We start from the raw sequence: 57,332 nt of genomic DNA, 5'->3' as shown, positions 1-57,332 counted from the left end.
TAATTAAACTAACATTGGACTGTAATAAGTCGACATGGGATCTCCTTCAGTTGATTCGCATCTATGCGGAAAAACCATGGGAAAATTTGATCGCTGCACTCAACCGCAAGCCGACCCGAACATCTAAGGGACGACCAAAGCGAAATGGGAGACGTCCGAAAAAGGCAACGAAGTCGATGAAACCGAAACTGATTGTGAGGTAATGACAAACGAAAAATAATTTTACATATAATGGATAACGCGCAGGGTCTATTTCCAGCTCGACTTTTTTAGACTTAGCGCGGACATTGCAGATGTAAATATATATCATATATTGATGTTAATTGAAATTAGATTATGAACTAACCGCTCGATGCAACGCTAGTGCATTCACGCAGGATTTCTTTTCACCAGCTCCGTCTGACAGCCTCATTTTACAACAGCCTCGTCTCAACCCGTCCATATTCCGCCGCTTTTCCCTCCGCCGTTTTCCTGCCTCTCTCTATATTATGTGTACATCCCGGCTTGCCCCGCATCCTTGTGCACTGCCTATGGGACAGCCTTTTGTCGGATCGAGTATCGTGTTAGGAGAGCGGCTCAATGCAAGCGGGATCATCCGTCTTCGCATTGCCTACCCGCTTGTGGACCGGGTAGGCGCGAAGCTCATCGGCCGGACAGGGCCGCAGAAGCGGCTCCAGCCGCAGCGTGTCGGTCGTGCTGCGATCGAGCCACATCGTCATCTGCTCGGGCGGCACGATCACGGGCATCCGGTCATGTATCGGAGCCATCAGCTCGTTCGGTTCGGTCGTGATGATCGTGCAGGTGCTTACCTTGCGTCCCTCGGCATCGATCCAAGTGTCGTACAGGCCGGCGAACTGGAAGAGGCCGCCATCCTGCCTTACGATCCGGATCGGCTGCTTCGTGCCGTCCGGCTCCGTTCTCCATTCGTAGAAGCCGTCCGCCGGAATGAGGCAGCGCTTGCGCTCGAACGGAAGGCGGAACGCCGGCTTGCTGCGCAGCGTCTCGGCGCGGGCGTTCACGGTCCGCCAGCCGATCTTCCCGTCCTTGGCCCAGGAGGGGATCAGGCCCCAGCGGAGCGGGCCGATTCTCAGCTTCGCCCCGTCATGGATGACAGCCGGGATGGGCTGGCCCGGAGCGATATTGAAGCGGGGCCCGTAAGAGAGCAGGGCCGCAGCCGCATCCTCCTCCAGCGCATAATAGGCGAGCAGTTCCTCCAAGCTCACCGTCAATGAATATCTCCCGCACATGCTTCTCCCCTCCCTTTTTTATGGAACGACTTCATTATACCCGATGGATGCCGGCGTCTCCAATGCCCGCGCCCGGAACGGCCGGATCTGAACCGGGCTGGTTCCCGCCGATCACGCCCGGATGGAGGACTTGCGGAGAGCCGCCACCAGATGCTCGGTATATTTCCCCAGCCTCTTGCTCATGTCGGCCCGCATATATTCCCGCGTAATGAGGAAGCTGCCCTCATGGCCGCGGCAGGTATAAGGGTACGTGATCGCCTGGCCGTCGTGCTCCCCCGGGAACAGCTGGATGTTCTTGTCCAGCATGGCGCGTCCGGCCCTGGATAAATCCCGGTCAATATGCTGCGCAAGAACCTGGGCGGCCTGGGCATACAGCGATTTCAGCGTTTCGGAGGAGTGCTCGATCTCCCGGATTTTTCGGGTCACCATCGTCTGCAAATGGGAGAGCATGACATAGCTTTTCATCAGCTCCAGCTCTTCCCGCTTCGGAGGGGAGGGCGGAGCCGTGCGAGCGGTCTGGGAAGGTTGATCGAGGCCGAGGCGGTGGTTCAACAGCGCTTCCTTATGCTGGGGAAGCATCATTCTGCTCGATTCCCACAGACCGTTTTTTTGGAGTTTTTTGCTCATTTATAATGCCCCCCGATTTTGGCTGCGCGGTCTGCCGCCTGACCGGCGGCGGTCAGGGAGGAGGCGCGGACGATCGCCGCATTGCCGTACCGTTCTTTGATGCCGTCCGTCGCTCTCTCCAATGCTCTCGCTTTTTCCTGATCCTCGAACAGGGTAAGCTGATACAGTTGATCGTCCACCAGCTTGCTTAGCATGATGCCGGCGCGGCGGACCGGCCTGCGGTTCCAAAACGTATAGAAAAGCTGCTTGGCCGCGGCAAATACTTTGTTCGTATTATTCGTCGGATCCGGCATCGTCATCTGGCGGGAGAACCCGGTCGGCGCTTCGTACGGGCTGCACATGCAGCTGACCGTGACGACCGAGCCCATATATCCTTTGCGCCGGCAATCCCGGCACACTTCCTCCGTAAGCTCGAGAAGAATCGTATCCACTTCCGATTCCGTGGCGTAGTCCCGGGGCAAGGTCATCATGTGGCCGACCGATTGCGGCGGCGTGCGGAACGTATCCGGGGAGACGGGGCTGTCATCGAGGCCGTTGGCGGTGCGCCACATCACTTCGGCATGAATGTCCGACTGCTTGCCGAAGCGGGCGCGGAATTTATCCTTGAGCTCCGGCAGCGGGGTTCTGGCGATATCTCCGATAGTCGTCATGCCCAGGCGGGCAAAATGGGCCGTCATGCGGGAGCCGACGCCGAACATTTTGTTGACCGGCTGGGGCCACAGCAGCGTCTCGATGTCGGACGGAGCCAGGGCGAAGATGCCCTCTTTGTTTTTCTTGGCCCATATATCCGTGGCCATCTTGGCCAAAATTTTATTCGAGCTGATCCCGATCCGGACCCATACTCCGGTCTGCTCGAGCACGCTGCGCTGAATCTCTTTGGCCATGGTGACAGGGTCTCCGAACAGCGTCCGGCTCCCGGTCACGTCGAGAAATTGCTCATCGACGCTGAACGTCTCGACGAGATCGGTGAATTGTTCATAGATTTGGGTAATGAGCAGCGAGACGTCGATATAATGCTGCATGCGGGGACGCATCACGATCAGGCGGGGGCACTTGTTCAGAGCTTCCCCAAGCCGTTCCGCCGTTGTTACGCCATAGCTTTTGGCGATCGGGCAAGCGGCCAGAATGATTCCCGATCGGCGCGCGGGATCCCCGGATACAACGAGCGGCATATGTTTATATTCCGGGTGCTCCGCTTTTTCCACGCTGGCATAGAAGCTTTGGCAGTCCGCCAAAAAGATAATCCGTTCCTTGCTTCCGCTCAATGTAACCACCTCAACCGATCGAATCTAAAATAAGAACATGCATTCGTGTTTATTATATACCGAACATACATTCTCTATGCAAATGAAGTTTATGGAATCGGAGGGCGGTCCGCGCCGATAAAAACAATACCGCCGGCTTGGCGGAGCTTCGTTCCGATAAGCGGCGGCATGGCCGTGACGGCTTGCCGGAGCGGATGCCGTTCCGCCCTGCGATGCGGCTTAGCTGTCGGCTGTCCCCTCCGGCTCGCCCGGGTGGCCGGAGATATGCAGATAGCGCTGCAGCAGGCTCTTCACCTCGGCCCGGATCAGGCCGCGCAGCATGTAGAAGGAGCGGTGGTACCCCCGGCACACGTACTGCACGCGCACGCCGTGCTCCAGCCGTTCCTCGGACACGATCTTAATCCCGCGGCGCCGGAACTGCTTGCGGATGCGGAACAGATCGGAGGCGGCGTCGTCCTGCGCCTGACGCAGCCCCTGGATATAAATTTCTCCCATCTTCAGCCCCGACACGGCAATGCGGCCGATATCGCGCTCGAGCACGTCGAGGACGAGGGTCTGAAGGGTATACTGCTTCACCAGCAGGGCGTCTTCCCCGTCATGAGGCGGAGGCCCGCTTGTCGCGGACAATACAGTCATACCGGGTTCCTCCTTGCGTAACGTCCATCCATGCGGCGCCCCCGATTGAAATCGCGGAGGCCCGCGGAAAGGTTGATAACCTTATTGTACGAACTTGTGTTCTGTTTTATAACTAATATAGCGAACAAACATTCTGGTTTCAATGGGTAAATGATGGTGGAAGGGGGCAAAATGGTTTACAATAAGAACAGAGGAAAAGGAAAGAGCCGGGATGGAAGAAGGAGTGAGCAGGAATGAAGATTACGCTGCATCGCGGGGAGATATTATTCCGCCAAGGCGATCCGGGCACGTATCTGTACCGGATTGTGAGCGGCTTGTTCAAAGTGACCCGGCTGCATGAGAACGGGAACATCGTGCTGTTCAATATATTGTATCCGGGCGAGATGGTGCCGCATCATTCCCTTATCTCCCCGAAGGATTGCCATGGGACGGCGACGGCCATGGTAACCGGCACGGTCGAGCGGATGGAAGCGGAGGCGTGGTATGAGGAGCTGCGGAACGATTCCGGGAAAGCGCTCGAAGTGGCCAAGCTGCTGCAGGAGAAGCTTCGCTTCATGCAGCAGCGGCTCGATCATCTGACGATCGGATCGCCCGCCGAGCGGCTGGCGCTGCTGACCAGGTGGCTGGACAGCATGACGAACAAGACCCCGCTTACCGATATGCTGACGCAAGAAGAGATCGGGCAGCTCATCGGAGTGCGGCGCGAGACGGTCAACCGTCTGCTCCGGCAGGGCGACAATTCAATGACGAAGCGATGAACGGGCAAGCCGTTCAGCAGACCCATTGCTGCTGAGCGGTTTATTTCATGTCATGGGACATTCCAGATAGCTCATATGAGTAGGAAGTGAAGTGTTATTTATCCGTTTGACAAAGGAGGTTACCGAGCATCATGGAGAACGAGCAAGCGCGTGGCTGGGCCGAGCCGGCAGCGATGCCGTCCGCATGCGGGCCGGGAGCGCATTCGCAGGAAAGGTTCTATATACCGTTCCGGGGGCCATGGGATCCTTGCCCGCCGCTGCCCTACAAGACCTATGTCGTGCCGCCGAACTTGTTCATTACGTTTCAGCCCCCGAATTTGCCGCAATTCCCGCCGCCGCAGGCGCTGCGGTGCGGAACGCTGTGGCCGGCATTATTCAGCCCTTATCGGCCGAAGGGCAGACGGGAGGAGGGAACGGCTTGAGCACACATGGCACGCACCCGTTCTGCACTCGGGAGTATTATGACAGCCTGCTGCAGCTGCAGGAAATCGATTTTGTGCTGATCGAGCTGAATCTGTATCTGGATACGCATCCCGAAGACAATCAGGCGATCCAGCAGTTCAATCACTATGTTCATGAACGGATGAAGGTGGCGAGGCATTTTCAGGAGAGGTTCGGCCCCCTGCAGGCCGGCGGCTTCTATTCGAAATGCCCTTGGTCCTGGACAGACACGCCGTGGCCGTGGCAGGTGTAACGGAAGTCTCGAGGAGGACGGGGAAGCAACGTTAGGAGGGAAGCGGCATTGTGGGTATATGAGAAGAAGTTGCAATATCCGGTTCGCGTCAGCAAATGCGATCCGCGCATGGCTAAGCTCCTGCTGGAGCAGTACGGCGGAGCCGATGGGGAGCTGGCGGCGGCGCTTCGCTATTTGAATCAGCGCTACTCGATTCCGGATAAGGTCATCGGCTTGCTTACCGATATCGGGACGGAGGAATTCGCTCATTTGGAAATGATTGCCACCATGGTATACAAGCTGACCAAGGACGCGACGCCGCAGGAATTGGAAGCGGCCGGACTCGGGGCGCATTATGTCTCCCATGACAGCGCGCTATTCTATGAAAATGCGGGCGGGGTGCCCTGGACGGCGGCCTATATTCAGGCGAAGGGCGATCCGATCGCCGACTTGTACGAGGATATCGCTGCCGAGGAGAAGGCACGGGCGACGTATCAATGGCTGATCGATCTGACGGATGATGTCGATTTGCAGGATAGTCTGAAATTTTTGCGGGAACGGGAAGTCATCCACTCGCTCCGGTTCAGGGAAGCGGTGGAGATTTTGAAGGAACGGCGGGATGCGAAGAAGATATTTTAACACGATAAGGTGAAGCCGGTGCCGCCAAGGACGCCGGCTTTTTGTTTCTCGCAAATGGACACAATAACGACAAGAGATGATGTGAAAAAAATGTTAAAATATTCAGTCCATATTGACAAGAATAAACATCTATGGGAATATTGTTTCTGCGTATGACAAAAAGTAGAAAACAGACGATATTGAAGAAAATTATATTATATTTCATATTTTTACATAATATTCAATTTAATCAGAGAGGTGGCTTGCCGGTTTGGGTGTCAAGGAACTGGAACTCGTCATTCCGCCCATTGTTGGGTATCAGTATGTGGCCTACCCCCTATGCACGGCGCTCGCCCGCGAAGAGGCGCTGCCGTGGTTCTACAGCAATTTCATTCACCTTTATTGCCATCAGGATCTGGAAGGAGAACGCGCTTCCCAATCCGTGCCGCTCACATTTTACGGCGAGGATTTCATGCGGTGTCCGTGGCTGATTACACAAAAACTGGAACGGGAATTCGTGCTTGATTCACAGCCGGGAATTGTCGAATTTTTGGTAAATAGTATCAATTCGGGTTATACGATTTCTCTCTATGTCGACGAGTTCTATATCCCCCGCCGACGCGTGTACCGCCAGATCCACTACGCCCACGATATTCTGGTCTACGGGTACGATGACGGCAAGAGGGTGTTCTTCGTGCTCGGCTATGACGAGGAGATGCAGTTCCGCAAGACGCTCGTGCCGTTTCATGAAATGGAGCAAGGTTTCCAGCATCTCGAATGGACGGACCGCTACGAAGAGCAAATCTATTTGTACAAACTCAATAGAGCGGGAAGCTACAGCCTCGATCCCGCATTCATCCAAGAATCGCTGGAACAATATCTTTCCGGCTGCGATGTCTCCCGGCCCCGCCGGGGAACGGCCGATCCGTTGGATCTGGCCTTCGGCGTCAACGTATATCCCGCATTAATCCGCAATATGCCGGCCCTGGTGCGCAAACGCGATATCAGGCCCATCCACATTTTGTGGGAGCATAAAAAAACGATGGGAATGCGAATCGATTATTTATGCGGACGCCAGCTTCTTGCACCGGCATTTACGGGGTGTTTCCGGCCGATAGAAGAGCGAGCCTTGGCTCTGCGGCATGTGCTGATGAAGTACGCCTTGACCGGGGATGATGCCATTCTGAACCAAGGAATCGACGAGATGACTTCTCTTATGGACAGCGAAAAGCAGATCCTGGAGTCCGTCGCGGAAGCGCTGGAACACCGCATTGCTCCTCAACCATCCGTACCTTAACCGATTGGAGGTTATTTCTCTGGAAGCGTCCAAGCTGTATCCGTTGACACATCCGCAAAAGCGAATCTGGTATGTGGAAAACATTTACCCGGGCACGAGCATTCACAACATCGGAGGACTTATCAAAATTTACGGCCCTGTTGATTTTCAGTTGCTTGAGGAATCCATCAATCTGTTCGTCAAGCACAACGACGCCATCCGCCTCCGGCTCGTCGAACGGGACGAGGCGGTGTGGCAGACCGTGACCGCGTATCGAAGACGAACGTTTCCGTTCATCGACTTTACGGCCCGTTCCTCGGATGCCGGTGTCGATGCCTGGGTCAGCGCGGAGTTTGCCAAGCCGCTGCCGCTGGACGGGGAATTTCTGCACGAGTTTGCGCTCGTAAAAATTAGCGAGACGGAAAGCGCATATCTGACGAAAGTCCATCATATGATTTCCGACGGATGGTCTTTTCAATTGATGACCACGCATATCAACCAAATTTATACCCAGTTAATGCAGGGACAGACGGTTGAGCTGAAAGACCGGCCCAGTTACTTAGACTACATTGAACAAGAGCAGGCCTACTTATCGTCTTCCCGCTTCGCGAAAAATAAACACTACTGGCTGAAAAAATTCGAGAACGTCCATGACGTTGCCTTGCAAGCGACGGCAAGCGGCACGGCAGGCAAACGTCAACAATTCCGAATCGGCCCGCAAACTTCAGAAGCCATTCGCTCCTTCGTACAGACGCATCGAATATCGCTGAACACCTTTTTTATCGCAACGATGCTCATTTACCTCCACAAAGCAACGCTTCAAGACCGCATCATGATAGGCACGCCTGTATTGAATCGCACCGGAGTCAAGGAAAAAAACACATTCGGCATGTTTACCAGCACGATGCCGTTCCTGGCTGACATCGAGGACGATACGTCATTCTCCACGTTCATACATAACATCAATCACGAACTCATCCAATGTTATTTCCATCAGAAATATCCTTACAACTTGCTCGTGCAGGACCTTCAGCTTCACAAACGGGGACTGGATCAATTATTTCAGGTATGCGTGAACTACTACAATACCGCATTCGATCAGAGCTTCGGCCCCGGATGGAAAATGCAGCAAATCGAAGCGCATAACGGCAATCAATTGTATCCCTTGCAGCTCATCGTCACCGAATGGTCGCCGAATGAAGGGCTGGAGCTGTATTTCGATTATAAAACAGGCGATTATACGGATTCGCACATCGAGGAGATGTACCGCCGCCTGCATTATATAGCGGATCAAGCCGTAAGCCGTCCGGAGGCCGCCATCCGCGATATGCAGCTGCTGCTGCCGGGGGAGCGCGCGGAGCTGCTGTACGCTTGCAACCGGACGGACCGTGAATATCCCGCGACCGCAACGATATTGCAGCTCTTCGAAGAACAAGTCGAACGGACGCCGGACCGCGTCGCCGTCGCCTGCGGCGGACAGTCTCTGACGTATGGCGAACTGAACGAACGGGCGAACCGGCTGGCCCGAACGCTGCTGAAGAGCGGAATCGGCCCGCATACGCCTGTGGCCGTCATGGGGCGGCACTCGCTCGCGCTCGTGGTCGGGATATGGGCGGTCATCAAGGCGGGAGCCGCGTATCTTCCGATAGACCCCGATTACCCGCAGGAACGGATCGAATATATATTGCGGGACAGCGGGGCTTCTCATCTACTGACGCACGGCAGCGAATGGGATCGCTTGTCGTATGAAGGAGCCGTTATCGACCTCGATGACGAACGGATATACGAAGCCGACGGGAGCAATCTGCCGGCCCACGGATCGGCAGACGATTTGGTCTATATCATATATACCTCGGGTTCCACGGGGAACCCGAAAGGAACGATGATCGAGCACCGCGGCTTGGTGAACTATATTTGGTGGGCAAGCAAGACGTATCTTCGCGCCTCCGACGAAGTTTTTGCCCTGTATTCTTCGATTGCATTCGATTTGACGGTGACTTCCATCTTTACGCCGTTAATCAGCGGCCATCGGATCGAGATCTATGAGGATGACGGGAACGAGTTCATTATTCATCGCATATTGCGCGACAACAAGGCGACGGTCATCAAGCTGACCCCGGCGCATCTGGCGCTGATCAAAGACGTCGATTTGAGCGCATCCGCCGTCCGGACATTCATCGTCGGCGGCGAGGATTTGAAGTGCGCGCTCGCCCGCCACATTCACGAACAGGCCTGCGGCGGAATCGACATCTACAACGAATACGGACCGACCGAGACGGTGGTCGGATGCATGATTTACAAGTTCGATCCGGAACGGGACAAGGGATCATCGGTGCCGATCGGGCAGCCGATCGACAATGTGCAAATTTATTTGCTCGATCAGAGGCTGGAGCCGGTCCCGAATGGGACGGTTGGCGAACTCTATATTTCCGGGGACGGCGTCGCCCGCGGCTACTTGCATAGACCGGAACTGACGCGGGAGCGTTTCGTGGACAACCCGTTCCTGCCCGGCAAGAAAATGTACCGGAGCGGCGACTTGGCCATGCGCCATCATCATGGCGATATCGGGTATCTGGGACGAATCGATCACCAGGTGAAAATAAAAGGGTACCGGATTGAAATGGGGGAAATCGAGCATCGACTGCTTGCTCTGGCCCCGATTGAAGATGCGGTCGTCGTGGATTGGACCGGGGAGGACGGGCAGCAGCAGCTCGTCGCTTATTTCGTTGCGGAGGGGCGAATCTCCGTTCTGGAACTGCGGATGAAGCTGGCGGAGGTGCTGCCGTCCTACATGATTCCGGCCTATTTTGTCCGGCTCGATCAACTGCCGCTTACGCCGAACGGCAAAGTCGATCGCCGGCTTTTGCCCGCTCCGGAACAGGCCCCTGAACAGAACGACGCGGAAGCATCCGGTCATATTGCGGCCTTATTGACGGATATTTTCAAGGACGTGCTGCAGGCGGAGAACATCGGAGCCCGCGACAATTTTTATCACATGGGCGGCGATTCGATCAAAGCGATCCAGATTGCGTCGCGGGTGACCGCCGCCGGGTACAGGCTAAAGGTTCAACAGATTTTGAGCTACCCGGTTATCCACGAGCTGGCGGCGCTGATCGAAATGAATCATTTTGAACCGATTGCGCAAGGCCCGTGCACAGGGGCGGTCAAGCCGCTGCCGATCACGACCTGGTTTTTCCGCCAACCATGGAGCAATCCGCACTACTATGCCCAATCTGTTCTCGTTCGCTTGAAGCAGGCGGTCACGGCGGCGCAGCTCCAAGAAGCGTTATACAGGCTAATCCAGCATCATGACGCCTTGAGGCTGCAGGTTGACGAAGCGGCCGGAAGCCTGGAATACCGGCCTGTGGAGAGGGATGACGTGGAGATTGCCTGCTGCGATCTCACCTGCCATTCGGAGGAGGAACGGTCCGCGGAGTTGAAGAAGCGCGCCGAGTCGTTCAAAGCGAGTATGCGGCTTGGACAAGGTTTGCTGTTTAAATCGCTTTTATTTGAGGAAGGCGTTCAGGGACAGCGTCTTTTGCTGACGGCGCATCATTTGGTCATCGATGGGGTATCTTGGCGTATTTTGCTGGAAGACCTCGACCGGGTGCTGCAATCGATGCTGGGCGGCCCAAGCTTGCCATTGCCGGGCAAAACGCATTCCGTCCAGGCTTGGGCGGATGCGATCGAAGCGTACAGCCGCGAGCGGGCGCTCGAACATTTGGCCTACTGGCAGTCGGTCACAGCCGAGGCGGAAGACAGCTTGCAACCCGACTTCCCCGCAGCCGACGATCGGCATGCCGCATGCGGCACGCTGGTCAGGGAACTGTCCAAGGAAGAGACGCGCAGGCTCCTGCGGGAGGCGAATGCCCCGTTCCGCACGCAGACAAGCGATCTGCTGGTCGCTTCCCTGGCCATGGCGCTTGGCGGCTTCACCGGCAAGGAGAACATCACGATCGAGCTGGAAGGGCATGGGCGCGAGGAGTTGTTCGACAACATGGACGTGTCCAGAACGGTGGGCTGGTTCACTTCGATGTATCCGGTCAACCTCCGCCTGCCTGGCACAGAGCCTGCCGGCATCATCAAGAGCGTCAAGGAACAGCTTCGCTCCATTCCGAACAAGGGGATGGACTATGGCATCTTGTCATACTTCTCCGGCCGCATCCCGGAGACGGGCCGGAGCTTGCTTCGCTTCAATTATATGGGGGAGATCGACAATCATCTGCTGAGCCCCGTGCTGGAAATGGCCGATGAGGATACGGGAAGCGACATCTGCGCGAGCAACCGGCTGTCCTGCTTGGTCGATGTCGTGGCCATCGTGATGGACAGGAAGCTCCAGGTCCGGATGTCCTACAGCACGGCCAAGTTCAAGCGGGAGTCGATGGAGGCGTTCATGGATGCTTTGATGCAGCGGCTGAGCGAAGTGATTCACCTGTGCGCGGAGACGGGGCAGTCCGACTTTACGCCATCCGACTTCGAGACGGTGAAGCTTACCCAAGACGAGCTGGACATTCTCTTCAAATCATGAGGGGGAAAAGAAACGTGATGAAGAGGCTTGCCGTTTATCTGCTTATCGCTGCGCTGCTTGTCCGTCCGGCAGCGCTCGCTGCCGAAGAGGGAGCCCCTCCCCCGCAAGGCCGGCCGGATGTAGACGCCGCCGCCATCGAGCGGTTCGTGCAGGCCGAGCTGGAGAAGGCGCAAAGTCCCGGCGCCGCGGTTGTCGTCGTGAGCGGAGATCGGGTGGTCTATGCGAACGGCTTCGGGCTCGCCGACCGGGAGGCCGGGATTCCGGCAACCAGCTCTACCTTGTTTCAATTGGGCTCGACCTCCAAAGCGTTTACCGGCTTGGCCTTGCTGGAACTGGAGCAGCAGGGAGCGCTTCGTCTCGACGACCCGGTCGCCCGCTACCTGCCGTGGCTCCAACTGAATTATGAAGGGCAGGCGGTCAAGGTGACGCTCGGCCAACTGCTGCATCATACAAGCGGGGTGCCGTTCGCCTCGATCGCGTCGATTCCGGAGGATTCGGGAGAGCAGGCATTGGAACGCACGGTGCGGGCTTTGTCGGGAACCGATCTCGATACCGTTCCGGGAAGCAAGTATCAATACGCCACCATTAATTATGACGTTCTGGGCCTGGTTATCCAGGAAGTATCGGGCATGTCCTACGAGGCTTATATGTCCGGAATGCTGCAGCGGCTGGGACTGCATGACACCATGCCGATGGCGCAGTTGAACGATCGGCAGAGGCTGGCCGCGGGCTACAAGATCGGGTTCGGTTCGCCGCGGCTGTATCAGGCTCCCGATTACAGGGGGAACACGCCTGCCGGCTACCTGGTCGCCAATGCGGACGATATCGGGCGGTGGCTGCTGCTTCAGTTGGGAGCGGCCGACATATCCGCAAGCGACCGGGCGATAATCGAACGTTCGCACCGGCCCGATACGAACGCGGGGCCCGACGAGAATGGCGCTTCCTATGCCGCGGGGTGGTTTGTGTCAGCCGACGGGAAGGAAATATCGCACCAAGGCTCCAACCCCAACTTCTCGTCCTTTATCATCTTCCGGCCGCAGGAGCGGCTTGGCGTAGGCGTGCTCGCCAATATCAATTCCGCGTACACGTTTCACATCGGCTCCGGCCTGATGAGTCTGCTGCGGGACCGGGAGCCGCCGCCTGCCCAGGCCGACTTCTACCCGCAGCTCGACCGGATCGCGATGGCGGGGCTGGCGATCATTGCCGTCAGCCTGATCGTGCCGGCGGCGGCCGCGATTCGCATCCCGCTCCAACTGCGCCGCAAGCGGTGAACCTTCGTCCCGCCGCGGGGAAGGCGGCTCTTCGTCCTCGGCGCCGCAATTCTGACGGCGGGCGCATGCTTCTGGGGAATCGGGAAGCTGCTTGACAAGATCTTTGCGGGCCTGCCGCTCGATGTGGCCGCGGTATGGTGTCCCGTCAGCGTCATCTGGTTCATCTATGCGTTCTGCTTTGCCGCAGGAATCGCGTTCCTGTTCTTTGTCGCGGTTTGGCTGTTGCCTAAGGTAAGGCGTCTGCCCCTGCCCATCCCCGCTGAGGAGGTGAAGTAAATGAAATGCAAGCTGTTTTGCCTGCCCCATGCCGGCGGCTCCGCTACCGTCTACATGCGGTGGAAACGTTACCTCCGCGACGGCATTGAGTTGCATCCCCTGGAGCCGGCCGGCCGGGGCAAAAGGCTTGTTGAGCCCCATTACGAGAGTCTGGATGAAATGATCGACGATTTATGCGGATGCCTGGAGCGGCAGTTGGACGGTTCCGACTTCGCTTTGTTCGGCCACAGCATGGGAGCGCTTGTCGCCTACGAGCTGACGCATGCCATCAAGCGGAGAATGGGGCGGGAACCCGTTCATCTTTTCGTATCGGGAACCTATCCTCCCCATGCCAAAAAGATCAACATCCTTCATTCGCTGTCCGACGACAGGCTGCGCGAGGAAATCAAGCGGTTGGGAGGAACCGAGGGAGAGCTTCTCGAGCGCGAAGATCTGCTGCGGCTGTTTTTGCCGGTGCTGCGCAGAGATTTGCAGTTGGTCGAGACGCACCGCTTTGAGGATAAGCCGGACCGGATTCACTGCGATTTGTCCGTGCTGAGCGGAAAAGAAGATAGGGCCACCGCCGGCTACGACCTGTCGGAGTGGTCGAGATACGGCAGCCGGGCTTGCCGTTTTCATGAATTCGAGGGAGGCCACTTTTTTATTAATGAACATGTCGTTCAGGTGGTGTCGCTCATCAATGATGCATTATGCAGTCCCCTATTTCAGATGTCCGCAAAAAAGGAGCCGTGAACTATGATACAAACCGTTGGAGTCGTCGGAGCAGGTGTAATGGGAAGCGATGTCGCCTTGGATCTCGCTTGCTACGGATACGAGGTGGTACTGAAAGATATCAGCGAGGACGCCGTGCGGCGGGCGAAGGAGAAGATTCGAACCGATTTTCGGCTGTTGAAAATGGTCAAGCCGCAGGCGAAGCAGCTTGCCTTGGAAGACGTGCTCGACCGGATTACGTTCACGACGAGCTATGACGGCTTCGGGCGCGTCCAGTTCGTCATCGAGAATATTACGGAAGATTGGGAACGGAAGAAGGCGGTGTACACGGAGCTGTCGGAGGCATGCGGCATTGATGCGTATTTCGCCGTCAATACGAGCTGCATTTCCATTACGAAGGTAGGCGCGCTGATGCCCAGACCGGACAAGGTCATCGGTATGCATTTCATGAACCCGGTCCCGATGAAGGAGCTCGTGGAAGTCATTCGGGGAGAGCATACCTCGGATGAGACCGTGGCTTGCGGGGAACAGTTTTTGCGATCGTTCGATAAAGTCCCCGTCGTCGTCAACGATTTTCCCGGCTTCGTGACCAACCGCGTCCTGATGCTGACGATTAACGAATGCGTATGGGCCGTCCAGGACGGGGTAGCCGAGCCGCAGGACGTCGATAAAATTTTCCGCCTCGGCTTCGGCCACAAAATGGGACCGCTTGCCACCTGCGATCTGATTGGCTTGGATACGATTCTGAACTCGCTGCTCGTGCTGTATGACAGCTACAAGGATCCGAAGTTCCGGCCTTGCCCGCTGCTCGTGAAGATGGTGGATGCCGGATATTTGGGCAAAAAATCGGGAAAAGGATTTTTCGATTACGACAAGTAGGGAGGAAAAGGCGATGGACAAGGCCACTGAAAAGGTCAAGGAAGTGAAATGCGTCGTATGGGATCTCGACCATACGATGTGGGACGGCATTTTGCTGGAGTCGGGCGAGGTCGCGCTGAAGCCGGGCATCCGGGAGATTCTGGCGGAACTGGACTCGCGGGGCATTCTGCATTCGATTGCGAGCAGGAACGATGCGGAGCACGCGATGAGCAAGCTGCGGGAATTCGGCGTTGAATCGTATTTCCTCTATCCCGAAATCAACTGGAATGCCAAGTCGGCATCGATAGAGAAAATATGCGGCAACTTGAACATCGGCAAGGACACGATTCTGTTCATTGACGATCAGCCCTTCGAACGCGACGAGGTGCAAAGCGTCCATCCGGAGGTGGCCTGCATGGATGCGGCCGACTACGGCAGGCTGCTTGAGCATCCGCGTCTCAACCCCCGCTTCATCACGGAAGACTCGAAGCGCCGCCGCGCCATGTATATCGAGGATATGCAGCGCAAACGGGAGGAAGAGGCGTTTTCCGGGCCCCAGGAAGCGTTCCTGAAATCGCTCGGCATGCGCTTCGTCATCAGCGAGGCCAGGGAGGAGGACTTGAAGCGGGCGGAGGAGCTGACCGTCCGCACCAATCAGTTGAATGCGACGGGCTATACCTACAGCTACGAGGAGCTGGACCGGATCAGACAGTCTCCGGATTATATGCTCCTGGTGTGCGAGCTCACGGATAAATACGGCTCCTACGGCAAGATCGGCCTCGCTCTCATCGAGTTGAAGGAGAACTGCTGGCATTTGAAGCTGCTGCTTATGTCCTGCCGGGTGATGTCGCGCGGCGTGGGCACCGTGATGCTGACCTATATTATGCAGCAGGCCAAAATGGAAGGGAAAACGCTGCTGGCTGACTTCAAACAAACGGATCGCAACAAGATGATGTATGTCACGTACCGGTTCGCGAATTTTGTCGAAGTTTCAAACGATGGCCAGGGGAATATTCTGTTCAAAAACGACTTGAATCAAATTCAACCGTTCCCGCCTTATATTGAGGTGAAGGTGACGGTTGCAGGGAGAAAGGGGTAAACGCGATGGAAATCAAGCAAAAAATTCGCGATTTCATTGAGAGCAATCTGGTTGTATTCGAGGATGAAGCCGTGTTCTCCGACGACGATCATATTTTTCAAATGGGCTTTGTCAATTCTTTATTCGCAATGAAGCTGCTTGGCTATATCGAGCAGGAGTTCGGGATTACGGTCGGGAACGAGGATTTGGATATCGCCAATTTCAGCACGCTCAACAATATCGTCCGGCTCATCGAAAAGCATATGCAGGAGGTATAAAGGATGAATGCTCACACATGCTCTTCTGCCGCTCAAATCGTGGAGGAGGCCAGACAGTTCGCTGCCCGGGAGATTCGGCCGCTGGCCGGAAAGATCGACGCCAACGGGGAGCTCCCCCGCAGCCTGATCGCCAAAATGGGCGAGCGCGGGTATTTGGCGGCCAGTTGGCCGGAGGAGTACGGCGGCCTGGGGCTGGATCCGGTGGCATATGGACTGCTTACGGAGCAGATCGGCAAAGCGTGCAGCAACACGAGGGCGCTGCTGACCGTGCAAACCTCGCTGCTGGGAGAGACGATGCTGAGGTTCGGGACCGAGGCGCAAAAACGGCTCTGGCTGCCGCAGATGGCGCGGGCGGAGAAGCTGGGGGCGTTTGCCCTGTCCGAGCCGCACGTGGGCTCGGATGCCAAAAGCGTGCAGACGACTTACCGGAAAGAAGGCGCGCGGTACATATTGAACGGCAGCAAGAAATGGATATCGTTTGCGGCAATCGCCGATTTTTTTGTCGTCATCGCCGCAGATTCGGCCGGACAAATCACGTCATTCCTCGTCGAGCGCGATCGCGAGGGGGTGCGCACCATCCCGATGGGCGGCATGCTTGGCAACCGCGGGGTCCATATCGCCGAGATTCACTTCGATGAAGTGGAGGTTCCGGCTGAAAACGTGCTCGGCAACGCAGGGGGAGGCTTTACCTATGTCGTCTCCACGGCTCTTGATCATGGCCGTTACAGCATCGCATGGGCGGGGGCGGCCATCGCGGCGGAAGCGCTGGAGGCGATGGTGACGTATGCGCGGTCGCGGTCGCAATTCGGCGAGAAGCTGCACCATTTCCAGTTGGTCAAAGGGATGATAGGGGATGCGGTCACCAAGGTTCATGCCGCGCGATCGCTCTGTCTCAGCGCAGGGGAAATGCGCCGCGACGGGGCGGAGGACGCCATCCACCAAACGACGATCGCCAAGTATTTTACATCGAAAGCCGCGGTGGAAGTGACGAACGACACCGTGCAAATTCATGGCGGCAACGGCTGCCGCAGCGGCTACCCGGCGGAGCGGTTGTTCCGGGAAGCCAAGGTGCTTGAGATTATCGAGGGCACGAGCCAGATTCAACAACAGGTCATTGCCCAATACGGCCTGCGGAAGTACGCGGTCAAGAAGCAGGGGGCAGTTCAAGCGGGAAGGGAGGGGTGACGGCGTGCAGGAGCCGCAAAAACTGGACAAAAGCAATGTTGAAGATATTATGGCGTTAACCCCGATGCAGTCAGGCATGCTGCTCCAATATTTGAAGGATCCGGATACGACGCAGTATGTGGAGCTGATTGAATTGGGCATCAGCGGCGACATCGACACCTCGCTGTTCGAACAATCGTGGGCATGCGTCGTTCAGGCGAACGAGGCGCTGCGTACCTTGTTCCGGTGGGAAGAGGTGAATCAGCCCGTACAAATCGTGCTGAAGCAGCACCGGCCCGTCATTCGTTACGAGAACTATTCCGAACTGGACGAGGAGGCCCGGGCGCGCCGGATCGCGGCGCGGGTCGCCGCCGACAAACAGGAGAAGTTCAGGCTGGATCGGGTGCCGTTCCGGCTGACGCTATGCAAGCAGAACGAAGGAAAGCATACGCTGCTCATCAGCTTCCATCATATTTTGTTGGACGGATGGAGCACCGGCATTCTGTTGAAGGAATGGCTGAACGCCTACCGCATGCTGGCACAAGGGATGAAGCCGGAGCTGCGGCGCAAGCCGCCGTTCAAGCAGTTCGTCGCGTCGCTGCAGCAGCAGGACAAGAAGAAGCGAGAGAGCTACTGGAGCCGGTATTTGCATGAGCTGCAGACCAAGCCGATTCCGGTGTCGCGAAGCGGGGCAAGCGCGGAAAAGGCGTCTATCGCCGTGCATACGGAAAAGCGAAGCGGGACCTATGTAGCGGACCTGCACCGGTTTGCGCGGACGGCGCAAGTGACGCAAGCGGCCCTTTTCTATACCGCCTGGGGCATTTTGCTCCAGCATTATACGAATAGCGACGACGTGTTGTTCGGGATTACCGTATCCGGGCGCAACACAAGCATTCCCGGCATGGAGGACATGGTCGGCTTGTTCATCAACACGCTGCCGCTTCGCATGAAGGCGGGTCCCGAACACGGCCTGCCCGATCTCCTGGCCGAAGTGAACCGTTCCATCCAGGCGCATGAGGACCATGCGGGGACTTCTTTGACGAACATTAAGGGATACGGCGGGATGCGGGCGGAAGGCGTCCCGTTCGATTCGCTGTTGGTGGTGGAGAACTATCCTTTGGATAAGGCGGTCACAAGCGCCGAGGGGCCGCTTGCGATTGCTTCCCACCATATCGAGGAAGAAACCGAGTTCGATCTGACGGTTCGCATCACGGCAGCCGATGAACTGGAGATGACCTTCGCTTATAACGAGCGGGCGCATCGTTCCGACACGGTGGCCAAGCTGGCTTTTCATTACCTCTACATCATCGAGCAAATCATCCAAACCTCTACCCAAGTTACGGCCTACCACGAAACGAGACTGCAAGATATCGGCATCCTTACCGCGGAGGAGCGGGAACAAATTCGGCATTTCAATCTGACAACCGCCAGCTATCCCCGTGAGAAGACCATTCACGAATTGTTCGAGGAACAGGTCCGGCTAGCGCCTGAAGGCACGGCCGTCACGGATGAACAGAGATCCTGCACCTACCGGGAGCTGAATGAACAAGCCAACCGGATTGCCCGCGCGCTGCGGGCGGATGGATTGGAACGCGGCCAGATTGTCGGATTGTTGGCGAATCGCTCCGCCGAAATGATCGCCGGCATTTTCGGGATTCTCAAAGCGGGAGGCGTCTATTTGCCGCTTGACTCTGCTCATCCTGCCGAACGAATCGCCTATATGCTGAAAGACGGGAAGGTAGGCACAGTACTGGCTTCTGCCGGTCTTGAGCCGCTTGTGCCGGAACAGACGAAGGTATGGCTGTTGAACGAAGGGCTGCTTGGCTGCGGCGAAGCAGCCGATATGCCGTCGGTGAACGGGCCGGAGCATCCGGCCTACGTGATGTACACCTCAGGATCGACCGGCACGCCCAAGGGGGTGGCGGTCGGCCACCGCAATGTCGTGCGGCTGGTCCGCAATACGAACTACGTGCAGGTGGAAGCGGGAGATTGCATGCTTCAGGCAGGGGCCATCGGCTTCGACGCCCTCACGTTCGAGGTGTTCGGGGCCCTGTTGAATGGGGCGAGCCTGCACATTGCGAACAAGCATACACTGCTTGACGGCGCCAGATTGGATGCCTTTGTGCGGTCCAGGAACATTTCGGTCGCCCTGCTGACGCCGGCGCTCTTCAACCAGCTGGCGCAGCAGCGGCCGCGGATGTTTGCCGGCCTGCGGCATCTTATTGTCGGCGGCGATGTCTTGTCGCCGAAGCACATCGAAGCCGTCCGGCAGGCCTGCCCGGGGCTGGCGATGTGGAACGCGTACGGTCCGACCGAGAATACGGTCATTTCGACCTGCTTCCGAATCGATCGCGAGTATGCCGATCATATTCCGATTGGTCCGCCGATCAGCAATTCCACGGCTTATATTGTTGACCGCCACGATAACCTGCTGCCGATAGGCGTTCCCGGCGAACTGGTCGTGGGCGGGGACGGGGTGGCGCTCGGCTATTTGAACCAGCCCGAGCTGACAGCGGAGAAATTCGTGCCGGATCCGTTCGGTCCCGGGGACGTCCTGTACCGGACGGGAGATATGGCCTGTTGGCGGGAGGACGGGAGCCTTGAATATATGGGGCGGCTCGATCAGCAGATCAAGATTCGCGGCCACCGCATCGAGATTGGTGAAATCGAGACCATGCTTCTTCGGCATCCGTCGATTCAGGAAGCGGCGGTAACGGCGCTGCGGCGGGGCGGCCATACGGAACTATGCGCGTATGTGGTCGCTTCCGGGCAGGCTCCGGAATCCGACCTCCGGGCCTATTTGGCCGCCAAATTGCCGGATTACATGATTCCGTCCCATTTCGTTGAATTGGAGCGCATTCCGCTGACGCCGAATAGGAAGCTTGACCGCAAGGCGCTGCCCGCGCCTGCGGAGCGCGCCCGTTCTGCCCGGGAAGCGGCGATGCCGCGGACAGAGCTGGAGCGGCTCATTGCCGAAGCGTGGCAGGCCGTGCTTGAGCTGGAGAGCGTAGGCATCCACGATAAATACTTTGAAATCGGAGGCAATTCCATCAATCTGATTCAGCTCCAGAGCAAGCTGCAAAGGCAGTTGAAGCGTGAAGTGCCTATCGTCACGCTGTTCCAATACCCGACCGTGCATGAGTTGGCGGCCCATTTGGCGGGGGAAGCGTACGGCGGGGCGAGGGGCCGGGCCAACGATCAGGCAGCGGCCAGCCGTGAGGGCGGGCCGCAGTCCCGACGTTCCCGACCGATCGCCGGTTCGGCAGGGCCAGGGAATGAAGGCAGCCGCGACATCGCGGTCATCGGGATGGCCGGCAGATTTCCCGGCGCGCGCAGCATCGCCGAATTCTGGAGCAACCTGGAGCAGGGACAGGAGTCGATCTCGTTCTTTACGGATGACGAGCTGGCCGAGTACGGCTTTGACCGCGCTCTTTTGAAGCGGCCGGAATTCGTCAAGGCGAAAGGCGTGCTCGATGAAATGGATCGCTTCGATCCTGCCTTCTTCGGCTACACTCCCGATCAGGCCGCCATTATGGATCCGCAGGTCCGGCTGCTGCATGAATGCGCTTGGCATGCCCTGGAGGACGCGGGATGCGATCCGGAACGCTTCGGCGGGTCGATCGGCCTGTTTGCCGGCGTGACGAACAACTTCCATTGGTTGTCGCAGCTGTCCGATCGGCTGCACGGGAACTTGTCGGACATGTTCGAGGTGGATTCGCTGAACGATACCTATACGGTCAGCACTCGCATTTCCCACAAGCTGAATTTGAAAGGGCCCGCGATCAGCTTGCAAACGGCTTGCTCCACCTCGCTGGTGGCCGTTCATGTGGCGTGCCAGTCCATCCTCAGCGGCGATTGCGATCTGGCCCTGGCCGGCGGCGCGTCCATCGTGCTTCCTCATAAATCGGGATACCTCTATCAGGAAGGCATGGTCAAGTCGCCGGATGGACACTGCCGCACCTTCGACGCCAAGGCGAAAGGCACGATAGGGGGAGACGGCGTCGGCTTCGTCGCGCTCAAGCCGCTGGAGGCCGCGAAGAAGGACGGAGACCGGATCTATGCGGTCATCAAAGGATCGGCCATCAACAATGACGGCAGCCGCAAGGTCGGTTATACGGCGCCGAGCGTGGAGGGCCAGAGGGACGTCATTAAGAGAGCGCTGGCAGCGGCGCAAGTTCCGGCGGACAGCATCACGTACGTGGAGGCGCACGGATCGGGAACGTCGCTGGGCGATCCGATCGAGATCGAAGCGCTGACGAAGGCGTTCCAGTCGGATAGAACCGGCTTTTGCCGCATCGGCTCCGTCAAAACGAACATCGGCCATCTGGACGCCGCGGCGGGCGTGGCCGGCTTGATGAAGACGGCATTGGCGCTTCATCATAAGCGGATTCCGCCCAGCCTTCATTTTGAGACGCCGAATCCGAACATCGATTTCGCCAATAGCCCGTTCGTCGTGAATACGGCGCTCTCCGAATGGCGGAACGAGGCGGGGCCGCTGCGGGCCGGGGTGAGCTCCTTCGGCATCGGCGGGACGAATGCCCACGTCATTCTGGAGGAGGCTCCCGCGCGCGAAGCGTCAGGGGCGGCCCGGCCGAGCCAACTGCTGGCGCTGTCGGCCCATACGCCGGCTGCGCTGGATGCGATGACGGCCAATCTGGGCGCCTATCTTCAGGAGCATCGCGAGCTCAGCCTCGCGGATGTCGCGTACACGCTGCAGCGCGGACGCCGGCATTTCAAGTATCGGCGCATCCTGTCCTGCGGCACGGTCGAGGAAGCGATTGAGGCGTTGACGCCGGCTGAAGGCGGCAACAGCTTCGATGAACGGAAAGTCATCACCTTCGCGGCGGAGGACGGGCGCAGTTCAATCGTGTTCATGTTCTCCGGGCAAGGCTCGCAATACGTCAATATGGGAGCGGACTTGTACCGGCACGAGCCGGTGTTCCGCGCGGAGATGGATCGCTGCTTCCGTCTGTACCGCGACATTGCCGGCCGCGAGATGAAGGACGTCTTGTACCCGTCCGCGGACGCGGAAGCGGCAGCCCTTCAATTGAATCAGACGAAGCATATTCAACCGGTCATGTTCATGTTTGAATATGCGCTGGCGCGGCTTGTCATGGCGTGGGGAGTGAAGCCGGAAGCGATGATCGGCTACAGCTTCGGCGAATTTACGGCCGCCTGCCTCGCGGATGTCCTGTCTCTCGAAGATGCGATGCGGCTCATCATCTTGCGCGGGGAGCTGATGCAGCAGGCGCCGGCGGGGGCGATGCTCAGCGTGCCGCTGCCCGAGCGGGAGTTGAGGCTCCGTCTGAACGGCACCTTGTCGCTGGCCGTCGTGAACGGACCGTCGTGCATTGTGTCGGGCTCGGAGGAAGATATCGCCGCGTTCGAGCGCAGCATGAAGGCGGAGAAAATCATGTGCATGAGATTGCCGGTGGCGACGGCAGGGCATTCATCGCTGCTGCACGCGGTGAAGGAACCGTTCGCCGCCGCCGTGCGCCAAGTGCGATTGCGCCCCCCTTCCATACCGTATGTCTCCACGACCACGGGCACGTGGATCACCGCGGAGGAAGCGGCTGACCCGGATTATTGGATTCGGCACATGACGGATACGGTCCGCTTTGCCGACGGCATGGCGCTGCTGGTTCAAGAACCGCGCAGGCTGTTCGTCGAGATCGGACCCGGCCAGGATTTAACGCTGCTCGCGCGCCGGCACCTCGGCGGCGGCCGCGAACAACAGGCTCTCAACCTGGTTCGCCCAGCGCAGCGCGGCGGATCGGACAGCGCCTTGCTGGTCAACCGGATCGGCAGGCTGTGGCTGCACGGCCAGTCCATCGATTGGCAAGCGTTCCACGGAGATGCCCGCGCCATTGTCTCCTTGCCGTCCTATCCGTTCGCCCGGGAGCGCTATTGGCCTCAAGCTTCCGGGGGCGGGGGCGCGCTGGCGGCGCCGGGAACGGGCCAGGGCAAGGGCCGCCCATCAAGCGGAAAAATGGGCAAACAGGCCGACATGTCCGACTGGTTCTATGTGCCGACGTGGAAAAAGGCGCCTGCCGCTCCCGCAAGCTTGAAGGGAGACACTGCCGGCATTTGGCTTGTCTTCGCCGACGGCGCGGGATTGGCTGCGGACATCGCCAAGCATCTCTCCGAACGTGGAGCCTATGTCGTCACGGTACGGGCAGGAGAGCGGTTTGAGCAAGAAGGAGCGATGCAGTATACGCTCCACCCGCGGAACGAGGGGCATTACGCGAAGCTGTTCTCCGAGCTTCAAGCACACGGGCGGCTGCCGAACCGGATACTGCATGCCTGGGGCGTATCCGGCCCATCCGGTTCGGACCTGACAACGATACGGGCTGCGCAGGATCTCGGGTTCTACAGCGTGCTGTATACGGCCAAAGCGTTGAAGCGGCAGCAGGTCCGGGAAGAAATGCGCATGTGGGTGTTCACCGACAGCGTGCATGCCATCGCGGGCGAGCCTGTCCTGCATCCGGAGAAGGCGACGGTGCTCGGCCCGTGCCGGGTCATTCCGCAGGAGCTTCCGCACATGCAGTGCCGCAGCATCGACATCGTCTTGCCGGAAGCGGGGAGCTGGCAGCGGGAAAGGCTGATCGGCCGCCTGCTGGACGAATTCGGCGTTGTCGGAACCGAATTGGCGATAGCCTATCGCGACAACGCGCGGTGGGTGCTCGACTATGAGCCGTTCAAAATAAGCGAGCCCGAAGCACAGACGCCGGGGCTGCGTCCAGGCGGCGTCTATTTGATTACGGGCGGGCTAGGATACATGGGCCATACGCTTGGCGGTTATCTCGCCGGAAGCGTACAGGCGAAGCTGGCGCTCACCAGCCGCTCCCCGTTCCCGCCTCGCGAGGAGTGGGATGCATGGGTGTCTGCCCATGGGAAGGAAGAGGCCGTCAGCGTCCAGATTGGCAAGCTGCGCCAGCTCGAAGCCCAGGGGGCGGAAGTGCTCGTGCTGTCCGCGGACGCCGCCGATCAAGAACAAATGGAGACGGCCATCCGGCAAGCCGAGGCGGCGTTCGGCCCGTTGAACGGGGTGATTCACGCGGCCGGGATGACGGGAGACGCTGCCTTCCGCATGCTTGAGGAGACGGACGAGCCGTTATGCGAGCAGCATTTCCGGGCGAAAATGTATGGCCTGCTCGTTCTGGAGCGGGTGCTGGCAGGCAAAGATCTGGATTTCTGCCTGCTCGCGTCGTCATTGTCTCCGATGCTCGGCGGCTTGGGCTTTTCCGCCTACGCGGCGGCGAACCATTTCATGGATGCCTTTGTGCATGATCGCAACCGCCGCCAGCCGGTGCCGTGGACGAGCGTCAACTGGGACGGCTGGCAGCTGGAGGCGGATCAGACGATTCGCGGGCAAGCGGGCGCTTCGATATCCGAGCTGCTCATTGCCCCCGCCGAGGGAGTCGAGCTGCTGCGGCGCTTGCTGCCGGTGCGGGACATGAGCCAGATCGTCATCTCGACCGGCGATCTGGGCGCGCGGATCGACAAGTGGGTAAGACGGGAGGGGCAGCAGGAGGAGCCGGAAGCATTCCCGCAAGGAGACGGCTCCTATTACTCCCGGCCGGCGCTGTCCGGCGAATATGCGGCTCCTGCCACGGAGACGGAGCGGAAGCTGTGCGCAATGTGGGAGCAGTTTTTCCGCATCGACCGGATCGGCGTGCAGGACGACTTTTTCGAACTGGGCGGCGACTCGCTCAAAGCGATTACGGTCGTCTCCGCGATTCACAAAGAGCTGAGCGTCGAGATTGGCCTGCCCGTTTTTTTCAATATGCCGACGATTCAGCAGTTGTCCGCTTATATCGACGGGGCGGAACGGAGCGCTTATCACGACATCGAGCCGGCCGAGGCGAAGGACTATTACGAGCTGTCCTCGGCGCAGAAGCGTCTCTATTTGATTCAGCAGATGGAACAGGGGCATACGGGGTACAACGAAATCGTCGCGGGCGTCCTGGAGGGGCGGCTCGACCGGGCGCGCCTGGAAGCGGCGCTGCGGCAGATGGTGGAGCGGCATGAAAGCTTGCGCACATCGTTCGAGCTCGTGAACGGCAAGCCGATGCAGAAAATCAACGAAGCCGTCGCGATCGAACTGGAATACGAGGACTACAGCGCCGCCGTCACGCCGCTTGACGGCGAGGAGGACGCGGATGAGCGGATTCGCGCCGCGGTGGCGGCATTCGTGCGCCCCTTTGACTTGACCCGGGCGCCGCTGATGCGGGCCGGACTGATCAAGCTCGGGGAGGACCGGCATGTGTTGATGGTGGATATGCACCACATCGTCTCCGATGGCTTGTCGCAGGACATTTTCGTCAACGACTTTCTGGCTCTGTATGCCGGGCGCGAATTGCCCGAGCTTCCGCTGCAATACAAAGATTTTTCCGAATGGCAAAACCGGATGATGGACACGGACGAGATGAAACGGCAGGGGGCGTTCTGGCTGGAGCGGCTGAAGGACGCTCCGCGGATGTCCTTGCGCACGGACTATCCTCGTCCGGACACGAGAAGCTTCGCCGGCAGCCTCGTTCCGTTCGAGCTGGATGCAGAGCGGACCCAAGCCTTGAAGTCGCTCTGCCTGAGGGAAGACGTGACGTTGTTCATGGCCCTGCTCGCCATCTTCAACCTGCTGCTGGCCAAAGTGTGCGGACAGGATGACATCGTGGTCGGGACCCCGGTTGTCGGCCGCAAGCAGCAAGCACTGCAGCTTATTATCGGCAAGTTCGTCAACATGCTTCCGCTCCGGAACCGGCTTCAAGAAGAGATGAGCTTCACCGCTTTGCTTCAAGCCGTGCGCTCGACGACACTGGACGCCTTCGCTCATCAGAATTTCCAATTCGAGGAAATGGTGCGGCAGGCGGGAAGGGAACGCGAACTGGGGCGCAATCCGATTTTCGATGTCGTGTTCGCCTTGCAGAACATGCAGAATCCGGAGATGAGCATTCCCGGCTTGATGCTGAAGCCATTCCCGTTCGTTCACGACGCTTCCCATTTCGACCTGTCGCTCATCGCGGAAGAGGACGGAGACCGGTTGGCGTTCAAATTCGAATACAGCACCCGCTTGTTTCAGCGCGACACGATCGAGTGCTTTGCCGCATACCTGCAGGATATCGTGTCTGACGTGCTGGCCCATCCGGACAAGAAGGTCAGGGAGATTGAGATTGCGCATCATCTGGCCGAGCCGGAGGCGGTATTTCTCGCCGGCGCCCAGGGGGAATTCGGCCTATGAGCGGTTTTCGCGGAACTAAGGGAGGTATGGCAATGGGGTTGGCAAGCAGATTGGACAGATTGGCGGTGGCCGCTTCCCAAAAAAGCAAGGAGCGGGACTATTGGCTGGCCGCCTTATCCGGAGAATACGACAAGAGCGGCTTTCCTTGCGACGATGCGCGCGGAACCGGAATGCAGGCGGAAGAAGCTCCGTTGTGCCTGCCGCCGGAGCTGACGGCCCGCTTGCTGCAAGTAAGCAACGGATCGGATTCGAAGCTGCATGTGGTGTTATGCGCCGCGCTCGCGGCCTTGCTGGCCAAGCTGGCGAACCGGAGCGATGTCATCATCGGGACTCCGATTTACAGGCAGCGGGAGGAAGCCGAATTCATCAATGCCGTGCTTCCGCTGCGGGCCAAGCTGGATGGCTCCCTCTCATTCAGGCAATGTCTGCTTCAAATGCAGGAGACGATAGTGGGAGCCGTCGAGCACCAGAGCTATCCGATGGAGCTCGCAGCCCGGCAACTGGGCCTTCCGGCTGACGATCCGCTCGCCCATCCGCTGTTCGAGACGGCATTGCTCCTGAACAATATTCACGATGAGCGGTATTTCCGGGACGTGAAATGGAAGACATTGTTCCGCTTCCGCAGGACGGAGGACGGGATTGAAGGGGCAATCCAATATAATGCGCGGCTATACCGCAGCGGCACCATGGCAAGCCTCGCTTCCCGATACATGCTCCTGCTGCGGGAGGCGCTGGCGAATCCCGATCAGCCGCTGCGGAGCATCCCTATCCTCCTGCCGGGGGAGAAGGAGCGGCTTCTCGGCCCATTGGCCGGAGGCTCGTCCGAGTATCCGCGGGAACAGGCCGTGCACCGCTTGTTCGAGGAACAGGCGGCGCGCACGCCGGACGCTCCGGCCGTCGTCAGCCAGGAAGGACGGCTGACGTATGGCGAGCTGAACGCAAAGGCCAACCAATTGGCCCGGAGGCTGCGGGCGGCCGGATTGGAGGCGGGCGAGATCGTCGGCTTGCTGCTCGCCCCCTCCGCCGACATGATGGTCGGCATGCTGGCCGCATTGAAGGCCGGAGGCGCTTTTTTGCCGATAGATCCGGATTATCCCGACGAGCGCATCGCCTTCATGCTGGAGGACAGCGGCGCGCGCGTGGTGCTGACGCAGCGGCCTTTGGCCGGGAGAACGGCCGGCCGCGAAGCGCTGTGCCTCGATGAGGCGGGGCTGTTCGGCGGGGACGCGGAGAACGGGACGGCGGCCGATCCCGAAGCGCTGGCTTATGTTATCTACACGTCGGGCTCTACCGGACTGCCGAAGGGCGTCATGATTGAGCATCGCTCGCTCGTCAATCTGGCGTGCTGGCATAATCGCGCCTTCGGCGTGACGCCATCCGACCGCAGCATCAAGTACGCCGGATTCGGCTTCGACGCTTCGGTATGGGAGGTGTTCCCGTATCTGCTGGCGGGGGCAGCCATTCATATCGTGCCTGCGGACATCCGGCTGGATGCGCGCAAGCTGAACGGCTTTTTTGCGGAGAAGGGCATTACGATCGCCTTCCTGCCGACCATGATGTGCGAGCAGTTCATGGACCTGCCGGATCGGAGAGCGGAGACCCTCCGGATACTGTTAACGGGCGGAGACCGCTTGAAGCGCTACGTGCCGGGGAGCTTCCGGCTCTTCAACAATTACGGGCCGACCGAGAATACGGTGGTGACCACATTCGCCGAAATCGGGACGGATGAAGGCGTCATCCCGATCGGACGGCCGATCGACAATACGCGAGTGTATGTGCTCGATCGCGACCTTCAACTGCTTCCGCCGGGCGTGCCGGGCGAAATATGCGTCGCGGGCGCAGGCTTGGCCCGCGGCTATCTCGGCCGGCCGGAGCTGACGGCGGAGAGGTTCGTGCCCCACCCGCTCGTTCCGGGGGAGCGTCTGTACCGGACGGGCGATCTGGGGCGCTGGCTCCCCGACGGCATGCTGGAGTACTGCGGCCGTCAGGATGATCAGGTGAAGGTGCGGGGGTACCGCATCGAGCCCGGGGAGATCGAAATGCTGCTTCGCGCGCATGAGGAAGTCCGCGAGGCGGCGATCCGGGTCCGGGAGGACGAGAACGGCCAAAACATGCTTTGCGCGTACTATACCGGCCCGGCCGGCTTGTCCGCGGCCGAACTGCGGGACTATCTGGCCCCGCAGCTGCCGGCTTATATGATTCCGTCCTATTTCGTCCGCCTGGAGCGGCTCCCTGCGACGGCGAACGGTAAATTGGACACCAAGGCTTTGCCCAATCCGAAGGAGATCGTTCATACCGGCAAGGAATATGTCGCGCCGCGCGGCGACATCGAGAGCACGCTGGTCCGGATCTGGGCCGAAGTATTGTCCATTCGCGAGGATAAAGTCGGGGTGCAGGATACCTTTTTCGATCTGGGCGGGAACTCGTTCCAGCTCGTGCAGGTAGTCAACAAGCTGACAGAAGCGTTCGGCCGGGAAATTCCCGTGCCCGTGATGTTCCAGTACACGACGATTGCGGCGCTCAGCGGTTATCTGCAGCGGTTGGACAGCGGCGAGGCGCAAAGACCGGAAGATATGGCGGACAACGAGGAACTAGATGCGGGATTCGCAACGATGGAGCAGACGCTGCTCCTATTGGAGGGGGCGCACGATGACTAAGAGCCAACAGACCCAAGCGGCGACCGGACTCGAAATTGCCGTGATCGGCATGGCGGGGCGATTTCCCGGCGCGCGGAATATAGAGGAATATTGGGACAATCTGAAAAACGGGAAAGAGTCGGTCCGCTTCTTTTCCGATGAAGAGCTTGAGGCGGCCGGTGTCGATTCCGAGCTGATCCGCAACCCGCGATATGTGAAAGCGAAGGCGGTAGTGCCTGATGCGGAATGGTTTGATTCCGACTTTTTCGATTACTCGCCGCGCGAGGCGGAGGTCATCGATCCGCAGCTTCGCATCTTTCATGAATGCGCTTGGGAGGCGCTGGAGCATGCTGGCTGCGATCCCGAGCAGACGAACGGCGCCATCGGGCTGTTCGCCGGCGCTTCGGCAAGCATTTACTGGCAGCTGGTGGCCATGCTGTCGCGCAGCGAGAGCACGGCCGAGCAATTCGCGGCGCTGGCTTTATCGGACAAAGATTTTTTGAGCACGCGAATTTCTCACAAGCTGAATTTGAAAGGGCCGAGCGTGAACGTCGATTCCGCCTGCTCCACTTCGCTGCTGGCGATCCATATGGCCTGCCGGGCGCTGCTGACGGGCGAGTGCAGGATGGCATTGGCCGGCGGAGTGACCGTGACGGTTCCCCGCACGGAAGGCTATCTGTATGAAGAAGGGATGGTCAGTTCGCCGGACGGGCATTGCCGGGCGTTTGACGCCAAAGCGAAGGGGACCGTCGGAGGAGAAGGGGCGGGAATCGTCGTGCTCAAGCCGTTGAAGCAGGCCATCGCCGACGGCGACTGCATCTATGCGGTCATCAAGGGCTCGGCGTCCAACAATGACGGCACGCGCAAGGTGGGATTCTCCGCTCCCAGCATCGAGGGCCAGGCGGAGGTCATTCGGGCGGCGCAGCGCATGGGCCGGATCGCGCCGGAGAGCATCAGCTATGTGGAAGCTCACGGCACAGGCACCGCGCTCGGCGATCCGGTCGAGATCGAAGCGTTGAAGCTGGCTTTTCAGACGGAGAAAACAGGGTTTTGCCGTATCGGATCCGTCAAGACGAACATCGGCCATTTGAACAGCGCCGCCGGTGTCGCGGCGTTCATCAAGACCGTGCTGTCCCTGCATCACAAGCAGCTCCCGCCGAGCCTGCATTTCGAGACGCCCAATCCCAAAATCGATTTTGCGAACAGCCCGTTCATCGTCAATACGGAGCTAATCCCGTGGACGAACGAGCGCTATCCGCTGCGGGCCGGCGTCAGCTCATTCGGCATCGGCGGAACCAATATCCATGTCGTGCTTGAGGAAGCCCCGCCGCAGCCGGACGGAGACGAGGGGAGAGCGGCGCAGCTCGTGCTGTTGTCCGCCAAGACGGAATCCGGACTGGAGCAAGCCACGGCCCGTCTGGGCGCTCATTTGCGGGAGCATCCGGGCCTCCCGCTATCCGATGTGGCCTACACGCTGCAGATCGGCCGCCGGGCGTTCCGGCATCGGCGCATGTTCGTCTGCTCCTCCGCGGAGGAAGCGCGGGAATTGCTGGAGACCTTGCCCCCGGATCGGGTTCACAGCCGGAGCTGCGACAACGACCAGGCCCGGCTGGTGTTCATGTTCCCCGGTCAAGGCGCGCAGTACGTCAACATGGGACTTGATCTCTATAAGCGGGAGCCGGACTTCCGCGAGGCGGTGGACCGGTGCTGCGACATCGTCCGTCCGCTGCTGGACGCGGATCTGAAGGAATTGCTGTATCCGGCCGGGAATGATGCGGCCGCCGAGTGCGCCGAGCGCATGAAGCAGACCGACGTGACCCAGCCGCTCATGTTTATTTTCTCCTATGCGTTGGCGCAGCTCCTGATGAAATGGGGCTTGAAGCCGAGCGCCTTGATCGGCCATAGCGCCGGCGAATACGTGGCCGCGTGCCTGGCGGGAGTGATGACGCTGGAAGAAGCGCTGGAGCTGGTCGCGCTGCGGGGGAGACTGATGCACGGCATGCCGCCGGGAGCGATGCTCAGCGTGCCGCTGCCGGAGCAGGAGCTGAAGCCGCTTCTCGCTGACGGCGTCTCGATCGCGGCGGTGAACGGAGCGGCGCTGTGCGTCGCATCGGGGCCGCATGACGAGATTGACCGGCTGGAACGGCAGCTTGCCGAAGCGGGGCATGCCTGCTCGAGGCTCCATACCTCCCATGCCTTTCATTCGGCGATGATGGAGCCGATCATGGAGCCGTTCCGCCGGAAGGTCAGCGAAATGACGCTCCGTGCGCCGGCCATTCCTTATATTTCAAATGTAAGCGGAACCTGGATCACGGCGGAGGAAGCCGTCGAGCCGGAGTATTGGGTCCGGCATTTGCGCGGCACCGTCCGTTTTGCGGACGGTCTCCGCGAGCTGCTGCGGGACGGCAAAGCCGTGTTCGTGGAAGCGGGTCCGGGCAACGCGCTCAGCGCATTCGTGCGCCGGCATCCCGACAAGACGGCGCGCCACGCGGCCGTCAATCTCGTCCGGCATCCGAAGGAGCAAGCCCGCGACGACGAATATTTGCTGCAGCAGGTCGGACGGCTGTGGCTGGAAGGAGCCCGGCCGGATTGGAGAGCGTTCCATGCGGGCGAGCGGCGCAAGCGGACGGCTCTGCCGACCTATCCGTTTGAACGCCGCCGTTATTGGGTCGATCCGCCGTTCGAGATCGATGTTCTGAAGCAGGGGCTCGCGCGCAAGCGGAACCCGGATTCGCGCCCGCAAGACAGCGCCGGGTTCGCCAAACGGAACACGGTCCGCGAGTGGCTGTACGCTCCGGTGTGGGAACGATCGTTTTTGCAGGAAGAGACGGGCTCCGAGCGTTCAGGAAGCCTCTGGGTCGTCTTCTCGCCGGAGGTCGGGATCATCCCGCGGTTGGTTGACCGCATGCGGGAAGCTGGCCGCACTGTCGTCGCCGTGCATCCTTCGGATTCATTCTCGCCATTGAATGACTGGACATACCGGATTAATCCCGGGGAACCGGAGCATTATGAGCGTCTGCTGCGGACGCTGACGGAAGCCGGAAGAGCGCCTGACCGAATCATTCACGCGTGGCTCGCGGCGGAGGCCGGGGAAGCGGATGCGCCGATTCCTTCCGATGAAGACCGGGCGTTGGATAGAGGTTATTACAGTCTCCTCGCGCTCGCGCGGGCCATCGGATCTTGCGGAATTCAAGAGGAGCTGCACCTTGCGATCGTGACCTCCCATATGCAGGAAGTGACAGGCGACGAGCGGCTGCAGCCGGAACAAGCGGCGGCGATTGGCGCTTGTCTGGTCATTCCGCAAGAGTACGGCCATGTGCGCTGCCGCAGCATCGATATCGCGGATTCGCTCCGGCAGAGCGAGCCGGAACGGCAGCAAGCCCTGGTCGAGCGCTTGCACGCGGAGATAGCCGCCCCTTCCGACGACCTGTTCGTCGCTTACCGCGGGGCGCACCGCTGGGTGCAAAAATACGCTCGGCTGCCGGCGCCCGCAGCCGGTACCGGCCTGCGGAAGCACGGGGTGTACTTGATCACGGGAGGGCTTGGCGGCATCGGCTTGACGCTGGCGGAACATTTGGCCAAGACGGTGCAGGCGAAGCTGATTCTGGTGGGCCGTTCGGGACTGGACGGCGAAGGAGCGGCCAAGCGCGGCGCACTGGATGAACTCGAGCGGTACGGCTCCGAGGTGCTTGTCTGCAAGGCGGATGTGTGCGACGAGGCGCGGATGAAGCAGGTAGCCGCCGAGGCCGTGGCCCGCTTCGGCGCGATTCATGGCGTCATCCACGCGGCGGGGATATCCGACGGAGCGCTCATTCAGCGGCGCACGCGGGAGACGGATGAACGCGCCCTGGCGGCCAAGGTGAACGGCACGCGGGTGCTCGACCGGGTGCTGGCCGGCATGCGGCTTGATTTCCTGGTGTTGTGCTCTTCTCTGACCACCGCGCTGGGCGGCGTCGGCCAAGCCGGCTATTGCGCGGCCAATGCGTATCTCGAAGCTTACGCTTGCCGCAAGCGGGCGGAGGGCGGCACGCCTGTCGTCGCCATTGCGTGGGACGGCTGGCAGACCGTCGGCATGGCCGCGGCAGCCGAGCAAGAGATCGCGGCGATTGCGGCGCAGGCGGGCGTCCGGGCTCAGGGTCCGGACAAGCTGACGCGGCTGCTGCCGGAAGAAGGAGTGGCGGTCTTCCGGCAAGCGCTGGCATGCCGCCGGCCGCAAGTGCTGGTCTCGACGACGGATTTGCCGCTGCGGGTACATACCGCGCGCGCATCGACGCTGCACTCGCTGATGGACAAGGAACGGGACGGAACCGGCCCGCAAGCGGCCCGTCCCGATGTCGGCACGGCATATGCTCCGCCGGAGGACGAGCTGGAACAGACGATGGCGGACCTGTGGCGGGATTATCTTGGCCTCGATCAGGTCGGCCTGCACGACAACTTTTTTGAGCTTGGCGCTACTTCCCTCGATATCATTCAAATGAATGCGAAGCTGCAGCGCGCGCTGGGGCGGGAAGTGGCGGTCGTTGACATGTTCAGCCATCCGACCATACATTCGCTGGCCGAATCGCTTCGGCGGGCGGCGGACAAGGAGACGGTGCCGCCGGAAGAGACGGCGGATCGTTCCGAACGGATACATGACGGCAAAAATCGGTTGAAGCAGCGGCTTCAAAAGCGGGAGAGAACGTGAAGGGGGCGGTAAGATGAGTGCTGCGAACGGAATGTACGAAGGAACCGGCCAGGAAATCGCCGTGATCGGCATGGCAGGACGATTCCCCGGAGCCAAGAACCTGGCCGAATTTTGGGCCAACTTGCGCGACGGCGTGGAATCGGTCACTTTCTTTACGGATGAAGAGTTAAGGGAGGCGGGGATCGGGCCCGAGCTGCTCGAGCATCCTCAATACGTAAAGGCAAAGGCGATGCTGGAGGATGTGGAATCCTTCGATGCGCCGTTTTTTAACTATTCGCCGCGGGAGGCGGAGCTGGTCGACCCTCAGTTCCGGCTCTTCCATGAATGCTCGTGGGAGGCGCTGGAGGACGCGGGGTACACTCCCGACACTGACGGAAAATTAATCGGCGTGTATGCGGGGGCTTCGCCCAACACCTATTGGGTCGCCAACCAGATTATGAGCGCCGCCCATGCCAGCGATCATTTTCAAATCTTGCAATTGAACAATCCGTCGTTCACGACGCGGATTTCCTATAAGTTGAATTTGAAAGGCCCCAGCGTGAGCGTGCAAACGGCCTGCTCCACCTCGCTCGTGTCCATTCACCTCGCCTGTCAGGGCTTGCTGGGGGGAGAATGCGATCTTGCTCTGGCCGGAGGCGTCTCGATCAATTTGCCGCGCATCACCGGATATCTGTATCAGGAAGGCATGATCCAGTCGCCGGACGGCCATTGCCGGCCCTTTGACGAAGGAGCCAACGGCACCCTGTTCGGAGACGGCATCGGGATCGTCGTGCTGAAGCGGCTGGCTGACGCCCTCGCGGACGGCGACACGATTCATGCCATTATCAAAGGGTCGGCGATCAACAATGACGGCAGCCGGAAGGTCGGCTATACGGCGCCAAGCACGAACGGCCAAGTCGAGGTCATTCGGGCCGCCCATCACATGGCCGAGGTGGATCCGGAAAGCATCGGCTATATCGAAGCGCACGGCACGGGGACGGCGCTCGGCGATCCGATCGAGGTGGAGGCGCTGCAGCTTGCCTTTGCCACGGAGAGAACCGGTTTTTGCAAAATCGGATCGCTCAAATCCAATATCGGCCATCTCGACGCCGCCGCCGGAGTCGCCGGCTTCATCAAAGCCGTGCTGGCGCTCAAGCATAAGCAGATCCCGCCGAGCCTTCACGTTCAGCGTCCGAACCCGAAAATCGATTTTGCCCGTTCCCCCTTCGCCGTCAACACGGAGCTGACCCGCTGGGACAGAGCGGGCGGCCCGCGGCGGGCCGGAGTGAGCTCCTTCGGCATCGGGGGCACGAACGCGCACGTCGTTCTGGAGGAAGCGCCGCCAACGCCTGCGGGTTCATCGGGACGGGACATGAAGCTGCTCGTGCTCTCCGCCGAGACGGAGGACGGATTGGAGCGCGCGGCCCGCAACCTGGGGGACTTCCTGCGCACCCGTCCCGAGACCGGGTTGGCGGATGCGGCATACACGCTGCAGACCGGGCGCAAGCGGTTCCGATTCCGCCGCGCGCTGGTCTGCTCCGACGTCCGGGAAGCGATCTCCTCTCTGGACGATCCCGCCAACGGCAAGGTGCACACGGGCGAATCGGAGATCGATCGGGCCAAGGTCATCTTTCTCTTCCCCGGCCAAGGCTCGCAGTATGTGAACATGGGGCTGGATTTGTATCGGAAGGAGCCGTTGTTCCGCTCGGAAATGGACCGCTGCTGCGAGATCATCGCCGCGGCGGGCGGTCCCGACCTAAGAGAGCTGCTGTATCCGGAGGAAGACCGTGCGGCAAGCCCGTCCGCGGCGGAGCGCATCAACCGGACGGAAGCGGCGCAGCCGGCCTTGTTCGCCTTCGAATATGCGCTGGCCAAGCTGCTGATGTCGTGGGGTATCCAGCCGCACGCAATGATTGGCCACAGCATCGGCGAATATACGGCGGCATGCCTGTCCGGGGTGCTCTCGCTTCAGGACGCGCTGGAGCTGGTCACGCTGTGCGGCAAGCTGATGCAGAGCCTGCCGCCCGGAGAGATGCTGAGCGTCTCGCTGTCCGGGGAGAGCTTGAGCGCGCTGCTTCCGCCGGAATTGGCGCTGGCGGCCGTCAACGGGCCGGAGCAGTGCGTCGTGTCGGGTCCGCCCGCGGCGATCGCTTCGTTCGCGGCGGCGCTGGCCGAACGGCAAGTGGCGCACCGGAAGCTTCATACTTCGCATGCGTTCCATTCGGCGATGATGGAGCCGATATTGGCGCCGTATGCGGACAAGGTGAAGCGGATCGCGCTGTCCGCGCCGACCATCCCGTACATGTCCAATGTGACGGGAACCTGGATGACGGCGGAGGACGCCGCCGATCCGGCATACTGGACGCGGCACGCGCGGGGGGCGGTGCGGTTCGCCGACGGCGCGGCCAAGCTGCTCCAGGAGAAGCCGGCCGTATTTATCGAAGTCGGCCCCGGCAATGCGCTCAGCGGCTTCATCCGCAAGATGCAGGCGCAGGCCGAAGCGGGCGGCGGGCACGGGGCGTATCATCTCGTCCGCCATCCCCAGGAGCAAGCCGCGGATGATGCCTATCTGCTGGAGAAAATAGGAAAACTTTGGATTGTGGGCGTGCGGATCGATTGGAAGGGGTACTATGGGTCGGAACGCCGCCGCCGGATTCCTTTGCCGACCTATCCGTTCGAGCGCCGGCGCTATTCCGTGGACGGGATTCGCCTGGGGGCTGCGGGCGGCTTGCGTCGGGCAGCCGCCGTGCGGGAAGGAGCGCTGCCGGAAGCGGGGAGCGGGCGCGAAGCCGCCGCGCGGGGCGGCGTAGCGGTCCGCCCGGTCTCGGCATCGTCCATCGAGCGCCTGATTGCGGATACGGTGCAGCGCCATTTCGGCTTTGCGGACCTCGGCATGAACGATAACTTTTTTGATATCGGAGCGAGCTCGCTCGATATTTCCCAGTTGGCCGACAAGCTGGCAGGGGAGTTCGGAAGGGACATTCCCGTGGTCGCGCTCTATTCGTACCCGACCGTCCGCACGCTGGCGGCGTTCCTGCGGGAAGACGGGCTTCAAGCGCCGGCGGAGGAGGCGCAGAATGAAGAGCGCCGCCGCGCCATGGAAGAGGGACGGACGCGGACGGAGCGGATGAGGTCAACGTCGCTTCAGGAACGAATGCCTGCGGAGCGTGGCGAACGCCGGGAAAGCGGATCCTCCGCCTCCGGGGAGAACGGGCTCGACATTGCCGTCATCGGCATGGCCGCCCGCTTCCCGGGCGCGGATAATCTCGACCAGTTCTGGCGCAATCTGCGCGACGGGGTCGAGTCGATTACGTTCTTCACCGACGAGGAACTGCTGCAGGAGGGCGTCGATCCGGCGCTTGTCTCTCATCCGTCCTATGTGAAAGCCAAGGGCATCCTGAATGGAATCGACCAGTTCGATGCCGCCTTTTTCGGTTATTCGCCGCGGGAAGCCCAGCTTATGGACCCGCAGCTCCGGCTGTTCCATGAATGCGCGTGGGAAGCGCTGGAATCGGCCGGGTACAACCCGGACGCCTATCCCGGACTTATCGGCGTTTATGCGGGCGCGACCCCGAATTTGGAATGGGTCTCCCGCTTTGCCGGAGGCCTGGACGGAACGGAGCGGTTCAGCGCCATGCTGCTGAACGATCGGGAATTTTTCAGCACGCAGTTATCCTATAAGCTCAATCTGCGCGGACCGAGCATTTCCATGCAGACCGCCTGCTCGACTTCGCTGGTCAACATCGCGCTCGCCGCCCAGGGACTATTGGCGGGGGCATGCGATATCGCCTTGGCAGGCGGGGCCACCGTCAGCGTGCCCCACAAGCAAGGCTATCTCTACGAAGACGGCATGATTCTGTCGCCGGACGGGCACTGCCGCGCCTTCGACGAGCAGGCGGCGGGAACCGTCTTCGGAGACGGCGTCGGCGTCGTCATCCTGAAAAGGCTGCGCGACGCCATCGCGGACGGGGACATCATCCACGCCGTCATCAAAGGCTTTGGCCTGAACAATGACGGCATGCGCAAGGTCGGCTTCACCGCCCCGAGCACGAAGGGACAGGCCGAGGTGATCCGCGCGGCCCATCTGATGGCCGGCGTGGAGCCGGAGAGCATCACTTACGTCGAGGCGCACGGAACGGGCACCAATATGGGGGACCCGATCGAGATCGAGGCGTTGAAGGAGGCGTTCCGCACCGGGGAGACGGGCTTTTGCCGCATCGGGTCGGTCAAGACCAACGTCGGGCATCTCAACAGCGCGGCCGGCGCGGCCGGCTTCATCAAGACGGTGCTGGCGATGAAGGCGAGGCAAATTCCGCCGAGCCTGCATTTTGAGCGGGAAAATCCAAAGATTGATTTCGCCAACAGCCCGTTTGTCGTCAACACCGACCTGACGCCTTGGGAGAGCGGCCGCTATCCGCTGCGCTCCGGGGTCAGCTCGTTCGGCATCGGGGGCACCAACGCGCATGTCGTCCTGGAGGAGGCCCCTGTTCTGGAGCCATCGGGCGAAGGCCGAACCGATAAATTGCTGCTCTTGTCGGCGAGAACGGCAACGGCTCTGACCGAGGCGAAAGCGCGCTTGGCCAAGTTCCTGACGGAACGGCCGGACATCAATCTGTCGGATGCGGCGTACACGCTGCAAGCAGGCCGCAAGGCCTTCGAATGGAGAGCCGCGTTCGTCTGCAGGACGGCGGAGGAAGCGGCCGCCATTCTGGCATCGCCCGAGCCTGACCGGATCGCTGCGGCCGAGACGGGAACGCAAGCCCGTTCCGTCGTGCTCCTGTTCCCGGGGCAAGGCTCCCAATATGTCAACATGGGCCGCGGACTGTACCGCGATGAGCCTGACTTCCGGGAGGAGGTGGACCGGTGTCTCGCACTCATTCAACCGCATATGGCGCTTGACTTGAAGGCCGTGCTGTATTCGGACGAGGCCGGCCGCGGAGCCCGTGAGGACGAGCTTATGCTGCGGACGGATATCGCGCAGCCCCTGCTGTTCATCGTCGAATATGCGCTGGCCAAGCTGCTCATGCGGTGGGGCGTTCGTCCGGAGGCGATGATGGGACACAGCATCGGCGAGTATGTCGCCGCGTGCCTGGCGGGGGTATTTACGCTGGACGAAGCGCTGCAGCTCGTCGCGCTTCGCGGACGGCTCATGCAGGGCATGCCTGCCGGAGCGATGCTCAGCGTAGCGCTGCCCGAGCCTGAATTGCGCGGCATGCTGCCGGATCGGCTTGCGCTGGCTGCCGTCAACAGCACGTCCTTATGCGTCGTCGCAGGGGAGTCGGCCGACATTGACGAATTTGCCCGGCGGCTTGAAGCCGCGGGCTGCGCGTGCCGTCGTCTGCATACCTCCCATGCGTTCCATTCGCACATGATGGATCCGATCTTGCCGGAATTTGCGGAGCGGGTGCGCTCGATCCGGCTGAAAGAGCCAGCGATGCCTTTTATATCCAATGTGTCCGGCACGTGGATTACGCCGGAAGAAGCCACGGATCCCGAATATTGGGTCGGGCATTTGCGGTCGGCCGTGCGCTTCGCGGACGGGCTGGACGAACTGTTGAGCAACCCGCGGGCCGTGTTCATCGAGGCGGGCCCGGGCAATGCGCTCAGCACGTTCGTGCGCAAGCATCTCGCGGCTTCGCGGGATCGGGTCGCCGTCAATCTGATGAGGCACCCCCAGGAAGCCGATTCGGATTCCGCTTACTTGCTTCACAAAATCGGGCGCCTCTGGCTGGCCGGCATCGATATCGATTGGGGGGGCTTCTATGCGCATGAGCGCCGGAGACGCGTGGAACTGCCAACCTATCCGATGGAGCGGCAGCGCTATTGGCTGGATGAGGCGCAGCAGCCGCTGTCGCCGGAACGTCCAGCCGGGCCGCGGGGCCGGGGCAAAAACCCGAACATGGCCGACTGGTTCTACTACCCTTCGTGGGAACGGACGGTTCTGCAGGAGGTCCCGGGCAAGCCGGACGAGGACGGGCGGCATGACTGGCTTATCTTCGCGGACGGCTGCGGCCTCGCGGACGAACTGGCCGCCCTCGCGCGCCAGGAGGGGCATCGGGCCGTCATGGTGGAGGCCGGTACCGCGTTCGCCAAGCGCGATCCCGATACGTTCACGCTGGCCCCTGCTGTGGCCGAGCAGTACGCGCTGCTGTTGGAGGAGCTGCGCGCCCGGGAGTTCACGCCGGACCGGGTCGTCCATTTATGGAATGTCTCTCCCGCCGACGAGGAATTGCCGGATGGGGATTGTTCCGGCGCGGAGGCGGGGGCGCAGGCGGAGTCCGAACGGCGCCAGCAAGAACTCGGGTATTACAGCTTGATCTTCCTCGCTCAAGCGCTTCGCAGACAGAAGGAGACCGCGGACGTCCGCATTGCCGTCGCGTCGACCGATATGCAGGAGGTAACGGGTCTGGAACGGCTGTCTCCGGGCAAAATGACGCTGCTGGGGCCAAGCCTCGTCATTCAGCAGGAATACAGCGGAATGACCTGCGTAAGCATCGATATCGACGCGCCGGAAAGGAACGGACATCATCGGCGAACCGCCGAACGCATCGCAGCGGAGCTGTCGGTACCGGCATCGGATCGCCTGATCGCTTATCGCGGCCCATACCGCTGGGTGCAGCAGTACAAGCCGCTTGCCCTGCGCCAGGCGGATCCTCCGGCGCCGCCATTCCGGGAACGCGGGGTCTACCTGATCACCGGCGGGCTCGGTGGAATCGGCATGCTGACGGCGGAGTATTTGGCCCGGCATTACCGGGCGCGGCTCATTCTTACCGGGCGTTCTTCCTTCCCCGCGCGGGAGGAATACGGCCATTGGCTGGCCGAACACGGCGAAGCGCATCCGATCTCCCGCAAAATCAAGCGGGTGCAGCAGTTGGAGGCATTGGGGGCCGAGGTGACTTACATCCAGGCCGATCTGTCCGACGAAGCGCAGATGAGCCGCGTATTCGAATCTATTGACGCCGCGTACGGCGGCGTGAACGGGGTCGTGCAGGCAGCCGGGCTTCCCGGCGCGGAATCGTTCCGCGCGATCGAGAATATCGGCGGGGGCCAGACCGACGAACAGTTCCGCGCCAAAGTCCAAGGGCTGCAGACGCTGTCGAAGCTGCTTGCCGGGAGAGAAGCGGATGTGTGCATTCTGTTCTCCTCGATCGCCAGCGTGCTGGGCGGACTGGGCTTCAGCGCCTATTCGGCCGCGAACCTGTACATGGATGCCTTCGCCCGCAGACAGAACCGGGCAGGGGGGACGAAGTGGCTGTGCGTCAATTGGGACGCATGGGAGTTCTGGGAGGAGCACAGCTCGACCATTGGGGAATCGCTCGTCGAGCTGGCGATATTGCCTGCCGAAGCGCCGGATCTGTTCCGGTACGTCTACAACCGTTGCGGCAGCAACCAGATCATCGTGTCCACCGGAGATCTGAATATGCGCATCGATCAATGGATTCGGCACGCAGGCAAGAAGAAGGAAGAACCGGCGGGAAGCGGGATCACATTCGGCAGGCCGAATCTGACCAACCCGTATGTCGCGCCGCGCAACCGGATCGAGAAGACGATCGCCGACGTGTGGAAGCAATTTTTCCGTATGGATGAAGTGGGCATACATGATAATTTCTTTGACCTTGGGGCGAGTTCCCTTGACATGATCCAATTGACCGGCAAATTAAACGAAGCGTTGGGCGAAAGCATCGCCGTCGTCGATTTGTTCACCTATCCCAGCATCCATGCGCTCGCTCAGCGCTTAACCCGGAACGGACAGGACGAGGCGGAGGAAGCGGAGATGGAGCAGCAGTTGATCGGTTCGGTGGCCAAAGGAAAGAAACGGCAGCAGCAGCAAAAAGAAAAAAGACGCAAAGGAGAGGTCTTGCAATGAGCGTATCGAGCGGAAGAGAGTACACCGGATCCGAAATCGCCGTCATCGGCATGTCGGGAAGGTTCCCGGGCGCCAAAAACTTGCGGGAATATTGGGACAACCTCTGCAACGCCAAAGAGAGCATTTCCTTTTTCAGCGAAGAGGAACTGCTGGAGGCCGGGATCGATCCGGATACGCTGCGCCATCCGAATTTTGTGAAGGCCAAAGGGATGCTGGATGACATCGAATACTTCGATCCCGAGTTTTTTGATTATACCCCGCGCGAAGCGGAGGTGATGGATCCGCAATTCCGCCTTCTGCACGAATGCTCTTGGGAGGCCCTCGAGCAAGCGGGCTACGATCCGAAGACGTATCGAGGGGCCATCGGGCTCTATACCGGGGCAGCCTTCAATTCCCACTGGTTCATGCGGGCGTTCAAAGGGCTGGGGACGGCGGAGGAATCCGCGACGCTGGAGACGGCGATGCTGAACCTTCGCGATTATATGGCGACGCTCGTCTCGTACAAGCTGAATTTGAAGGGGCCGAGCTTCACGGTGCAGACGGCCTGCTCCACATCGCTCGTGGCCGTGCATCTCGCCTGCCAGGGCTTGCTCAGCGGCGAGTGCAGCATGGCGCTTGCCGGCGGGGTGTCGATTCAACTGCCGAAGAAAAACGGCTATTTCTATCAAGAAGGCATGATCAATTCGCCTGACGGGCACTGCCGCGCTTTTGACGAACAGGCGGCCGGCACCGTCTTCGGGGACGGCGCGGGCATCGTCCTCCTCAAGCCGCTGGAGGATGCGCTCGCGGACGGCGACCACATCTTCGCCGTCATTAAAGGCTCGGCCATCAATAATGACGGGAACCGGAAAGTGGGATATACCGCGCCCAGCACGCAGGGACAAGTGTCCGTCATCCGAGCCGCCCAACACGTGGCGGAAGTGGAGCCGGAAAGCATCAGCTACATTGAGGCGCACGGCACGGGGACGACGCTGGGCGATCCGATCGAGATCGAAGCGTTGAAAACCGCATTTCAAACGGAAAAGAAAGGGTATTGCGGCATCGGCTCAGCCAAATCCAACATCGGACATTTGAACAACGCCGCGGGGGTGGCCGGTTTCATCAAGACCGTGCTCGCGCTGGCGAACAAACAACTGCCGCCGACGCTTCATTATGAACGTCCGAACCCGAAGATCGACTTCGAGAACAGCCCGTTCTATGTCAATGATCGCTTGAGAGCGTGGACGAGCGGCGGCGGGCCGCTGCGTGCCGGAGTCAGCTCGTTCGGCATCGGCGGAACGAACGCGCATGTCGTGCTGGAGGAGGCGCCGCCCGCGGCCGCGTCCTCCCCGGGCAGAACGGCGCAGCTCATCGCCTTGTCCGCCAAGACGGAGGCCTCGCTTGAACGGCTGGCCAAGCGGATGGCCCGGCATGTGCAAGAGCATCCGGACGTATGCTTGGCCGATATGGCGTATACGCTGCACGTGGGGCGGGCGGCGTTCCCGCATCGGCGCACGCTCGTCTGCTCCAGCGCGGAAGAAGCGGCCGCCCGGCTGGCTCAGCCGGACTCCGCCGATGTCCAGAGCGGGATGGCCGGGGCGGATGACAAGCCCGTCGTATTCATGTTCTCCGGCCAAGGCTCGCAGTACGCCGGCATGGGCAGAGAACTGTACGAGCGGGAACCGGTGTTCCGCGCCGAGGCGGACCGCTGCTTCGAGCTGATGCCGGGCGAAGTCGGGAAGCAGGCGAAGCGGGTTCTGTATCCGTCCGGCGGAGAGGCTGACGCAGATGCTTCCGATCTGATCAATCGTACGGACATTGCGCAGCCCGTCATCTTCACGGTCGAGTACGCGCTTGCCAAGCTGTTGATGGACTGGGGCGTGCGTCCGCAGGCGATGATCGGGCACAGCATTGGCGAATATGCCGCCGCATGCATCGCCGGCGTCTTCCCGCTCGAGGACGCCATCCGGCTCGTCGCGCTGCGCGGGCAATTGATGCAGAGTCTGCCCGGCGGCGTCATGCTGAGCGTGCCTCTGAGCGAGCAAGAGCTGCTGCCGCTGCTGTCCGGCGGATTGTCGCTGGCGGCGGTGAACGCGCCTTCCATGTGCGTCGTGTCGGGAACGCAGGAAGCGGTCGAGGCGCTGGCTGCCCTGTTGGAGGAGAGAGGGCATGCCTGCCGGCGGCTGCATACGTCCCATGCGTTCCATTCCGCCATGATGGACCCTATCCTGGAGCGTTATGAGCAGGAGGTGGGCAGGCTGACGCTGCATCCGCCCCGCATCCCGTTCATTTCGAACGTGACGGGGACATGGATTCGGGACGAGGAAGCGGTAAGCCCGGCATACTGGGCGCGCCATCTGCGCGGTACGGTACGGTTCGCCGACGGACTCGCGACACTGCTCGCCGAGATCGATGCCGCGTTTGCGGAGGTTGGCGGAGGCAACGCGCTGACCGCATTCGCAAAGCGGCAGACGGAGGCAACGGGGGATCGCGTCGTGGTGAACCTGATGCGGCATCCGCAGCAGACCGCGTCGGATGTGGCGCATCTTCTCCTTCAAGCCGGACGGCTGTGGAACGCCGGCGTGAGATTCGATTGGGCCCGCTTCTACAGAGAGGAGCAAAGAAACCGCATTCCGCTGCCCACCTATCCGTTCGACCGCCGGCGATTCTGGATCGAGGAGGAAGGAATCCGCATCGTCCACGCCGGCTCTGCTGCCGAGAGCGCGGGGCAATCCGGCGAAGCGGCGCCGGCGTCCCGGCGGGAGACAACGCCTGGAACAGCCGCGCCCCGGAATCCGCTGGAAGAGACGTTGGCTGGCATCTGGCGGAATCTGTTCGGTATCGGGGAAATCGGGATTCACGATGATTTCTTCGAATTGGGCGGCCATTCCTTGAAGGCGACCAGCCTCATCGCCAAGATCCATAAGGAGCTCGACGCGGAACTGGCCTTATCGGATATTTTCAACATGCCGACGATCAGCGCGCTTGCCCGGCACATCGAACAGATGGAGAAAAATCAATATTTCGCCATCTCGCCGGCGGAACCGAAACCGTATTATCGGGTGTCTTCCGCCCAGAAACGGACGTTCCTCATTCATCAGCAAATCGGCGACGTAACGACCTACAACATGCCGATGGCCTTATTGGTTCACGGCAAAGCCGATGCGGATCGGTTCGAGCAAACGTTCATTAAATTGATTCAGCGTCATGAAAATATGCGGACCTCATTCCATCTGGTGGACGGAGAGCCGATGCAGAAAATCCATGAAACCTTCTCGTTTGCGGTCGAACGCCTCGAAGCGGACGAGCAGGAGATGAACAAAATCGTGCGCAAGTTCATCAAACCGTTCGATCTGGGCCAAGCCCCGCTGATTCGGGCCTCTTTCGTCAAGCTTGGGCCGGAGAAGCATGTGCTGCTCATGGATATGCACAATATCGTGTCGGACGGCGCATCCATGAACGTGTTCATCAAGGAGTTCAGCGATCTGTATGCGGGCAAGGATCTCCCGCCGCTGCGGATTCAGTATAAGGATTATGCGGAATGGCAGCACCGCCTGCTGGAAGGAGACATGATTCGGAAGCAAGAGGAATACTGGATGAACCAGTTCCGGCACAACATCCCGGTGCTGAATATGCCGACTGACTTCGATCGGCCCGAATTCCAATCTTTCATCGGCAGAGCGCACAAGCTCACTCTGCCCAAGGAGACGGCAGATCGGTTGAACGCCGTGGCCAAGTCCCGCAACGTCACGATCAACGTGCTGCTGTTCCACCTGTACACCCTTGTGCTCCACCAGTATACCGGCCAGCGCGACATGACGGTCGGATCGCTGGTCGCAGGCCGGCGGCATGCCGACGTGGAGCCGTTGATCGGCATGTTCACCAACTTTTTGCCGATACGGGTCAGCTTCGAGGAGGACCGCACCATCCTCGATCAACTGCTCGTGCTGAATGACACAATGATGAACGCGTACGAAAATCAAGATTTCCCGTTCGATCGGATGGTGGAGAAATTGTCGGCGAAGCTGCCGCGCGGCCGCAATCCGCTGTTCGATACGATGATGATTTTCCATAACGAATTTGACGGGAACCCGGTGTTGAAGGCCGAAGGACTCGCCTTCGAGAACTATGACATTACGAAGGGGATCTCCAAGCTCGACTTCAAGCTCGATATCGGCTTTGCGGATGACGGCGGGCTGCTCTGCGTCATGCAGTATAACACGGCCCTGTTCGTCGAAGACACGATAGCGGGGCTGATGCGGCACTTTGTCGAGTTGATTGACAGCGTGCTGGCCGATCCGGAGCGGAAGCTGGGGGAGATCCGGCTGCTATCCGAGGCGGAGCAGAGCGAACTGGTCGCCAAAAGACGCCATCCGGAGCCGGAACGCGCCTTCGCCGTGGTCGCCGCCTCCACCTTCACGGCGGACCCGATCCGGCCGTATATCAAATGGTGGGGCGACCAATTCGGATTGCGCCTCGACATTCATTTTGCTCCATACCATCAAGTGTTCCAGGAGCTTTTGAATCCGGACAGCGCGCTCTCCTCCGAGGGCGATGCGGGATTGCTCCTCGTGCGGTTCGAGGATTGGCTGCGGGATGATCGCTCGCCGGAGGACCAGCAAATTAAGAAGCTGGAGCGGGCGTTCGCCGATCTGGCGCAGGCTCTGTCTATGATGAAGGGCGCGAGGCCGCTGTTCGCCGGCGTGTTTCCGGTGTCGGCTTCCCTTGGGGCTTCACCGGTCATGACGAGCTATTTGGAGGAGCTGACGAACCGGTGGAAGCGGGAGCTGGAAGAGAAGGAGCATGTCCATGTGATCGACTTCAGAGGGGTTGGCGGGATGTTCGGCGTGGAACAAATCGATGATGCGGCCGCCGATCAAGCGGGGCACATGCCGTTTACCCCCGAGTATTATGCTGCCATCGGGACGTTCACGGCGCGCCGTCTGTTGGCTTGGCATGGACATCCGTTCAAGGTCATCGCGGTCGACTGCGACCATACGCTATGGAATGGAGTATGCGGCGAAGATGGAGCCGAAGGAGTCGCGGTTACAGAGCCTTGCCGCGATTTGCAGCGGTTTCTGCTCGAAAAGCAGCGCGAAGGCATGCTGCTTGTCCTGGTCAGCAAGAACAACGACAGGGACGTGTGGGATGTATTTGACAACCATCCGGACATGCTGCTGACGAAAGAAGATTTTGCCGGCTGGCGCATCAACTGGAGCCCAAAATCCGAAAATCTGCGCGCGCTGGCGGAGGAGCTCCGGTTGGGACTGGACAGCTTCATTTTCCTCGATGACAGTTCGCTGGAATGCTCGGAGGTTCGCTCGAATTGCCCGGAAGTGCTTGCGCTGCAGCTGCCTGAAGAACGGCAAATCCCGGCATTCCTGCGGCATGTGTGGGCGCTGGATCGCATCCGCGTGACGGAAGACGACAAGCGAAGAACCGAAAGGTACAGAACGGAGCGCAAGCGCGGCGAAGTTCGCGCATCCGCTTCATCGCTGCAGGCATTTCTCAATGATCTGGAGATCGTGATAAGCATCAATGAGGCGAATGCCGGGCAATTGCCGCGCATCGCCCAGCTTATGCAGCGGACCAATCAATTCACGCTGAATGCGGACCGCGGCATGGCAGACGGCTTGCCGTCCATCCTGTCGCAGCCGGATACGGCATGCTGGGCCATCGAAGCCGCGGACCGGTTCGGCAGTTACGGACTGGTCGGGGCGGTCATTACCCGCTGCGAGGACGGCATTATGCACCTGGATTCTTTCCTCTTGAGCTGCCGCATCCTCGGAAGAGGAATCGAAGCGGCCGTAATCAGCGCATTAAAGCCGTATTGTCTTGAACGGCATGCCGATTACATCGAGGCCGCATGCACGCTTACCGGGAAGAACGAACCGATGCTTGCCTTTTTGCACACGGGAGGCTGGAGTATCAGGGAAGAGACGGACCGGACCGTGCGGTTCCGGCATGCGGTAGAGGATATTCCGGACTCTATCGATCATATCAAATATGTCCGCAACGCCCCTCTTCCTGGCTGCGAAGAGCCGCAGCAGGCAGGGAACGGCGCGCCGCGCGAGTCCGCAACCGCCGCTGTGGGCGGGGGAAGGTTCGAGCAGCCGTCGTGGGACATGGTTCTCGATGAGCGCTATCCGCAACTGCATCGGCATCAGTTGCTCCCGCTGCAATATTATAATGCGGCCCGGCTTCTCCAATTGCCGGTGCAGATCATAGAGGAAGGAGCGCCGATGAGATCCGCCTACCGCGCTCCGACCAACGAGGTGGAAGCGGCGATGGTGCAAATCTGGGAACGAGTGCTCGGCATCGGCGGCATCGGCATCGACGACGACTTTTTCCGGCTGGGCGGCACATCCCTTCATGCCGTTCGGGTTGAGGTGGAGATGGAAAAGCAGGGTCTGTTCGCGGATGGGCCGCAATTATTCAAATATCGGACGATCCATCAATTGTGCCCGCTCATTCGCGTTTCCGTCATGGATTGAACCGGAGCTTCTTATTTTCTCTCAAGGCATCGGCTGCAGATTTGCGGCAGGTGCCTTGCTTTTGTATGGGAAATATAGGATAATGATTGCGTCGTAGACATCCAGAATCATACATAAAGTCATATTGATGGGATTTGCAATCGATAAAGGAGATAGAAGAAAAAATATGAATAAAGAAGCGATCGATTCAATTTATTCCCAAGTGTCCATTAAGGATGGAAAAAAAGCGATTGAAAACATTCTTCTGGATATTTACTTCAAGCCGGGCATCTCTACCAAGGAGATCGCGAGAAAGACGCTGCTGCCGCTGCCGATTGTGGCGGCCATCAAGAAAGAATTCATCAAGGCGGGACTGATCGAACAAAACCGGGGAGTCAACTGCACGCCGAGAGGGATGCGGTTCGTTGAGCATACGATGGGTTACGGGCATCTGAATCGGACCTTGTATCAGCGGTTGAAGCATGAGCCGTGGCACCCGGACGATCTGCATGACATGATGTCGAAGCTGGAAGGCGTCTTCGAGAACCGCCCCCAGGTCGATGTCACGATCGACCAGTCCCGATGCACGCTGGAGACGAGCATGAAGCGGGCCGTGCTGGCGCTTCAGCACGAAGTTCTTATCGGGCGGGATATCGTCTGCCTCGGGGATGATGACCTTGTCAGCGTATCGTTGGCGTTTCTCCTCAAGCAGTTGTTTCGGCAAAACGCGCATAAATCCAATACCCGCATTCATGTGTTCGAGATTGACAAACGTATTATCAGCTACGTGAACTATGTTGCGGAATCCGAAAATTTACCGATTGTCTGTTATGAAATGGATTTTCGCGAACAGCTCCCTTCTGAATTTTTGCGCCGTTTTGATTGCATTTTCACCGATCCTCCCTATACGCTGCAGGGCCTTTCATTATTCGTGTCGCGCGGCATTCAATTGCTGAAGCAGGAAATCGGACTGCCCATCTTTCTTTCGTTCGCCCACAAATCGCCAGACTTCGCTTTGGAGATGCAGCGCGAATTTTCGCGGATGGGCTTGCTTGTCACGAGTGTGCTCCCGCGCTTCAATCAATATCTCGGGGCGGAAATTATAGGTAACACGAGCCAGATGATTGTGTTACAATCTACGGAAGAGACGAAGGAGAGCATTGCGCGTGACTACCGGGACGCCCTCTATACGGGAGAAGTAAGGCGCACGATTCGCGCCTATGAATGCAAGCGGTGCAGCCTTGTGACCGAGGTTGGCTTTCAAATGCAATGGCAAACGATTGAACAGCTGAAACAAAAGGGCTGCCCGAGCTGCCGTCATGACTCCTTCGAGCTTATTCAAAAAAAGAACGCATAACAACGCAGAATGGAGTCATAGCAAGATGCCGATTAGACAGATCGAGCCGGATGATATTGCGGTTATCGCTCAATTTGAAACGGACATTTCCGTGATCTCATTCGGAGAGGATGCGATTACCGATCCTCGTTTTCATGTCAGGAAGCTGGAAAAAGCGCTTCACTACGAAAAAAAAGGGATGTTTGTGCTGGAAGTTGACGGGAATGTCGCAGGCTGGATGTGGATAACGCCGCGGGAAAACTCGGTCACGAAACAGATGTACGCGAATTTCAAAAGCTTCTATATCGCAGAGCCCTATCGCGGCACCGCTTATGTGGATGAGCTGTTCGACGCGGGCATGACGTATTGCAAGAGGGAGGGAACCGAACGGATCATCGGAAAGGTGCATGTAAGCAATTTGCCGATGAGGCTGCTGTACAAGAAGTACGGCTTCAAGCCGACGCATCTGACGATGGAATGGTTTTCCGGTGAAGCAGATGATTAAATGTATCGTATGGGATTTGGACGATACGCTGTGGGAAGGAACGCTGAGGGAAGACGAGGCCGGCATCAAGCTGCTGCCGGAGATGGCGAGCGTCCTTGAGACGCTGGACCGGCGCGGGATTCTGCACAGCATCGCCAGCCGCAATCGTTGGGAGCAAGTGAAGGACAAGCTCGAGCAGTTGGGAATCGCCCATTATTTTTTGTCCCCCCAATGCCACTTCGACTCTAAGGCGGCGAGCATCGAGCGGATTGCCCAGGAACTCAACATCGGCTTGGATGCCATGGCCTTTATCGACAACGATCCGTTCGAGCGCTTCGAAGTGAACTTCTATGTGCCGCAGGTGCGTACTTATGCCGCCGAGCAATACCGGGAGCTTCCCGGTTATCCCGAATTTCAGGCAGGCCAGTTGACCGAAGAAGCGGCCAACCGGCGGCAGTATATGCAGGCGCGCCACCTGCGGGAGGAAGCTCGAAAAGCGCATAAGGGCAGCCGCGAGCAATTTTTGAAGGAATGCGAAATGAAGCTGCGGATCCAAATGGCGCGGGAAGAAGATTTCCCGCGGGTGGTCGAGTTGTCTCACCGCACGAACCAGATGAACAGCCTGTTGGAACGGGTTGATTTTCCTTTCGTCGAATCGTATTGCGCTCAGGATAACCATTACTTGTATGTAGCCAGGCTGGAGGACCGGTTCGGCGCGCACGGGCTGATCGGAACCTGCTTCGCGAGCGCCGCCGATGACAGGATCGATATCAATCTGTTTTGCATTTCCTGCCGGATTGAAGGCCGGGGCATCGCCTCCGCCTTTTTGTACACCGTTCTGGAACGGCTGGAACGACAATTGCCGCAGGCGGCCGCGGCGCGCTGCCGTTTGGTCAGCCGGCAGCGGAATTTGCCGGCGAGACTGCTGCTGGAGATGCTGGGCTTCAAGAAAACGACTACAGAGAACGAGCAATCCGTCTATATGGTGCAGCTGCCGCTCCCGCGGAAGGCATTCGATTGGCTCGAGATAGGAGAATAAGCGATGAACCGCGATGCGATCGAACATGAAATTGCCGGAATCATTCAGAATATGCTCAAGCTGCCTTTCGTCGGTGCGGATACCGACTTGATTGGCGAGACCGGAATTTTAGACTCTTTGACCGTAATGAGACTGCTTGCGGAAATAGAGAGGCGGTTTGATTTTACGTTGGACGAGGACGATCTGACGCTGGATTCCATCAGCAGCGTCAAGCGTCTGGCGGAGTGGGTCATTCACAGCAAGCAGGCAGGTCAATAAGTTGGGCCTGATGCGAAATAAGTTGGAAAGCTCACTGAGCTTGGATATCGCGCTCTCTGGCAGAAGCCTGCCGCAGAGCGCGATTTTTTTATTTGCGTTTGCGCAAAAAGCCGATCTCTTCGAGCACAATAGGCGGGATGCATCGGATACAAAAAAATAGATTCTATTGAAAAACTTAGCATGCTATAATTATTTTGAAATATATGACATCATGAGCGTAATTGTGACAAAAATATCGAAATTTGCTAAAAAGGGGTGAGCTCCAGCATCGAGGCCCGGCGTCAATCTATTGCAGCCGCGACGAAACGGATTCAAGGCGAATAAGAAAATTCTGAACCAACGGAGGAATTTCAATGAAGCCGAATGAACAGGGAACAGCAAGCGTGACAGACGCAAAGACGCAGGATGCCGTAACCGTTGTCGGGTACGCGGATCGATTCAGCGTCCAGCCCGGCCAAGCACTGAATTTTATGATCGATACGGCCAGTTCGAGTTATACCGCCAGTGTAGTGCGGTTATGCGGCGGGATGCCGGATCCGGACCATTCGACCTATTTGCCGACCGAACCGGTACCCGCGGATTGCGCCGGAGAATACCCGGGACGTCGGCAGACCACCGCGATCGGCTCCTATGCCGACCTGCCGCTGCCGGAGGAATGGATGCAAGCCGGGGAATTCTCTCTTCAAATGTGGGTATATCCGACGATTCCGCAATATGGCAAGGCTCAGATGATCTGGTCTGCCAAATCCGCCGACGGTTCATCCGGGGCGGATGTGACGCTGGACAAGGACGGACATGTAACGTTTTCCTTGATCGGCGGGTGCGGTTATTCCGTTGCCGTTCGGGCCGAAGCGCCGTTGAACGGTCATGAGTGGCACTTCGTCGCCGTTCAATATTCCGGCAGCCGCGAAGAGGCCATGCTCTTCGTGAGTCAACGGGCCGGCTGGAGGCCCGACGACGGCACGCAAGTCTGCAAGGCGGCCGTGAAGCTGGACTACAGTCAAGCGGTCATCTCCAGGGTGCTGCTGGCTGCGGATTCGGACTCTGCGGCTCCAGGCGGCGTGTCCCGCCATTATAACGGAAAAATCGGAAACCCGCGTTTGTTCCAGCATTATTTTTCCGAGGCCGAGCTGCATGACATGGCGCGCGGCACGAACACGGAGCCCGATGGCGCGCATCTCATTGCCGATTATGACTTCAGCGTCGGCATATCGTCGACCCGCCTCTCCGATCGCTCGGCTGGAGGGCATCACGGGATTTTGCGCCAAGGCGGTACCCGGGCCGTGACAAGCCACAATTGGACCGGGGAGCAGACTGACTACCGGCTCGCGCCGGAACAATACGCGGCCATTCATTTTCATGACAACGACATCGAGGATGCCGGTTGGGAAGCCGACATTACGTGGCGGATCCCGCAGGATCTGAGAAGCGGCATCTATGCGCTGAAGCTGGAGGCCGAAGGCAGCGTCGATTACATTCCGTTTTTTGTGCGGCCGACGCAGGGAAGGGAAACCGCTCCCGTCCTGTTCCTGGCGCCGACCAATACGTATCTTGCTTATGGCAACGAGCGGCTGTTCAAGTACGCCAAAGACTATTTGGGCGAGGATTATGTTCTTCCGGCGCAGGATGTTTATTTGGACGAGCATCCGGAAATGGGCAGCTCCATTTATGACCTGCACAACGATGGCAGCGGGGTACAATATTCCTCCCGGCTGCGCCCGCTCCTGAATATCCGGCCTCATTACCGGAACTGGCGGGCTGTGCGCCATTTCTCCGCCGATCTGTACATTACCGGCTGGCTGGAGCAGCGGGGGCAGAGCCATGACATCGCCACGGACGAAGACTTGCACCATGAAGGCGCCGATTTGCTGGGACGTTACAAGGTAGTGATTACCGGCAGCCATCCCGAATATTGGACGCGCCCGATGATGAAAGCGCTGGAGCAGTATTTGGCGGAGGGCGGCCGCTTAATGTATCTGGGAGGCAACGGATTTTATTGGGTGACGAGTCTGGATCCGGAACGGCCTCATCTATTGGAAGTGCGGCGCGGCAACGCCGGCTCGCGCTCCTCGGATTCTCCGCCGGGCGAACTGTTTCACAGCACCACAGGCGAGCCCGGAGGCATATGGCGTCATTTCGGTTACGTGCCCCAGCGGCTTGTGGGGGTAGGCGTGACTGCTTTGGGCGGAGGCATGGCATGCGGTTACCGCCGATTGGAAGACAGCTTCCATCCGTCGGCGCGGTTTATTTTTGAAGGCATCGGCGATGACGAGATCATTGGCGACTTCGGATACGCGGCTGGCGGGGCGGCCGGCGACGAGATTGATCGCTATGACCTCAAATTCGGCACGCCTCCGCATACGCTGTGGCTGGCCACGTCCACTGGATTCGATAATAATTACCAATTTGTGCATGAAGATCAATTAAATACGGCACCAGGTCAAGGAGGGCGCGAAAACCCGCTTGTACGGGCGGATATGACCTATTTCGATATCCACGGCGGGGGCGCCGTATTCTCCGTCGGTTCGATCAACTGGGCCGGGAGTCTTGCCTGGAACGACTACGACAACAATGTCGCCCGCATTAGCGATAACGTCCTGAAGCGGATGTTGGCGGAGCACGACAGTCATGCGGCCTCAACGGCCGGGTCGAGTGCCGCGCCATCTTGATTCGTCCCGGGACAGCAGGGGGACCGGCGACGGAATGAGCTTGAGGATGGGGGAAATGAAGGATGACACGTAAACTTGCCGCGATCGTTTTGGCAACCGTGCTTGCCTGTTTTCATGTTGGCTTTCCGGCCAATTCGGCAGACGGGGCCTCGACGAAGGCGAAAAACGTTATTTTTATGGTTCCGGACGGCTTTTCACCCGCCTATGCCGCCAGCTACCGCTTATACAAAGGCGAGCTATCCGCAATGGATTCGATGCTTGCAGGGATGGTGAGGACGTACTCGGCCAATTCCGCGTTAACCGATTCCGCCGCTGCCGCGACGGCGATGGCGACGGGGCACAAGACGAACAACGGGATGATCGGGACGACTCCGGACGGAAAACAGCGCCGGACGATTCTCGAGGCGGCGCGGGAACAAGGCAAGTCAACCGGTCTGGTCGCCACTTCGAGCATTACCGATGCGACACCGGCCGCTTTTTCGTCGCATATCGCCTCCCGCGAGGAAGAAAGCGATATCGCGCCGCAGCAGTTGGAAAATGCCGATGTTCTGCTGGGAGGGGGCAAGACCTTCTTTCTGCCCGAGTCGCTCGGGGGCAAACAAAAGTCACGCAATCTTGTGGAGGAAGCAAGGCGCAGCGGTTACACCATCGTGGAGGACCGCACTCAACTGCAGGCCGCAAAAGGCAGCAAGCTGCTCGGGTTGTTCGCGGGCGGGGACATGGCCCCCGAACTTGATCGGGAGCATACGAATGAACCCAGCTTGAAGGAAATGACCAGGAAAGCGATCGACGTTCTCCGTCAAAACAAAGCCGGCTTTTTCCTGTTGGTGGAAGGGAGCCAGATTGATTCCGCCGGGCATTACAATGACGCCGCATGGGCCATGAAAGACACCCAGGCGTTCGAAGAGGCGGTCGCGCTGGCAATCGACTTCGCCACAAAGGACGGCAACACGTTAGTCGTTGTCGTCGGCGATCACGATACAGGAGGGATGTCGGTCGGCGGATACGGTCAAACGGATGCCAAGCTTGAAGTGCTGCATCATGTCAAAGCATCCGGACTCTATATGGCCGACAAGCTGAAGGCGGACAGAAGCAATGCCGCAGAAGTCCTTAAAACGTATGCGGGCATTGATGCGACCGCAGCGGAAGGAGCCAAGATCAAGAACGCCGAAGATGCGGTCCATGCCATTAATGGCGTCATTAGCGAACGTGCCCTGATATCCTGGACAACCTATTTGCACACCGGCGTGGACGTGCAGATCTATGCGTTCGGGCCGGGAGCGGATTTGTTTCGGGGATTGCACGACAATACGGATTTGCCGCATCTCGTCGCGCAAGTGCTGCATATCGATTTTAAGCGCTAACCGCCAGAAGAAGTGAAGCTGGCCGGGAAAAGAAGGGGCTGTCTCACCGCGAGACAACCCCTTATTCTCCACGCTCGACTCGTCGGAAAACTGCAAAACTGCAGCTTTCTTCTATGAGGTGTACTCCGTTACAGGGAATCCTGCAAAACGGCATCAATTTCAGCCTATTCAATGGCAATAAATTAATAAACGCCGAAAATAATGTGTTTTTGCATCAATTCAATAAAATAGCGGATTAAATACAATGAAATCCTGCATCTACGCAGGATTTCATTGCCTCATCCATCATCTGCCGTTTTGCCCGCCGCCGTATTCTCTGTTGTTCCGTCTTGCCCCGCATCCTTGCGCCCCGTCTATTGGACACCTAGATTTTTGGCCCGATCGTCCCCGTTTTTGGTGCAACCGTGACCGCAGGGCAGCTTGCCGTTACGCTTCCTCCAATACTCCGGCCGGCCCGAAAAACTCATAATGAATTCGTTCGGGTGCGACGCCAAGTCCGGTCAGAGCCCGGTAGACGGCCTTCATGAACGGCGCCGGCCCGCAGAAGTACGCATCCGCCCGCTGCCACACCTCGGCCGGCAAGGCGGATGCCAGCCATGCCTCGTCAATGAATCCTTGGCGGTCACAAGCGTCGCCCGCTTCGGGGCGTTCGTAGCAGACGAAGCTCCGAATGCGTTCATTTGCTTCCGTCAAGGCGCGGACCTCGTCCTGGAACGCATGCACGCGGCGATGCCGTGCGGAATGAATGAAATAAACGTCCCGATCCGGCTCATGCTTCGCCAGCGCTTGCAGCATGCTCATCATAGGCGTGATGCCTACGCCGCCGCTGAGGAGCACGACCGGCGAAGCTGTGCCCGCACGCAGCGTGAAGTCGCCGGCAGGCGCCGTCAACTCCAGCCGATCGCCTTCCTGCACAACGTCATGCAGATAGCAGGAGACGATGCCGGCAGGGGAATGATCATCGCCGCCCTCGCGCTTGACGCTAATGCGGTAGGTGTCCCCCCCTGGAGCCTGGGACAGGCTGTAATGGCGCAAATGCGTATTCTCCGAACCCTCCGGCTTCACCCGTACCGTAATATACTGTCCCGGAAGATAAGAAGAGATGGCGCCGCCGTCTTCCGGCTGAAGATAGAACGACGTAATGACATCCGATTCCGGCGCCTTGCGGACGACGCGGAAGCTGCGGAAGCCTTCCCAGCCGCCTTCCGCCTCGGCCGCCGCCTGATACATATCCCGCTCGACCTGGATGAAAATATCGGCGATGACGCCGTACGCCTCCGCCCAGGCTTCCAAAATGTCATCGGTTGCCGCATCTCCAAGCACATCCTTGATGGCCAGCAGCAGATGCTTCCCTACAATCGGGTAATGCTCCGGCTGAATATGGAGGGCACGGTGCTTGTGGCCGATCTGCTTCACGACCGGCATAATGTCCTCTAGGCGGTCGATATGCGCCGCCGCGGCATAAATGGCCGAGGCGAGCGCCTGCGACTGGCGGCCCTGCCGCTGGTTCGCGTGATTGAAAATATTGAGCAGCTCGGGATGATTCGAGAACATCATTTCATAGAACCGCTTCGTGATCTGTCGGCCATGCGCTTCCAGAACGGGCACGGTCGACTTCACAATTTCAATGGTACGCGGTGTCAGCATCATATCTCATCCTTTCATAAGTGAAATTCCGCAACGGAATGACTCCAGTCTAACGAAGTGATATAGATCACTATGTGATCTTGCGCACAGCAAACGTGAGATATTCGTGAACGACGGCACTAGCGTTGCATCAATCTTTTTACGAAAATTTTCACCCTATAATTCTCTATATTTGTAACTTATTGAACTATATTCGTGGACAAAAATAAAGAAATCTCCTATTGTTGAGTTACCCTCAGCGTTATCCATAAAACGCCTCAACAAAGGAGATTTCTATGGATAACGTACCGAATCAAAACGTCATTTGTCAATGCCTAAAGTGGTTACATGTGAATTCCACTAGAGATGAGTCATTGGATTACCGAGCCCAAAAGTTGTTTGTCGGCGCTTCGACACTCTTGTTTGTAGAGGCACA

28 protein-coding genes are annotated in these 57,332 nt (G+C 59.3%); 23 read left to right on the top strand and 5 right to left on the bottom strand.

The window, feature by feature from the left end:
- Window positions 1-563 precede the first annotated feature (563 nt).
- The 4 genes from ABD76_RS04425 to ABD76_RS04410 form a co-directional block, all read right to left on the bottom strand.
- Window positions 564-1,247, bottom strand: a complete 684-nt coding sequence (locus ABD76_RS04425) for an SOS response-associated peptidase (RefSeq protein ID WP_197254572.1) — start codon at window positions 1,245-1,247, stop codon at window positions 564-566.
- Window positions 1,248-1,358: 111 nt separating this feature from the next.
- Window positions 1,359-1,874: a YhjD family protein gene (locus ABD76_RS04420; protein WP_197254570.1), complete on the bottom strand. Its 516-nt coding sequence runs from the start codon at window positions 1,872-1,874 to the stop codon at window positions 1,359-1,361.
- Window positions 1,871-3,139, bottom strand: a complete 1,269-nt coding sequence (locus ABD76_RS04415) for a DNA polymerase IV (RefSeq protein WP_197254568.1) — start codon at window positions 3,137-3,139, stop codon at window positions 1,871-1,873. Before ABD76_RS04415 ends, ABD76_RS04420 begins: the two co-directional genes overlap by 4 nt.
- Window positions 3,140-3,358: 219 nt before the next feature.
- Window positions 3,359-3,775 carry a YhjD family protein gene (locus tag ABD76_RS04410; RefSeq protein ID WP_197254566.1) on the bottom strand — a complete coding sequence of 139 codons (417 nt, stop codon included), beginning with the start codon at window positions 3,773-3,775 and terminating at the stop codon, window positions 3,359-3,361.
- A gap of 233 nt (window positions 3,776-4,008) precedes the next feature.
- Between ABD76_RS04410 and ABD76_RS04405 the strand changes: the two genes are divergently transcribed.
- The 23 genes from ABD76_RS04405 (at window position 4,009) to ABD76_RS04295 (ending at window position 55,270) form a co-directional block, all read left to right on the top strand.
- Window positions 4,009-4,533, top strand: a complete 525-nt coding sequence (locus tag ABD76_RS04405) for a Crp/Fnr family transcriptional regulator (RefSeq protein ID WP_197254564.1) — start codon at window positions 4,009-4,011, stop codon at window positions 4,531-4,533.
- A gap of 173 nt (window positions 4,534-4,706) precedes the next feature.
- The gene (locus tag ABD76_RS04400; protein WP_119791426.1) at window positions 4,707-4,955 is read left to right on the top strand and encodes a spore coat associated protein CotJA; all 249 of its coding nucleotides are present in this window, start codon (window positions 4,707-4,709) and stop codon (window positions 4,953-4,955) included.
- Window positions 4,952-5,227 carry a spore coat protein CotJB gene (locus ABD76_RS04395; RefSeq protein ID WP_197254562.1) on the top strand — a complete coding sequence of 92 codons (276 nt, stop codon included), beginning with the start codon at window positions 4,952-4,954 and terminating at the stop codon, window positions 5,225-5,227. The genes ABD76_RS04400 and ABD76_RS04395 overlap by 4 nt, the downstream gene beginning before the upstream one ends.
- Window positions 5,228-5,275: 48 nt before the next feature.
- Window positions 5,276-5,845: a manganese catalase family protein gene (locus tag ABD76_RS04390; RefSeq protein WP_197254560.1), complete on the top strand. Its 570-nt coding sequence runs from the start codon at window positions 5,276-5,278 to the stop codon at window positions 5,843-5,845.
- A 250-nt stretch (window positions 5,846-6,095) separates the two neighbouring features.
- On the top strand, window positions 6,096-7,121 hold the full coding sequence (locus ABD76_RS04385; protein WP_197254558.1) for a cysteine peptidase family C39 domain-containing protein: 1,026 nt from the start codon (window positions 6,096-6,098) through the stop codon (window positions 7,119-7,121).
- Complete coding sequence (locus ABD76_RS04380; protein WP_242069355.1) at window positions 7,096-11,628, top strand: non-ribosomal peptide synthetase; 4,533 nt, start codon at window positions 7,096-7,098, stop codon at window positions 11,626-11,628. Before ABD76_RS04385 ends, ABD76_RS04380 begins: the two co-directional genes overlap by 26 nt.
- A gap of 17 nt (window positions 11,629-11,645) precedes the next feature.
- Window positions 11,646-12,899 carry a serine hydrolase domain-containing protein gene (locus ABD76_RS04375; protein WP_242069356.1) on the top strand — a complete coding sequence of 418 codons (1,254 nt, stop codon included), beginning with the start codon at window positions 11,646-11,648 and terminating at the stop codon, window positions 12,897-12,899.
- Between the two features lie 276 nt (window positions 12,900-13,175).
- Window positions 13,176-13,907 carry a thioesterase II family protein gene (locus ABD76_RS04370; protein ID WP_197254556.1) on the top strand — a complete coding sequence of 244 codons (732 nt, stop codon included), beginning with the start codon at window positions 13,176-13,178 and terminating at the stop codon, window positions 13,905-13,907.
- A 3-nt stretch (window positions 13,908-13,910) separates the two neighbouring features.
- A complete protein-coding gene (locus tag ABD76_RS04365) occupies window positions 13,911-14,765 on the top strand; it encodes a 3-hydroxyacyl-CoA dehydrogenase family protein (protein ID WP_197254553.1) in 855 nt (284 codons plus the stop codon).
- A gap of 13 nt (window positions 14,766-14,778) precedes the next feature.
- Complete coding sequence (locus tag ABD76_RS04360) at window positions 14,779-15,843, top strand: HAD-IIIC family phosphatase (protein ID WP_197254551.1); 1,065 nt, start codon at window positions 14,779-14,781, stop codon at window positions 15,841-15,843.
- A 5-nt stretch (window positions 15,844-15,848) separates the two neighbouring features.
- Window positions 15,849-16,100 carry an acyl carrier protein gene (locus tag ABD76_RS04355; protein ID WP_006675303.1) on the top strand — a complete coding sequence of 84 codons (252 nt, stop codon included), beginning with the start codon at window positions 15,849-15,851 and terminating at the stop codon, window positions 16,098-16,100.
- A gap of 3 nt (window positions 16,101-16,103) precedes the next feature.
- Complete coding sequence (locus ABD76_RS04350) at window positions 16,104-17,285, top strand: acyl-CoA dehydrogenase family protein (protein WP_197254549.1); 1,182 nt, start codon at window positions 16,104-16,106, stop codon at window positions 17,283-17,285.
- A 4-nt stretch (window positions 17,286-17,289) separates the two neighbouring features.
- Entirely contained in the window at window positions 17,290-26,502 is a 9,213-nt protein-coding gene (locus tag ABD76_RS04345; protein ID WP_197254546.1) for a non-ribosomal peptide synthetase/type I polyketide synthase, read from the top strand.
- Window positions 26,503-26,534: 32 nt separating this feature from the next.
- Window positions 26,535-29,159: a non-ribosomal peptide synthetase gene (locus tag ABD76_RS04340; RefSeq protein ID WP_197254544.1), complete on the top strand. Its 2,625-nt coding sequence runs from the start codon at window positions 26,535-26,537 to the stop codon at window positions 29,157-29,159.
- Entirely contained in the window at window positions 29,152-33,822 is a 4,671-nt protein-coding gene (locus tag ABD76_RS04335; RefSeq protein WP_197254542.1) for a type I polyketide synthase, read from the top strand. Before ABD76_RS04340 ends, ABD76_RS04335 begins: the two co-directional genes overlap by 8 nt.
- 13 nt (window positions 33,823-33,835) lie before the next feature.
- A complete protein-coding gene (locus ABD76_RS04330) occupies window positions 33,836-41,668 on the top strand; it encodes a type I polyketide synthase (protein WP_242069354.1) in 7,833 nt (2,610 codons plus the stop codon).
- On the top strand, window positions 41,665-48,141 hold the full coding sequence (locus ABD76_RS04325; RefSeq protein ID WP_197254532.1) for a type I polyketide synthase: 6,477 nt from the start codon (window positions 41,665-41,667) through the stop codon (window positions 48,139-48,141). Before ABD76_RS04330 ends, ABD76_RS04325 begins: the two co-directional genes overlap by 4 nt.
- A 166-nt stretch (window positions 48,142-48,307) precedes the next feature.
- Window positions 48,308-49,477 (top strand): bis-aminopropyl spermidine synthase family protein, encoded by a 1,170-nt coding sequence (locus ABD76_RS04320; protein WP_197254526.1) that lies wholly within the window; start codon window positions 48,308-48,310, stop codon window positions 49,475-49,477.
- Window positions 49,478-49,502: 25 nt separating this feature from the next.
- Entirely contained in the window at window positions 49,503-49,961 is a 459-nt protein-coding gene (locus ABD76_RS04315) for a GNAT family N-acetyltransferase (RefSeq protein ID WP_133380576.1), read from the top strand.
- Entirely contained in the window at window positions 49,954-50,979 is a 1,026-nt protein-coding gene (locus tag ABD76_RS04310) for an HAD-IIIC family phosphatase (RefSeq protein WP_206765515.1), read from the top strand. The genes ABD76_RS04315 and ABD76_RS04310 overlap by 8 nt, the downstream gene beginning before the upstream one ends.
- A 3-nt stretch (window positions 50,980-50,982) precedes the next feature.
- On the top strand, window positions 50,983-51,237 hold the full coding sequence (locus tag ABD76_RS04305) for an acyl carrier protein (protein WP_197254515.1): 255 nt from the start codon (window positions 50,983-50,985) through the stop codon (window positions 51,235-51,237).
- Between the two features lie 353 nt (window positions 51,238-51,590).
- Window positions 51,591-53,906 (top strand): N,N-dimethylformamidase beta subunit family domain-containing protein, encoded by a 2,316-nt coding sequence (locus ABD76_RS04300; protein ID WP_197254514.1) that lies wholly within the window; start codon window positions 51,591-51,593, stop codon window positions 53,904-53,906.
- Window positions 53,907-53,968: 62 nt separating this feature from the next.
- Complete coding sequence (locus ABD76_RS04295; RefSeq protein WP_197254513.1) at window positions 53,969-55,270, top strand: alkaline phosphatase; 1,302 nt, start codon at window positions 53,969-53,971, stop codon at window positions 55,268-55,270.
- Window positions 55,271-55,696: 426 nt separating this feature from the next.
- Here the strand turns inward: ABD76_RS04295 and hmpA are convergent, their stop codons facing one another.
- Complete coding sequence (gene hmpA / locus ABD76_RS04290) at window positions 55,697-56,917, bottom strand: NO-inducible flavohemoprotein (RefSeq protein WP_197254512.1); 1,221 nt, start codon at window positions 56,915-56,917, stop codon at window positions 55,697-55,699.
- Window positions 56,918-57,332 lie beyond the last annotated feature (415 nt).

Source organism: Paenibacillus dendritiformis, assembly GCF_015845845.1.
Classification (GTDB): Bacteria; Bacillota; Bacilli; order Paenibacillales; family Paenibacillaceae; genus Paenibacillus_B; species Paenibacillus_B dendritiformis_C.
Note: the sequence above shows the minus strand (reverse complement) of the source record. Positions and strands in the feature narration are given on the sequence as shown.

Excerpts from the sequence above, each read along its gene's own strand:
- ABD76_RS04425 (WP_197254572.1), bottom strand. The coding sequence starts at position 1,247 with ATGTGCGGGAGATATTCATTGACGGTGAGCTTGGAGGAACTGCTCGCC.
- ABD76_RS04420 (WP_197254570.1), bottom strand. The coding sequence starts at position 1,874 with ATGAGCAAAAAACTCCAAAAAAACGGTCTGTGGGAATCGAGCAGAATG.
- ABD76_RS04410 (WP_197254566.1), bottom strand. The coding sequence starts at position 3,775 with ATGACTGTATTGTCCGCGACAAGCGGGCCTCCGCCTCATGACGGGGAA.
- ABD76_RS04405 (WP_197254564.1), top strand. The coding sequence starts at position 4,009 with ATGAAGATTACGCTGCATCGCGGGGAGATATTATTCCGCCAAGGCGAT.
- ABD76_RS04400 (WP_119791426.1), top strand. The coding sequence starts at position 4,707 with ATGCCGTCCGCATGCGGGCCGGGAGCGCATTCGCAGGAAAGGTTCTAT.
- ABD76_RS04375 (WP_242069356.1), top strand. The coding sequence starts at position 11,646 with ATGAAGAGGCTTGCCGTTTATCTGCTTATCGCTGCGCTGCTTGTCCGT.
- ABD76_RS04370 (WP_197254556.1), top strand. The coding sequence starts at position 13,176 with ATGAAATGCAAGCTGTTTTGCCTGCCCCATGCCGGCGGCTCCGCTACC.
- ABD76_RS04365 (WP_197254553.1), top strand. The coding sequence starts at position 13,911 with ATGATACAAACCGTTGGAGTCGTCGGAGCAGGTGTAATGGGAAGCGAT.
- ABD76_RS04360 (WP_197254551.1), top strand. The coding sequence starts at position 14,779 with ATGGACAAGGCCACTGAAAAGGTCAAGGAAGTGAAATGCGTCGTATGG.
- ABD76_RS04355 (WP_006675303.1), top strand. The coding sequence starts at position 15,849 with ATGGAAATCAAGCAAAAAATTCGCGATTTCATTGAGAGCAATCTGGTT.
- ABD76_RS04350 (WP_197254549.1), top strand. The coding sequence starts at position 16,104 with ATGAATGCTCACACATGCTCTTCTGCCGCTCAAATCGTGGAGGAGGCC.
- ABD76_RS04340 (WP_197254544.1), top strand. The coding sequence starts at position 26,535 with ATGGGGTTGGCAAGCAGATTGGACAGATTGGCGGTGGCCGCTTCCCAA.
- ABD76_RS04335 (WP_197254542.1), top strand. The coding sequence starts at position 29,152 with ATGACTAAGAGCCAACAGACCCAAGCGGCGACCGGACTCGAAATTGCC.
- ABD76_RS04330 (WP_242069354.1), top strand. The coding sequence starts at position 33,836 with ATGAGTGCTGCGAACGGAATGTACGAAGGAACCGGCCAGGAAATCGCC.
- ABD76_RS04325 (WP_197254532.1), top strand. The coding sequence starts at position 41,665 with ATGAGCGTATCGAGCGGAAGAGAGTACACCGGATCCGAAATCGCCGTC.
- ABD76_RS04320 (WP_197254526.1), top strand. The coding sequence starts at position 48,308 with ATGAATAAAGAAGCGATCGATTCAATTTATTCCCAAGTGTCCATTAAG.
- ABD76_RS04315 (WP_133380576.1), top strand. The coding sequence starts at position 49,503 with ATGCCGATTAGACAGATCGAGCCGGATGATATTGCGGTTATCGCTCAA.
- ABD76_RS04310 (WP_206765515.1), top strand. The coding sequence starts at position 49,954 with ATGATTAAATGTATCGTATGGGATTTGGACGATACGCTGTGGGAAGGA.
- ABD76_RS04305 (WP_197254515.1), top strand. The coding sequence starts at position 50,983 with ATGAACCGCGATGCGATCGAACATGAAATTGCCGGAATCATTCAGAAT.
- ABD76_RS04300 (WP_197254514.1), top strand. The coding sequence starts at position 51,591 with ATGAAGCCGAATGAACAGGGAACAGCAAGCGTGACAGACGCAAAGACG.
- ABD76_RS04295 (WP_197254513.1), top strand. The coding sequence starts at position 53,969 with ATGACACGTAAACTTGCCGCGATCGTTTTGGCAACCGTGCTTGCCTGT.
- hmpA (WP_197254512.1), bottom strand. The coding sequence starts at position 56,917 with ATGCTGACACCGCGTACCATTGAAATTGTGAAGTCGACCGTGCCCGTT.